Annotated in this window: 42 protein-coding genes, 5 tRNA genes and 3 riboswitches (2 of these 50 only partly in view); of the genes, 30 read left to right on the top strand and 17 right to left on the bottom strand. The window is 59.9% G+C overall.

The window, feature by feature from the left end; genetic code table 11:
* Together LRL22_RS10180 and LRL22_RS10175 are read left to right on the top strand one after the other, a co-directional pair.
* Window positions 1–2,843 carry the 3' portion of a hybrid sensor histidine kinase/response regulator gene (locus tag LRL22_RS10180; RefSeq protein WP_270905326.1) on the top strand. 613 nt of this gene lie to the left of the window's left edge, so 2,843 of the gene's 3,456 nt are visible here — the last part of the coding sequence; its start codon lies beyond the left edge, outside the window; its stop codon occupies window positions 2,841–2,843.
* 234 nt (window positions 2,844–3,077) lie between these two features.
* Window positions 3,078–3,165: riboswitch (cyclic di-GMP riboswitch) on the top strand.
* A gap of 102 nt (window positions 3,166–3,267) precedes the next feature.
* Entirely contained in the window at window positions 3,268–5,862 is a 2,595-nt protein-coding gene (locus LRL22_RS10175; protein ID WP_270905325.1) for a glycosyl hydrolase family 18 protein, read from the top strand.
* A 134-nt stretch (window positions 5,863–5,996) separates the two neighbouring features.
* Here the strand turns inward: LRL22_RS10175 and LRL22_RS10170 are convergent, their stop codons facing one another.
* Window positions 5,997–6,164: a hypothetical protein gene (locus tag LRL22_RS10170; protein WP_234916379.1), complete on the bottom strand. Its 168-nt coding sequence runs from the start codon at window positions 6,162–6,164 to the stop codon at window positions 5,997–5,999.
* 315 nt (window positions 6,165–6,479) lie between these two features.
* Window positions 6,480–6,567, top strand: a riboswitch (cyclic di-GMP riboswitch).
* 99 nt (window positions 6,568–6,666) lie between these two features.
* Between LRL22_RS10170 and LRL22_RS10165 the strand changes: the two genes are divergently transcribed.
* The 8 genes from LRL22_RS10165 (at window position 6,667) to LRL22_RS10130 (ending at window position 15,671) form a co-directional block, all read left to right on the top strand.
* A complete protein-coding gene (locus LRL22_RS10165) occupies window positions 6,667–9,279 on the top strand; it encodes a glycosyl hydrolase family 18 protein (RefSeq protein ID WP_270905324.1) in 2,613 nt (870 codons plus the stop codon).
* 73 nt (window positions 9,280–9,352) lie between these two features.
* Window positions 9,353–12,334: a M66 family metalloprotease gene (locus LRL22_RS10160; protein ID WP_270905323.1), complete on the top strand. Its 2,982-nt coding sequence runs from the start codon at window positions 9,353–9,355 to the stop codon at window positions 12,332–12,334.
* 79 nt (window positions 12,335–12,413) lie between these two features.
* Entirely contained in the window at window positions 12,414–14,330 is a 1,917-nt protein-coding gene (locus tag LRL22_RS10155) for a glycoside hydrolase family 19 protein (RefSeq protein WP_270905322.1), read from the top strand.
* 788 nt (window positions 14,331–15,118) lie between these two features.
* Window positions 15,119–15,194, top strand: a tRNA-Ala gene (locus LRL22_RS10150).
* Window positions 15,195–15,222: 28 nt separating this feature from the next.
* Window positions 15,223–15,298 (top strand) — tRNA-Ala (locus LRL22_RS10145).
* 63 nt (window positions 15,299–15,361) lie between these two features.
* Window positions 15,362–15,437: transfer RNA gene (locus LRL22_RS10140), tRNA-Ala, on the top strand.
* A gap of 48 nt (window positions 15,438–15,485) precedes the next feature.
* Window positions 15,486–15,561: transfer RNA gene (locus LRL22_RS10135), tRNA-Ala, on the top strand.
* A 34-nt stretch (window positions 15,562–15,595) separates the two neighbouring features.
* Window positions 15,596–15,671 (top strand) — tRNA-Ala (locus LRL22_RS10130).
* A gap of 171 nt (window positions 15,672–15,842) precedes the next feature.
* Here LRL22_RS10130 and LRL22_RS10125 read toward each other — a convergent pair.
* Complete coding sequence (locus LRL22_RS10125; RefSeq protein WP_270905321.1) at window positions 15,843–18,032, bottom strand: ExeM/NucH family extracellular endonuclease; 2,190 nt, start codon at window positions 18,030–18,032, stop codon at window positions 15,843–15,845.
* 293 nt (window positions 18,033–18,325) lie between these two features.
* A riboswitch (cyclic di-GMP riboswitch) is annotated at window positions 18,326–18,408 on the top strand.
* A gap of 115 nt (window positions 18,409–18,523) precedes the next feature.
* Between LRL22_RS10125 and LRL22_RS10120 the strand changes: the two genes are divergently transcribed.
* Window positions 18,524–21,553, top strand: coding sequence for a glycosyl hydrolase family 18 protein (locus LRL22_RS10120; protein ID WP_425292794.1), 3,030 nt, complete (start codon window positions 18,524–18,526; stop codon window positions 21,551–21,553).
* A gap of 139 nt (window positions 21,554–21,692) precedes the next feature.
* A complete protein-coding gene (locus LRL22_RS10115; RefSeq protein WP_005362471.1) occupies window positions 21,693–22,637 on the top strand; it encodes a chemotaxis protein CheV in 945 nt (314 codons plus the stop codon).
* A 182-nt stretch (window positions 22,638–22,819) separates the two neighbouring features.
* Here the strand turns inward: LRL22_RS10115 and LRL22_RS10110 are convergent, their stop codons facing one another.
* Window positions 22,820–23,431 (bottom strand): arylesterase, encoded by a 612-nt coding sequence (locus LRL22_RS10110; RefSeq protein WP_005335237.1) that lies wholly within the window; start codon window positions 23,429–23,431, stop codon window positions 22,820–22,822.
* A gap of 56 nt (window positions 23,432–23,487) precedes the next feature.
* Here LRL22_RS10110 and LRL22_RS10105 point away from each other — a divergent pair, with 56 nt between their 5' ends.
* Window positions 23,488–24,183, top strand: a complete 696-nt coding sequence (locus tag LRL22_RS10105; RefSeq protein ID WP_144714300.1) for an ABC transporter ATP-binding protein — start codon at window positions 23,488–23,490, stop codon at window positions 24,181–24,183.
* 36 nt (window positions 24,184–24,219) lie between these two features.
* Window positions 24,220–26,667 (top strand): ABC transporter permease, encoded by a 2,448-nt coding sequence (locus tag LRL22_RS10100; protein WP_270905343.1) that lies wholly within the window; start codon window positions 24,220–24,222, stop codon window positions 26,665–26,667.
* 127 nt (window positions 26,668–26,794) lie between these two features.
* Here the strand turns inward: LRL22_RS10100 and LRL22_RS10095 are convergent, their stop codons facing one another.
* Window positions 26,795–27,700, bottom strand: a complete 906-nt coding sequence (locus LRL22_RS10095; RefSeq protein ID WP_043822152.1) for a TIGR01777 family oxidoreductase — start codon at window positions 27,698–27,700, stop codon at window positions 26,795–26,797.
* A gap of 253 nt (window positions 27,701–27,953) precedes the next feature.
* Here LRL22_RS10095 and LRL22_RS10090 point away from each other — a divergent pair, with 253 nt between their 5' ends.
* On the top strand, window positions 27,954–29,483 hold the full coding sequence (locus LRL22_RS10090) for an EAL domain-containing protein (protein ID WP_336296646.1): 1,530 nt from the start codon (window positions 27,954–27,956) through the stop codon (window positions 29,481–29,483).
* 73 nt (window positions 29,484–29,556) lie between these two features.
* On the opposite strand, the gene LRL22_RS10085 is transcribed toward LRL22_RS10090, so the two are convergent.
* Window positions 29,557–30,738, bottom strand: coding sequence for an aminotransferase-like domain-containing protein (locus LRL22_RS10085; protein WP_227095157.1), 1,182 nt, complete (start codon window positions 30,736–30,738; stop codon window positions 29,557–29,559).
* Between the two features lie 349 nt (window positions 30,739–31,087).
* On the opposite strand from LRL22_RS10085, the gene trmB reads away from it, so the two are divergent.
* The 6 genes from trmB to LRL22_RS10055 all read left to right on the top strand — a co-directional run bounded on the left by trmB (window position 31,088) and on the right by LRL22_RS10055 (window position 35,532).
* Window positions 31,088–31,801, top strand: coding sequence for a tRNA (guanosine(46)-N7)-methyltransferase TrmB (gene trmB, locus LRL22_RS10080; protein WP_005335228.1), 714 nt, complete (start codon window positions 31,088–31,090; stop codon window positions 31,799–31,801).
* A 48-nt stretch (window positions 31,802–31,849) separates the two neighbouring features.
* Window positions 31,850–32,182 carry a YggL family protein gene (locus LRL22_RS10075; protein ID WP_005348158.1) on the top strand — a complete coding sequence of 111 codons (333 nt, stop codon included), beginning with the start codon at window positions 31,850–31,852 and terminating at the stop codon, window positions 32,180–32,182.
* A 122-nt stretch (window positions 32,183–32,304) separates the two neighbouring features.
* Window positions 32,305–33,225 carry a glutaminase B gene (gene glsB / locus LRL22_RS10070; RefSeq protein ID WP_005348151.1) on the top strand — a complete coding sequence of 307 codons (921 nt, stop codon included), beginning with the start codon at window positions 32,305–32,307 and terminating at the stop codon, window positions 33,223–33,225.
* 29 nt (window positions 33,226–33,254) lie between these two features.
* A complete protein-coding gene (locus tag LRL22_RS10065) occupies window positions 33,255–34,550 on the top strand; it encodes a sulfurtransferase (RefSeq protein WP_270905319.1) in 1,296 nt (431 codons plus the stop codon).
* Between the two features lie 203 nt (window positions 34,551–34,753).
* On the top strand, window positions 34,754–34,963 hold the full coding sequence (locus LRL22_RS10060; RefSeq protein WP_005335219.1) for a YgdI/YgdR family lipoprotein: 210 nt from the start codon (window positions 34,754–34,756) through the stop codon (window positions 34,961–34,963).
* A 167-nt stretch (window positions 34,964–35,130) separates the two neighbouring features.
* Entirely contained in the window at window positions 35,131–35,532 is a 402-nt protein-coding gene (locus LRL22_RS10055; protein ID WP_040066783.1) for a DUF2541 family protein, read from the top strand.
* Window positions 35,533–35,615: 83 nt separating this feature from the next.
* On the opposite strand, the gene mog is transcribed toward LRL22_RS10055, so the two are convergent.
* On the bottom strand, window positions 35,616–36,146 hold the full coding sequence (gene mog, locus LRL22_RS10050; RefSeq protein WP_005362448.1) for a molybdopterin adenylyltransferase: 531 nt from the start codon (window positions 36,144–36,146) through the stop codon (window positions 35,616–35,618).
* Window positions 36,147–36,539: 393 nt separating this feature from the next.
* Here mog and LRL22_RS10045 point away from each other — a divergent pair, with 393 nt between their 5' ends.
* From LRL22_RS10045 to folA, 4 genes are all read left to right on the top strand, one after another.
* Window positions 36,540–36,875 (top strand): DUF3135 domain-containing protein, encoded by a 336-nt coding sequence (locus tag LRL22_RS10045; RefSeq protein ID WP_270905318.1) that lies wholly within the window; start codon window positions 36,540–36,542, stop codon window positions 36,873–36,875.
* A 235-nt stretch (window positions 36,876–37,110) separates the two neighbouring features.
* Window positions 37,111–37,908, top strand: coding sequence for a threonine/serine exporter family protein (locus LRL22_RS10040; RefSeq protein WP_270905317.1), 798 nt, complete (start codon window positions 37,111–37,113; stop codon window positions 37,906–37,908).
* Entirely contained in the window at window positions 37,905–38,372 is a 468-nt protein-coding gene (locus LRL22_RS10035) for a threonine/serine exporter family protein (RefSeq protein ID WP_139410234.1), read from the top strand. The genes LRL22_RS10040 and LRL22_RS10035 overlap by 4 nt, the downstream gene beginning before the upstream one ends.
* An 18-nt stretch (window positions 38,373–38,390) precedes the next feature.
* Window positions 38,391–38,882 (top strand): type 3 dihydrofolate reductase, encoded by a 492-nt coding sequence (folA, locus tag LRL22_RS10030; RefSeq protein WP_270905316.1) that lies wholly within the window; start codon window positions 38,391–38,393, stop codon window positions 38,880–38,882.
* A gap of 79 nt (window positions 38,883–38,961) precedes the next feature.
* Here folA and LRL22_RS10025 read toward each other — a convergent pair whose 3' ends face one another.
* Genes LRL22_RS10025 through LRL22_RS10015 form a run of 3 tightly spaced genes read right to left on the bottom strand, consistent with a single transcriptional unit; the run spans window position 38,962 to window position 43,260 of the window.
* Window positions 38,962–39,756 carry a phosphoadenylyl-sulfate reductase gene (locus LRL22_RS10025; protein ID WP_270905315.1) on the bottom strand — a complete coding sequence of 265 codons (795 nt, stop codon included), beginning with the start codon at window positions 39,754–39,756 and terminating at the stop codon, window positions 38,962–38,964.
* On the bottom strand, window positions 39,746–41,470 hold the full coding sequence (cysI, locus tag LRL22_RS10020) for an assimilatory sulfite reductase (NADPH) hemoprotein subunit (protein WP_270905314.1): 1,725 nt from the start codon (window positions 41,468–41,470) through the stop codon (window positions 39,746–39,748). Before cysI ends, LRL22_RS10025 begins: the two co-directional genes overlap by 11 nt.
* Entirely contained in the window at window positions 41,470–43,260 is a 1,791-nt protein-coding gene (locus LRL22_RS10015; RefSeq protein ID WP_270905313.1) for an assimilatory sulfite reductase (NADPH) flavoprotein subunit, read from the bottom strand. Before LRL22_RS10015 ends, cysI begins: the two co-directional genes overlap by 1 nt.
* 189 nt (window positions 43,261–43,449) lie before the next feature.
* Here LRL22_RS10015 and LRL22_RS10010 point away from each other — a divergent pair, with 189 nt between their 5' ends.
* Window positions 43,450–44,256, top strand: coding sequence for a PhzF family phenazine biosynthesis protein (locus LRL22_RS10010; protein WP_270905312.1), 807 nt, complete (start codon window positions 43,450–43,452; stop codon window positions 44,254–44,256).
* Window positions 44,257–44,376: 120 nt separating this feature from the next.
* On the opposite strand, the gene lysS is transcribed toward LRL22_RS10010, so the two are convergent.
* Window positions 44,377–45,912, bottom strand: a complete 1,536-nt coding sequence (gene lysS, locus LRL22_RS10005; RefSeq protein WP_005335201.1) for a lysine--tRNA ligase — start codon at window positions 45,910–45,912, stop codon at window positions 44,377–44,379.
* 16 nt (window positions 45,913–45,928) lie between these two features.
* Window positions 45,929–47,027 (bottom strand): peptide chain release factor 2 gene (gene prfB, locus LRL22_RS10000; protein ID WP_100645262.1). Its coding sequence is split into 2 segments (ribosomal slippage): window positions 45,929–46,951 and window positions 46,953–47,027, totalling 1,098 coding nucleotides; the frame shifts between segments, so codons are not numbered across the junction.
* A gap of 256 nt (window positions 47,028–47,283) precedes the next feature.
* Between prfB and LRL22_RS09995 the strand changes: the two genes are divergently transcribed.
* Entirely contained in the window at window positions 47,284–49,155 is a 1,872-nt protein-coding gene (locus LRL22_RS09995; RefSeq protein WP_270905342.1) for a methyl-accepting chemotaxis protein, read from the top strand.
* 231 nt (window positions 49,156–49,386) lie between these two features.
* On the opposite strand, the gene gltS is transcribed toward LRL22_RS09995, so the two are convergent.
* Window positions 49,387–50,586 (bottom strand): sodium/glutamate symporter, encoded by a 1,200-nt coding sequence (gene gltS, locus LRL22_RS09990; RefSeq protein ID WP_270905311.1) that lies wholly within the window; start codon window positions 50,584–50,586, stop codon window positions 49,387–49,389.
* 446 nt (window positions 50,587–51,032) lie between these two features.
* Between gltS and ansA the strand changes: the two genes are divergently transcribed.
* Complete coding sequence (gene ansA, locus LRL22_RS09985; RefSeq protein ID WP_204477630.1) at window positions 51,033–52,040, top strand: asparaginase; 1,008 nt, start codon at window positions 51,033–51,035, stop codon at window positions 52,038–52,040.
* A gap of 235 nt (window positions 52,041–52,275) precedes the next feature.
* Here the strand turns inward: ansA and LRL22_RS09980 are convergent, their stop codons facing one another.
* Both LRL22_RS09980 and LRL22_RS09975 read right to left on the bottom strand, forming a co-directional pair.
* Entirely contained in the window at window positions 52,276–52,569 is a 294-nt protein-coding gene (locus LRL22_RS09980; protein WP_011707127.1) for a YeaC family protein, read from the bottom strand.
* Between the two features lie 72 nt (window positions 52,570–52,641).
* On the bottom strand, window positions 52,642–54,075 hold the full coding sequence (locus tag LRL22_RS09975; RefSeq protein WP_270905310.1) for a glyceraldehyde-3-phosphate dehydrogenase: 1,434 nt from the start codon (window positions 54,073–54,075) through the stop codon (window positions 52,642–52,644).
* A gap of 211 nt (window positions 54,076–54,286) precedes the next feature.
* On the opposite strand from LRL22_RS09975, the gene LRL22_RS09970 reads away from it, so the two are divergent.
* Both LRL22_RS09970 and LRL22_RS09965 read left to right on the top strand, forming a co-directional pair.
* Complete coding sequence (locus LRL22_RS09970; RefSeq protein WP_270905309.1) at window positions 54,287–55,087, top strand: DUF2989 domain-containing protein; 801 nt, start codon at window positions 54,287–54,289, stop codon at window positions 55,085–55,087.
* Between the two features lie 7 nt (window positions 55,088–55,094).
* Entirely contained in the window at window positions 55,095–55,655 is a 561-nt protein-coding gene (locus LRL22_RS09965) for an NUDIX domain-containing protein (RefSeq protein ID WP_270905308.1), read from the top strand.
* Window positions 55,656–55,762: 107 nt separating this feature from the next.
* Here the strand turns inward: LRL22_RS09965 and lipA are convergent, their stop codons facing one another.
* From lipA to ybeD, 3 genes are all read right to left on the bottom strand, one after another.
* A complete protein-coding gene (lipA, locus tag LRL22_RS09960) occupies window positions 55,763–56,728 on the bottom strand; it encodes a lipoyl synthase (protein WP_005335190.1) in 966 nt (321 codons plus the stop codon).
* Complete coding sequence (gene lipB, locus LRL22_RS09955) at window positions 56,725–57,402, bottom strand: lipoyl(octanoyl) transferase LipB (RefSeq protein WP_040066806.1); 678 nt, start codon at window positions 57,400–57,402, stop codon at window positions 56,725–56,727. Before lipB ends, lipA begins: the two co-directional genes overlap by 4 nt.
* 62 nt (window positions 57,403–57,464) lie before the next feature.
* Window positions 57,465–57,671, bottom strand: partial view of a DUF493 family protein YbeD gene (gene ybeD, locus LRL22_RS09950; RefSeq protein WP_005335178.1) — the 3' portion only. Its footprint extends 57 nt past the window's final position; the window shows 207 of its 264 coding nt (coding positions 58–264); its start codon lies off the right edge, out of view — the gene reads right to left on this strand; it ends in the stop codon at window positions 57,465–57,467.

Below are 57,671 nucleotides of genomic sequence, written 5' to 3'. Positions count from 1 at the left end.
TCGCGGTGGGGGGCTTCGCCCTCTGGCTGATCCTGAGCAAACCGGGCGAGGCTCACGAACAGGTGACCCGCGACTTCTTTGCACAGGTGGTGGCGGTGAGCCCCGGCAACCTGCTGGAGCTTGCCATCTATACGGTGCTGGCGATGTGCGCCGTCATCTGCCTGCCGCGCCAGTTTCATGTGACTGTGGTGGAGAACAATCAGGGGCAGGATCTGCACTGGGCGCGCTGGATCTTCCCGCTCTACCTGTTCGTGATGGGGCTCTTTATCTGGCCGCTGGCACTGGCGGGCAAGCAGTGGGTGGGGGCTGACATGGCCTCCGACACCTATGTGATCAGTCTGCCGATGGCCCTCGGTTTCGATGGCATGGCGATGCTGGCGTTTCTCGGCGGCACCTCGGCGGCCACCGGCATGGTGATCGTCTGCACCATCGCACTGGCGATCATGGTGAGCAACGATCTGGTGCTGCCGGTGCTGCTGCGCCGCTTCTGGCGGCAGGGGCGCGACGAGCGGCTGGTTCGGCTGCTGTTGCAGGTGCGCCGTGGCGCCATCCTGCTGATCTTGCTGGCGGCCTGGGGGCTCTACCTCTGGCTCGGGGATCTCACCAGCTTGTCGCGCATCGGCTATCTCTCCTTTGGCGCGGTGGCCCAGTTTGCGCCGGCCCTGCTGCTCGGTCTCTACTGGCGTCACGGCAATCGTAAGGGGGTTTATCTTGGGTTGAGCCTCGGGGTGAGCCTCTGGTTCGTGACCCTGCTGGTGGAGAGCGGGCTGCTTGCCGGTTCACCGCTGGCCGAGCTGCTGGCGCCGCCGGACTGGCCCGCGTTTCGCGAGCTGAGTCTCGGAGCCTGGTGCATCTTCCTGAGCCTGCTCTTCAACCTGCTCGGCTATGTGGCAGGCTCGCTGCTGTCGCGCCCTGCGGTGAGCGAGCGGCTGCAGGCCGCCAACTTTGTCGGCAAGCCGAGCCGCGATACCGCCGCCCTCTATCAGGCGCGGGTCTCGGTCAAGGAGCTGGAGATGCTGGCGGCCCGCTTCGTCGGCTCAAGCCGGGTCAAGCGCGCTTTTGGTCGCTTCGCCGGTGAGCGGGGCGGCACCCTGGCGCCCCAGATGCAGGCCTCGGCCGAGCTGATTGCCCACACCGAACGGCTGCTGGCGGGGGTGTTTGGTACCTCGTCGGCGCGGTTGGTGCTCGCCTCGGCCCTGCAGGGGCGCAACATGCAGCTCGAGGAGATCGCCACCATAGTCGATGAGGCCTCCGACGTGTTTCGCTTCAACCGCGGCCTGTTGCAGGGGGCGATCGAGCATATCGGGCAGGGGATCTCGGTAGTGGATCGGGAGCTCCGGCTGGTGGCCTGGAACCGCCGTTACATCGAGCTGTTCCACTATCCGCCGGGGCTTATTCAGGCAGGGCGCCCCATTGAAGAGATCATCCGCTACAACGCCCAACAGGGGCTCTGTGGCCCCGGAGATATCGAGGATCACGTGGCGCGGCGGGTCGCCTTTATGAAGCGGGGCAGCGCCCATATCTCGGCGCGGGAGCGCCCGGACGGGCGGGTGATCGAGATGCAGGGCAACCCTATGCCCGCCGGCGGTTTTGTCATGACCTTTACCGACATCACGCCGTTTCGCGATGCGGAGCGGGTGCTGCGCGAAGCGAACGAACATCTGGAGGCGCGGGTGGCCGAGCGTACCCGTGAGCTCTCCGAACTCAACCGCCAACTATTGCTGGTGAACCAGCAGGTGGAGCGGGCCAATCAATCCAAGAGCCGTTTTCTGGCGGCGGTCAGCCATGATCTGACCCAGCCCCTCAATGCGGCCAAGCTGTTTACCTCCTCTCTGCTGGAAATGTTGCCCGATGCTGGCGAGCAGGCCCGCATCGCCCGCCATATCGATGATGCGCTGGGGGCGACCGAGGATCTCATCACCGATTTGCTCGATATCTCGCGGCTCGAAGCGGGCAAGTTCAAGGCCAAGAAGCTCGACTTTGCCCTGCGCGATCTGCTCGACAACCTCAAGGCGGAGTTTGGCGTGCTGGCCCAGGCGGGGGGGATCCACTTCTCGGTGGTGGAGAGCAAGCACGCGGTGCACAGCGATGTGCGGCTGCTGCGCCGGGTGCTGCAGAACTTCCTCACCAATGCGTTTCGCTACAACCCGGGCGGCCGGGTGCTGCTTGGTTGCCGCCGGATGGGGGATAAGATCCGCATCGAGGTATGGGACAACGGCCCCGGCATCCCGCAAGACAAACAGGAGGCGATCTTCGACGAATTCTCCCGCCTCGATCACTCCCGCACCGCCAAGGAGCAGGGGCTGGGTCTGGGGCTTGCCATCGCCCGCGGCATCTCGCAGGTGCTCGGTCATCAGCTCACATTGCAGAGCTGGCCGGGCAAGGGATCGGTCTTTGCGGTGACCCTCAATCTGGCGACCCGGCCGGTCACGGCCCATCAGCTGGCGGCGCCGGTGGTGCGTGACAGCCAGCTGGAAGGTGTAGCCGTGCTCTGTATCGACAACGAGCGGGACATTCTGACCGCCATGAGCACCCTGCTTGGCCGCTGGGGCTGCGAGGTGCGTTGTGCCGTCGATCTGGCTGAGGCCGAGGCGCTGGTGGCAGACGGGTTTGTGCCGAGACTTGTGCTCTCCGACTACCACCTCGACGATGGCAAGACCGGGTTGGAGGCGCTCGCTGCCCTGCAACGAGTGTGTGGCGACGAGCTGGGGGGCATCATCATCAGTGCCGATCGCAAGAGCGAGTTGCAGGCGCAGATCCGCGAGCGGGGGTATGGCTACATCAGCAAACCGGTCAAACCGCTCAAATTGCGGGCCCTGATGAACAGCCTGCTGCTGCGCTAGCCGCATCCGGAGCGGCAAGCCGTGAACCGGCTCACAAAACCGCGCAATGATCCTCTGGCCCGTGGTCATGGATGAATGCCGAAAACAGAGATTTATTGGCGAAGATCTCTTCATCTTCCAGCGCAATCGCCGCCAGTTACAGTATTGGCTTGCCACTGTCGTTCAACGCCGACAGTGGCAGACCGGATTGGCTCACTCTATAGTCGGGATGCGATTTTTTGCATCGCAAATGAAGTAACCGAAGGGCAAACCGATCGCAAGGTCGGGACGCAAAGCTTCCGGTCCAGGGATGAGCCGTACTTGAGATAGCGGGGCCACCACAGGTTGTTGTGCACCTTTGCCAAGAGGCCGCACTGCCGTCTGCGTTACCTGTCAGGGCGTAGCCCTTTTCGTTGCCAACATAACGAAATAGGGAAATAAAAAAATGCTAAGTCCAAAGCCTACCATGCTGGCCCTCGCGGTCGGTCTGTGCTGCGCCTCGTCCGCTTATGCTGCGGCGCCCGGCAAGCCGACCATCGGATGGGGCCCCACCAAGTTTTCCATCGTTGAAGTCGATCAGGCGGCCACTGCTTACAACAATCTGGTCAAGGTAAAGGATGCCGCCGATGTGGAGGTGAACTGGAACCTCTGGAGCGGCGATCTGGGCCAGAGTGCCAAGGTGCTGCTCAATGGTCAGGAGGTGTGGTCCGGCCCCTCGGCCGCAGCGGGCAGCGCCAAATTCAAGGTGAAGAAAGGGGGGCGCTACCAGATGCAGGTGGCGCTGTGCAACGCCGATGGCTGTACCCTCTCTGATGCCAAGGAGATCGTGGTCGCCGATACCGACGGCAGCCATCTGGCGCCACTCAAGGCGCCGCTGCAGGAGAACAACAAGCCCTACGCCAACAAGTCCGGCAAGGTGGTGGGGACTTACTATGTGGAGTGGGGGGTCTATGGCCGCAAGTTTACGGTGGACAAGATCCCGGCCCAGAACCTGACCCATATCCTCTATGGCTTCACCCCCATCTGCGGCGGGGATGGCCTCAACGACAGCCTCAAGGAGATCGAAGGGAGCTTCCAGGCGCTGCAACGGGCGTGCGCCGGCCGGGCGGACTTCAAGGTGGCGATGCACGATCCCTGGGCCGCCATCCAGATGCCGCAAGGCAACCTCACCGCCCATGACGAGCCCTACAAGGGCAACTTTGGCGCCCTGATGGCGCTCAAGCAGGCCTATCCGAACCTCAAGATCCTCCCCTCGGTCGGCGGTTGGACCCTCTCCGACCCCTTCTATTTCCTCGGTGACAAAACCAAGCGTGACGTGTTTGTCGGCTCGGTGAAAGAGTTCCTGCAGACCTGGAAGTTCTTCGACGGTGTGGATATCGACTGGGAGTACCCGGGCGGACAGGGGGCCAACCCGAAACTGGGCAGCCCGAGCGATGGTGCCACCTATGTGGCCCTGATGAAGGAGCTGCGTGCCATGCTCGACGAGCTGGAGGCCGAGACCGGTCGCCAGTATGAGCTCACTTCCGCCATCGGTGCGGGGGGCGACAAGATCCAGGATGTGGACTATAAGGCGGCCCAGCCCTACATGGACCACATCTTCATGATGACCTACGACTACAACGGTGCCTGGAGCAACACCGAGCTGGGCCACCAGACCAACCTTTATGCGGCGAGCTGGGATCCCGATACCAAGTACACCACCGACAAGGCGGTGAATCAGCTTCTGGCGCAGGGGGTTGAACCGGGCAAGCTGGTGGTCGGTGCCGCCATGTATGGCCGTGGCTGGACCGGGGTGAGCGGTTATCAGGGCAACAACCCCTTCACCGGCAAGGCGACCGGCAAGGTGAAAGGCACCTGGGAAGATGGCGTGGTCGATTACCGCGACATCGTCAACAACCGGATGGGAGCTGGCTGGGAGAAGGGCTACGACGAGGTGGCCGAGGCGCCCTATCTGTTCAAGGCGGCGACCGGCGATCTCATCACCTATGACAACGAGCGCTCGGTCAAGGCCAAGGGGCAGTATGTGCTGGCCAACAAGCTCGGTGGCCTCTTCTCCTGGGAGATCGATGCCGACAACGGCGACATCCTCAACGCCATGCACGAGGGGTTGGGTCACGGCGAGGGGACGACTCCACCGGCCAACAAGCCGCCGCTGGCCAACGCGGGCAGTGACCTCAAGGTGACCGGTCCGACCGAGGTGACGCTGGATGGTTCGGCCTCCCACGATCCGGAAAATAGCGCGCTCAGTTATAGCTGGAAGCAGATCTCCGGGCCACAGGTTGCCCTGCTTGATGCCACTCAGGCCAAGGCCCGTGTTGTACTCGATGCGGTGGCTGCCGACATCAATCTGGTGTTCGAGCTGACGGTGACCGATGATCAGCAGTTGAGTGCCAAGGATCAGGTGGTGGTGACCAACAAGGCGCCGCAGGCCAATCTGGCGCCTGTGGTGAGTCTACCTGCCACGGCCTCTGTGGAGGCGGGCAAGCAGGTGACCATCAAGGCGACCGCCTCCGATCCGAACGGTGATCCACTCACTTATCAGTGGAGTGTGCCGGCAGGCATCACCGCAACGGGTCAGAGCAGCGCCACCCTGGTGGTGACTGGCCCGAGCGTCACCAGCGACACCGGCTATGACCTGAGCGTCACCGTCTCCGACGGCGGACTGGATGCCAGTGCGGCAACCCGTCTGACGGTTAAACCGGTCAGCAACGGTAGTGGTTGCACGGCGACCGATCCGGATGCGGCCAACTGGCCAGTCTGGAAAGCGGCCAGCACCTATAACAGCGGCGACAAGGTGAGCCACAACCAGCTGGTGTGGCAGGCCAAATACTGGACCCAAGGCAACGAGCCGAGCCGCACCGCGGATCAGTGGCTGTTGGTGAGCAAGGTGCAACTGGGTTGGGATGCCAATGTGGCCTACAACGGTGGCGAGCTCACCACCCATAACGGCCGTCAGTGGAAGGCGCAGTACTGGACCAAGGGCAATGAGCCCGGCAAACACGACGTCTGGCAGGATGTGGGAGCCGCCAGCTGTAAATAAGCATTGAATGGTGGCGGGGCATGCCGGTCATGCCCCATTTTTTCTCCCCGCTTCGCCACATTCTGGCGGGTCTGCCAACCGGTTTCCCCCAGCTTCTCTCGTGTCCCTGCAAAGTGCTCACTCTTGCCTAGTGATTAATGCTCTCCCCGATAGCTGGCATCTGTGCCGCACGCTGCCCTTTGCCAGCCATTGAGGCTGTTGATAAGCCAGATCATCCCGGCCAGTGGCAAGGCATAAATCGTCAAACGAACAAATTTGTCGTATCTGGATAACCGGGTGCGTGAGGGCAGTTCGCTGGGCATGAAGACACCTGCTGGCCATGCAAAACGGCGATTATAAATTCATTAGTTGCGATACAGATGGGTCTTTTGTCGCATATTGTTCTTACTCATTGATTTTTCTCAATTTGGTGTGATGCAGATCAAAAAAATGGTGTGAGGTATCTGGTTGGAGGTGATGAGATTAGGTCTGCATATCCGGCTGTTTTTTAAACATTAATTTCTTGAAAGTGGGTAATTGTCGGGGTTGGTAACTGGTGGGCTGGCAATGGTCCGATTTGCTTACTTATCAGAATTACCCTACAGTCAATCGGCGATTATTTATCGCCAGAAATAACGTTGTGACAAGGGCAAACCGATTGAAAAGTCGGGACGCAAAGCTTCCGGTCTAAGGGTCAAGACGACCTAGGATAGCGGGGCCACCACAGTAGAATGCAGGCTGCCCTTGCCAAGGGGTGGCCGTTTTTGTGTCACCTGTCGTGTTGCGTTGCCCTTTCGTTTTTCCCATAACGAAAAGGAAAGCAATATGCTAAGTCCAAAACCTGCACTGCTGGCCATGATGGTCGGCACCCTGCTCGCCTCCTCCGCCGCTTATGCGGCAGCTCCCGGCAAACCCGCCATCGGTTGGGGCCCCACCAAGTTTGCCATCGTCGAAGTCAACCAGTCCGCGACCGCTTATAACGAGCTGGTCAAGGTGAAGGATGGCGCCGATGTGACCGTCACCTGGAATATCTGGAACGGCGATATTGGCCAGAGTGCCAAGGTGCTGCTGGATGGCAAGGAAGTCTGGTCCGGTCCCTCTTCCGCCGCGGGTACCGCCACCTTCAAGGTGCACAAGGGGGGCCGCTATCAGATGCAGGTCGCGCTGTGCAACGGCGATGGCTGTACCCTGTCTGATGCCAAGGAGATCGTGGTCGCCGATACCGACGGCAGCCACCTTGCACCGCTCAAGCCTGCCCTGCAGGAGCACAACAAGCCTTACGTCAACAAGTCTGGCAAGGTGGTCGGCACCTACTATGTGGAGTGGGGGGTCTATGATCGCAACTTCACCGTGGACAAGCTGCCGGCCCAGAACCTGACCCATATCCTCTATGGCTTCACCCCGATCTGTGGCGGTGATGGCCTCAACGACAGCCTCAAAGAGATTGCCGGCAGCTTCCAGGCGTTGCAACGAGCCTGCGCCGGGCGCAAGGATTTCCAGGTCGCCATTCACGACCCTTGGGCCGCGCTGCAAAAAGGGCAGGGGTCACTGGTTGCCTGGGATGAGCCCTACAAGGGCAACTTCGGTAATCTGATGGCCCTCAAACAGGCCTATCCGGACCTGAAGATCCTCCCCTCCGTCGGTGGCTGGACCCTCTCCGACCCCTTCTTCTTCATGCATGACAAGGCCAAGCGTGACGTGTTCGTCGCCTCGGTCAAAGAGTTCCTGCAGACCTGGAAGTTCTTCGACGGTGTCGATATCGACTATGAGTTCCCGGGCGGGGACGGCGCCAACCCCAATCTGGGGGACAAGACCAAAGATGGTGAAACCTATGTGCTGATAATGAAGGATCTGCGCGCCATGCTCGACGAGCTGGAGGCCGAGACCGGTCGCACCTATCAGCTCACCTCCGCCATCGGTGCCGGTTACGACAAGATTGAGGATGTGGATTACAAGGCTGCCCAGCAGTACATGGATCACCTCTTCGTGATGAGTTACGACTACAACGGTGCCTGGAGCAATACCTCCCTGGGTCATCAGGCCAACCTCTATCAGGCCACCAACGGCTCGGCCAACAAGCGCTACAACACTGATGCAGCGGTGCAGCAGTTGCTGGCGCAGGGGGTCGACTCCGGGAAGCTGGTGATCGGTGCCGCCGCCTACGGTCGCGGCTGGAAAGGGGTGAGCGGATATCAGGGCAACGATCCCTTCACCGGCACCGCCACCGGCAAGATCAAGGGCACCTGGGAAGATGGCGTGCTGGATTATCGCCACATCGTCAACAGCCATATGGGCGCAGGCTGGGAGTACAACTACGACGAGACTGCCGAAGCGGCCACCCTGTTCAAGCCCTCCACCGGCGAGCTGATCACCTATGACGACGAGCGCTCGGTCAAGGCGAAAGGCCAATACGTGCTGGCCAACAAGCTGGGCGGGCTCTTCTCCTGGGAGATCGATGCCGACAATGGCGACATCCTCAACGCCATGCATGAAGGTCTCGGTCACGGTGAAGGGGTTACCCCACCAGCCAACAAGCCGCCAGTGGCTAACGCAGGCAGCGATGTGGCGGTGACCGGCCCGGCTACCCTGACGCTGGATGGCTCAGCCTCCTATGATCCGGAAAAAGGCTCTCTGACCTACAGCTGGAAGCAGGTCTCCGGCCCGCAGGCCGCTCTGCTTGATGCCACTCAGGCCAAGGCCCGGGTTGTACTAGATGCCGTGTCTGCCGACATCAATCTGGTGTTCGAGCTGACGGTGACCGATGACCATCAACTGACCGCCAGGGATCAGGTGGTGGTGACCAACAAGGCGCCGCAGCCCAACCTGCCTCCGGTGGTGACTTTGCCTGCCAGCGTCAAGGTGGAAGAGGGCAAGCAGGTGACCATCACCGCCAAGGCATCCGACCCCAATGGCGACGAGCTGATCTACCAGTGGCAAGTGCCTGCCGGTATCACGGCGACCGGCCAGAACAGCGCCACCCTGGTGGTCACCGGCCCGGCGGTGGATGTCGAAACCGGTTATGACCTCTCTGTGACCGTCTCCGATGGCGCACTCGACGCCAACGCGGCAACCCGCCTCACCGTTACCCCGATCAACGAAGGCGGTGAGGGGGGCTCTTGCAACACCACCGACCCGGAAGCGGCCAACGTTCCCGCATGGCAGGCCAGCAAGGTCTACAACGGCGGTGACAAGGTGAGCCACAACCAGCTGGTATGGCAGGCCAAGTACTGGACTCAGGGTAATGAGCCGAGCCGCGCCGCCGATCAGTGGGCGCTGGTGAGTCAGGTTGATCTGGGCTGGAACGCAGCCGTTGCCTACAACGGCGGGGATCTCACCAACCACAACGGCCGTCAGTGGAAGGCCAAGTGGTGGACTCAAGGCAATGAGCCGGGCAAGCACGATGTCTGGCTGGATATCGGGGCAGCAAGCTGTAACTGAGGCCTCCTCACCGATGACGGGGCATGGCGACATGCCCCTCATTCCCGGTAGCAATATGAACGAGAACCCGACAATGACCACAAATGTGACCCGAATCGCAGCCCTCATCATGGCAACCCTGGCGGCTGGCCCCCTGTCTGCCGCCACCTCGCCCCTGATATTCAATGAGACGACACCGCAAAGCGATCTGGCGGGTAGCCTGGCTGCCAGCGTGCAGTTTGCCCAGAGCCAGATCCTGCCTTCCCATCCCAAAGAGGGGGATCGCCAACCCATCCTGACCAGCCTGCGCAAGAGTCTGCTGCTGGTGCAACCGCTCCAGGCTGACGGGGTGACCCCGATGACGGTGGAGGCCCGTGACGGCAGCGGCAAGCTGCTTGGCACCCTGACCTTGTCACCGCCATCGGCGCTGCCCGAGACGGTCTACCATCTCGCGGGGGCTCCAGAAGGCGGAGTGAGCTTCGTCCCGGAGAGCGGCAGCACTGCCATCATCAGCAGCAGTGCTGATTTGGCCAAACTGAGCGACAAGAGCGGCGCCTTCCTCAAGGATCGGCTGACCGGGCGTGCGCTGGTGGAGATCCAGACCGCCGACGGCCGCTGGGTTCGGGATATCTACCTGCCCGTGAGCCCGGAGCTGGAGGGCAAGATGGTGCGGATCCGCTCCAGCGCCGGTTATAACTCGACGGCCTTCTATGGCGAGCGACAGGTGACCGTCTCCCGTGGCCAGACCCTGCAGTTCAAGTTTGCCAATGGGCAGTGGTTCCGCGAGGGGGAGCTGGAGAACAACCGCATCACCTATGCCCCGGATACCTGGAGTGGCGAGCTGCCCGCAGAGTGGATCCAGCCCAGGCTGAGCCTCTCCGTTCGTCAGGGCAATCTCAGTGGTGAACTGCGTGACATCAAAGTCGGCGCCCCCGGCGAGCTGCTGCTGCACACCATCGACATCGGCATGCTCACCACGCCACGGGATCGCTTTGCCTTTGCCAATGACAAGGAGGCCCATCGCGAATACTTCCAGACCATCCCGGCCAGCCGGTTGATCGTCAGTCAGTATGCGCCGCTCTCCCTGCCTGAGGTGATGTTGCCCAATGGCACCCTGCTGACCGACTTTGACCCGAGCGAGGGGGGTTGGCATGGCGGCACCATGCGCCAGCGCATCGGCAAGGAGCTTATCTCCCATGGCATCGACAATGCCAACTACGGCATCAACAGCAGTGCCGGTGAAGGGGAGGGGAGCCATCCCTTTGTGGTTGCCCAGCTGACGGCGCACAACAGCCGCGGCAAATATGCCAATGGGGTTCAGGTGCACGGTGGTTCCGGCGGTGGTGGCATCGTCACCCTCGATAGCTCCCTTGGCAACGAGTTCAGCCACGAAGTGGGCCATAACTTCGGCCTTGGCCACTATGTGGATGGCTTCCGTGGCTCGGTTCACCGCAGTGCCGATCAGCTCAACTCCAGCTGGGGCTGGGACAGTGACAAACACCGTTTCATCCCCAACTTCTCGCCAACCCGCACCAATGAGGATGCCTGTCTGGATGGCCAGTGCCAGCCACCGTTCGATGGCCGCAAGTTTGGCTACGATGCGATGGCGGGCGGCAGCCCTCTCTCTGGCGCCAACCGTTTCACCCTCTATACCCCCAATTCCGCCGCCATCATCCAGCGTTTTCTGGAGAGCAAGGCGGTGTTCGATGCCAACTCGGCCACCGGCTTTAGCAAGTGGAACAGTGCGACGGCCAGAATGGAGCCCTATCAGCACACAATCGAGGGGATCGAGAAGGTCGATGCACCCATGGATGCCCTGAGCGAGGCCGGACTGAGTGCCCTGCTGGCGGATTACGGCTTGGTCAGGGTCGCCATGTGGGACGGTCGCTGGACTCGGGATATCCGGGTGCCGATTGCCTCTGCGGACAACCGGGGACGCAGCCTGACCATCGATCACGGGGCCGGTTACAACAGTCGCCTCTTTATCAACGGTAAGGAAATTCTGGTGAACCGGGGCTTCAAGAAGAGCTTCACCTCGGATGGCCAGAGCTGGGTGGAGGTCTCCCCCATCGATACCAAGGTTGCGCGCAAGCCCGAACAGTTCGGCGTGCCGGTGACCACCCTGGTGGGCTATTACGACCCGCAGGGGAGTCTGCCCAGTTACATCTATCCGGCGCTGCACGGCGCCTACGGCTTCACCTACCCGGATGACAGCAACACCCTGTCCGGCAGTGACTGCCAGTTGCAGGTGGAGACCCGCGATGGTCTGCAGCGCTTCAGGCTGGCCAATCACCGGGCGGCCAGCAGCGTCATGAACAAGTTCCACATCAACCTGCCCACCGCCAGCGAGCCCGGCCGCGCCACCATCCAGTGCCGTGGCCAGACACTGGTACAGCAGAGCTTGCTGCCACCGCAGCAGTCACTCTCCTTTACCGTCAACGGGCGGCCGCTGGAGCAGGGCGTGGTTGAGAACCAGCCTCCGGTGGTGACCGTACCGGCGCAGCTCGGCGGCATCGGCGGTGAGTGGCTGACCATCACTGCCGAGGCGAGCGATCCCGAGGGCGATGCGCTGAGCTACCGCTGGCACTTCCCGGCGGGCTGGCAGGCGGAAGGCGAGACCAGTGCCAACCTGCGTCTGCTACCGCCGGCTGTCACCACCAGCGAGCAGCATGAGCTGAGTGTGAGCGTCTCGGACGGGGTACACCAGAGCGAAGGGCGCGTCGTGCTGACGCTGGAGCCCGTGGTCGACGGCTCTTGCAACACCACAGATCCGGAAGCGGCCAACGTTCCCGCATGGCAGGCCGGCAAGGTCTACAACGGCGGTGACAAGGTGAGCCACAACCAGCTGGTATGGCGTGCCAAGTACTGGACTCAGGGCAATGCGCCGAGCCGCAGTGCCGATCAGTGGGCGCTGGCGAGTCAGGTTGATCTGGGGTGGAGCGCGACCGTTGCCTACAGCGGCGGGGATCTGACCAACCACAACGGCCGTCGGTGGCAGGCCAGGTGGTGGACTCAAGGTAACGAGCCGGGCAAGCACGGCGTCTGGCTGGATGTCGGGGCGGCAAGCTGCCGTTAAGCCGGGATCCCTATGATGGTGGCGGGGTCTTATGAGGCCCCACCTTTTCTGCTGAAAACCTAGACAGAGAGCAACAATAATGAAAAAAAATCGCATATCCCTGCTGCTTGCCGGCTTGATGCTGAGCGGCCACCTGTGGGCGGCCGAGGCATACGACATCAACAAATCCTACCCGGGCGGCAGCCAGGTCAATTACAACGGCCAGGTTTTCGAGGCCAAGTGGTGGGTCAACCCGGGTCAGACTCCGGGCATGGCGGCCGCCAATGAGTGGGATACCCCGTGGAAGCTGATTGGCGAGGGGGAAGTGACCCCGCCGGATACCGGCGGCGATGACAAGCCCAATCCGCCGACACCTACCCCGCCGGATGGCAGCACTACCCCTGTCTATATGAGCCAGGCCGAGCTGGATGCCAAAGAGAAGGCGCTGACCGACTTCCCGGCGATGGAAGCGGTCAAGGCCTCCATCGCTACCCGGGACAATCTGGTGGTCGAGGCGGTGCAGCCGGGCCGTGCCGACAACCCGGGCAACGTCAAGCGGGTTGAAAGCCTGCTGAGCGAGGGTCAGTTCAATTACCTCTTCCCGCTGCGCGCCCCCGAGTACACCTATCGCGGTCTGTTGCAGGCGGCGGCCAAGTTCCCGGCCCTGTGCAGCGACTACAGCGACGGCCGCGATGCCGATGCCATCTGCCGCAAGACCCTGGCAACCATGTTCGCCCACTTCGCCCAGGAGACCGGTGGCCATGAAAACTGGCGCCCGGAAGCCGAGTGGCGTCAGGCGCTGGTCTACGTGCGCGAGATGGGATGGAATGAGACCATGCGCGGCGGTTACAACGCCGAGTGCCGTCCCGATGTGTGGCAGGGTCAGCAGTGGCCGTGCGGTACTTTCGACAATGGCGAGTTCAAGAGCTACTTTGGCCGCGGTGCCAAGCAGCTCTCATACAACTACAACTACGGCCCCTTCTCCGAGGCGATGTTCGGTACGGTGCGCATCCTGCTCGACCGTCCCGATCTGGTGGCCGACACCTGGCTGAACCTGGCCAGCGCGGTGTTCTTCTATACCTATCCGCAGCCGCCCAAGCCCTCCATGCTCCATGTCATCGATGGCACCTGGCAGCCGAATGACCATGACAAGCAGAACGGTCTGGTGCCGGGCTTCGGGGTCACCACCCAGATCATCAATGGTGGGGTGGAGTGCGGTGGCCCGGTCGAGCACGCCCAGTCCCAGAACCGCATCAACTACTACCGCGAGTTTGCCAACTACCTCGGGGTGGCGGTGCCATCCGACGAGGTACTGGGTTGCAAGAACATGAAGGTGTTTGACGACAAGGGCGCCGGTGCCCTGCCCATCTACTGGGAGCAGGACTGGAGCTATGTGGCCGAGAACCCCAACGGCGGCAAGAGTTACGCGTGCAAGCTGGTGGGTTACCAGACCCGTTTCAGTGCCTTCAAGGAGGGGGATTACAGCCGCTGCGTTCAGCATTTCTATCCCGAAGTGGTGATCGAGGATAACGGCGGTGGCACCAACCTGCCGCCGGTGGCCAATATCACCGGCCCGGCGCAGGCGGAAGGTGGCAGCAAGGTGACCCTCTCCGGCCAGCACTCCAGCGATCCGGAAGGCAAGCCACTCTCTTATGCCTGGACAATCCCGTCTGGTGCCTCTGCGCCTGCGCTGGATCAGGTCACTCTGGAGTTGACTCTGCCCAAGCCGGCGACCGATGCCAAGCTGGAGATCAAACTGACGGTCACAGATGAAGGTAATCTGAGTCGCAGCACCACCCATAGCCTGCTGGTGAAAGGAGAGGAGGGGGGCGTAATGCCGCCTGACTATCCGGCCTATAAAGAGGGGACTCCCTACAAGGCGGGCGAGCGGGTCAGCAACGGCGGTGCCAGCTACGAGTGCAAACCGCACCCCTACACCGGCTGGTGTGCAGGTGCTGCCTGGGCTTATGAGCCGGGCAAGGGTACGGCCTGGGCCGATGCCTGGATCAAGCTCTGAGCCGTTTCAGGGTTACAAGGCTTGCCGACAAGCCAGCGCACTATTCAGTGCAATGACAATCCGGAGCAATAAAAGATGGGGCCTGCGGGCCCCATTCTTGTTTGGTGGAGTTCAGGTTTGGCCGTGGAAAATCTGGCCCGGACAGGACAGCGCCTCGAAAGGGCTGTGTGATGATGTGTGTTGTTTTTTTATTACATTTTCCGTGAAAGGCTTTCAGCAATTACTTGCCGTAGCGGAAGTAGTATTCACGGGTGGAGGGGGCATAGGCATCTTTCTCTACAACGCCGTTCTTGGTAGTTGCACCGCGCAGGTGGAACAGGACTGCCAGATTCTCAAACATGGTTTACCTCATCGCTCTGTCATTTATGGTTATGGTATGTGACCTGGGTCACGGTTTGATCCTATGGTCATTTGTGAGCCAGATCAACTTTCTGTGTTGTAAATTTACACAAATCATGGAAAGGGTTTTCAAATGCAATGCCCTTTATGGAAAGGCTTTCCCGAGGTGACGGGGGAGAAGCTGATGATCAGCCTGCAAAAGATGCCTGAGAGCGGGGGCGTTGCACGGGGAAAGAGGCTTGCTGCACGGCCTCTCCTGTATAGCTGCTTGAGCCGATTTGTGACATAAAACAGAGAGATAGCACGCGTCTTGCTGGTAAAAACAGCGAACTGCTGCAATTTTGACTAAACGAATCAGTCGTGGTTATTTTAGGGTTGACAGCAAAGCGGGTGATGCCTATCATGCGCCTCCGTTGCCGGAGATAACTTCGTCAGCGCCGAGGTGAGTTGGGGTTATAGCTCAGCTGGGAGAGCGCTTGCATGGCATGCAAGAGGTCCGCGGTTCGATCCCGCGTAGCTCCACCAAATTCTCCTCGAACAATCTGGAATCAAAGGGGTTATAGCTCAGCTGGGAGAGCGCTTGCATGGCATGCAAGAGGTCCGCGGTTCGATCCCGCGTAGCTCCACCAGATTCTTGATTGTGATTGAATACCCAGGGCCGTGTGGTGTGTATCACCCAAGCCGACCTTTGTGGGGTTATAGCTCAGCTGGGAGAGCGCTTGCATGGCATGCAAGAGGTCCGCGGTTCGATCCCGCGTAGCTCCACCATTATTTAGGATGAATGGCCGCCAGAACCATTCATTCAGTACCGAATTTGGGGTTATAGCTCAGCTGGGAGAGCGCTTGCATGGCATGCAAGAGGTCCGCGGTTCGATCCCGCGTAGCTCCACCAAATTCAGAGTGACTGCCTGTCATTCACAAAAATCGGGGTTATAGCTCAGCTGGGAGAGCGCTTGCATGGCATGCAAGAGGTCCGCGGTTCGATCCCGCGTAGCTCCACCAAATTCTTGTTATAAGAAGCAAAAAGGCCACCGCATAGCGGTGGCCTTTTTGTTTTCTCCATCATTTATTTTCTCCATACATCCGCGCCTTTCATTTGTAAATCCAATGACCTGAATGAAAAAGCCCGCGAGAGTCGCGGGCTTTGCTTGCACTATTCAAATTCGCCTGTGGTTAACGGCGACGTCGCCAGGCCAGTGGCAACAGGGCCAGCAGGCCGAGTCCCAGTGCACCACCGCCTGAGGAGGTGTCCGGTTTGGTGGCATCGCTCTCCAGTCTCAGATCGACGATGATGGGGTCATGGTCGGAGGCACTGAAGGGGTTGTCAGACTTGAGCAGGGAGCCGGTGTACTGGCTGCCGTATTCGAACAGGGAGCTTTCGAAGGAGTTGATGTGCCAGTCGGCGACACCTGCCACCTTGCTGGCCAGCGCCGGGTTGGCGAGGGCGTAGTCCAGGGTGCCCAGCTCCCCGTCGTAGCTGTAGGAGATGGCTTTCTCCTTGTTGAATTTGACGTTGAGATCGATCAGGCCGTAGCTGCGAGTCACTTCGCGACCGAGCTGTTCATAGGACTGATCACCGATAAAGGTGTGGGAGGCCGATACGATCTTCCGCTCGCTGGTGGCCGGGTTGTAGTCGGTCAGCACCCGGATCGGATCTTCCTTGGCGTAGGAGTTGAAGTCGCCCACCAGCAGCACCTGGCCCGGCAGTTTGCTGACCGCCTCACCCAGCACCTTGGCGGCAGAGACCCGGAACTCGGTGCACTTGCCCTGCAGGTCGGCCGGTTCTGTCTTGCCATCGCCATTTTCGTAGCAGCCTGACCCCTTGGATTTGAGGTGGTTGACCACCAGCGTCAGCGGCTCCTTGCTCTTGGCGAGGGTGAAGGTCTGAACCAGCGAGTCGCGCTGACCGGCTGTCTTGGCCACACCACCAGTGGTGTAGCGCTGCTCAGGCAGCTTGATGACGCTGGCATCTCCGCTGGGGGTGAGCAGGGCAGGACGGTAGATCATCGCCACCATGATGGCGTCGCCGCCGAAGAACTTGCCATCGGTAAGGGCAGTGACCGGCAGACGCACATAGGCGTAGTGTTTGCTCGCATCCTTCTGCTGTTCGTTGAGGCGGGTCACCAGATTGTGGAGGGCCGAGTTATCTTCGAAGCCGTTGTTCTCCATCTCCATCAGGCCGAGCAGATCGGCATCCATTGCGGTGATGGCATTGACGATCTTGGTGCGCTGCTTCTCGAACTCGGGCTGGCTCTTGGCACCCCGGTTGCAACCTTTGGCGTTGTCGGCATCCGCCTGATCCTTGCACAGGATATTGAGTGCGCCGCCGATGCTGGAGTGGCTGGTGAAGTAGTTGAGCACGTTGAAGCTGCCGATCCGCAGATCGCTGCCAGCGAGGCGAGCCGGTGCGTCTTGACGATCCTCTTCAGGGCTGCGCAGCAGGGCGCCGGCAGTCAGGGTGACATCGCTGGGTACCACCAGACGGAACGCATCCTTGTTGTATACGATGACCCCCTCCAGCCCGGTCAGTTGATCACCGATGCGCAGATATCCCTGATCGGCATCCCAGCTCGGGAACCAGGGCAGTACGCCATCCGGTGCTTTGTAATCAGACTCAACCACCAGACGGTTGCTGCTATTGTGGGTGGCCAGTGCGACAGCGTCCGCACTGTTGGCAACATGAAGTTGGGTCGGTTTGATCAGCGGGGTTTTGTGGGCCAACTCTACGTTGTTGCGATAGACCTTGTAGTCGAAGCCGTAGTTGCGGGTCAGGTGCAGGTCACTGCTGCTGTCGAGCCGTACCCGCATCCCTTCGTGGCGATTGAGGGCTTGCGCCAGCGTCTCCCCTTCATTGACCTGCAGTACGCTGGTCGGCACATTCAGCCCTTGTGCGGTGACTTGCAAGTGGACTTTTTTGGTGGCCTTGTCGACTAACGGGGTCAGCTGGGTGCCGCCGTAAAACTCTTGCACCTGTGCTTCCAGACAGACTTCGCTTCCCGGTTTGACGTCTTTATATTTGGTCGCGAAGTCCTTGTCGTTCAGATAGACAAAGATGCCATCAGAGGTGGCCGGATTGCCATCGCCCACCGGGTCAGTCAGATAGAAACCCTTGGTCAGACTTTGGCCAAGCGTCGTCACGATACCGCGAACATTGAAGGTGCCCGGGCTGATTTTGCCGGTCACCTTGCCGTTATTGTCGGTCACGGTCTGGGTAGCCAGCGCGCTGGCGGAGCCTGTACCCTGAATGGTCGGGATGGGGGTGAGTTGAGCCGGATCGGACGGGCAGACAAATGCCGCATGGGCGCCTGAGGATGCAAGTGCCAGCCCCACGGCCAGCGACAGCAGGGTACGAGTACCTTTCATAGGTGTTCCTTTTTTATTTTTGCCAGTGATTCCATAGCCTTGGCTCGTTGACCAAGGGCGCGCATTGTCACATTTCTGGCATGTCATACCAGTGAGCCAACGCACATTAAATGAATCTGGGAAGGTGCGGGAAAGCGTTTTTATGATCCCAGTAACGATATGATTTTTTTGATAATTCAATCAATTTTAACCCTGAGATCATGACGCTTTCGTGGCAGGGGATAATTCTCTTTGAGAATAAAGATTGAGGGGATCTTGTCGCCTTCCTATACTGGGTTCGTTCCTCACGGAACCCAGGTAAAGGGCAAACCGGCAGTGATGTCGGGGCGCAATGCTTCCGGTCTCGATCGTGGATCCAGATAGCGGGGTTTCCCTGGGTGAGGGGTGGTTTTTGTGGCAGGTCCATTGCCAGTTGTCTGCGCCCATCATGCAGGTTGCGATTGTTCTTTGCCTTGGTGACCAAGCCAAGACAAAACAAGGAAGATAACAATATGCAACAGCTCTTCAGACCCAGCAGGCTTGCCATGCTGGTCGCCCTTGCGGCTGCGCCCGCCTGGGCTCAGGCCGCTTATCCCGCCTATAAATCCGGTACTGCCTACAAGGCTGGCGATATCGTCAGCAACGTCGGTGCCCTCTACGAGTGCAAAGAATTTCCCTATTCAGGCTGGTGCGGGGCATCCCCCTATCACTATGAGCCGGGTGTCGGTGTGGTCTGGGCAGATGCCTGGAAGCCCTATGGTGGCGAGGTGCCTCCTCCTGCGCTCGGCGTAGCCATCAGCTCACCGGCTGCCGGTGCCAGCTTCAACGAAGGAGCCAGCGTGGCGCTGGCGGTGAGCCTGAGCGGCCCGGTAACGGCCTTGGCCCGGGTGGAATATCTTGTCGACGGCACGCTGGTCGCCACGGCCAGCGCCTCGCCCTGGAGTGCCAGCTGGAGCGCCGCCGGAGTGGGGGGCCATACCCTCAAAGCTCGCGCGCTGGATAAAGATGGCAAGGTGCTGAGCGAGGCGGATTCGAGCTTCAATGTCGCCGCCGTGGTCGCGCCAGAGGCGCCCAAGTTGAGCATCAGCAGCCCGGCCAGCGGCGCCAAGGTGACCCTGGGTCGCAGTGTGGCGGTGAGCGGTAACGTCACCGATGCCAACAACGATGTGGCCAAAGTCGAGCTCTATGTCGACGGCAAGAAGGTGGGCGAAGATACCACTGCCCCCTGGCAGGTTAACTGGACACCGGATGCCAAAGGCAGTGCCGCCCTCAAGCTGGTGGCCACTGACAAGACCAATCTGAGCGGCGAGTCGGCGGCGGTGACCGTCAATGTCGAGGAGGCCGCGCTGCCGCCCACCGGTGGCAACCTCTCTTGTGACATTCGCCAGATCTATCGCCCGGATGGCTACGAGTGCATGGGGGATGACCATGCCCGCCGGGTCATCGGCTACTTCACCTCCTGGCGCACCGGCAAGAACGGCCTGCCCGCCTATCTGGTGAGCGATATTCCATGGAACAAGATCACCCACATCAACTACGCCTTCGCGGCGGTGGATGAGCAGAGCCACACCATCAAGGTGGACGATGCAGCCACCAAGATGACCTGGGATGGCGTGCCGGGTGCCGAGATGGATCCTGAATTCGCCTACAAGGGCCACTTCAACCTGCTGTCGAAGTACAAGAAGCAGTATCCGGACGTGAAGACCCTGATCTCGGTCGGCGGCTGGGCCGATACCCGCGGCTTCTACACTGCCACTACCAAGGGTGACTGCTCGGTCAATACTGCCGGTATCAACACCCTGGCTGACTCGGCAGTGAGCTTTATCCGCCAGTACGGCTTTGACGGGGTCGATATCGACTACGAATACCCCACCTCGATGAAGGATGCGGGCAACCCCAACGACTTCCCGCTCTCCAACCAGTGTCGGGCCAAGCTGTTTGCCAATTACGAGGTGCTGATGAAGACCTTGCGGGCGCGGCTCGACAACGCCGGTAACGAAGATGGCCGCAAGTATATGCTGACCATCGCCTCACCGGCCTCGGCCTATCTGCTGCGCGGGATGGAGAACTTCCAGGTCACCCAGTACCTCGACTACGTCAACCTGATGACCTATGACTTCCACGGTGCCTGGAACCACTTTGTCGGTCACAACGCGGCCCTGTTCGACAACAATGCCGACCCCGAGCTCTCCCATTGGGGCGTCTATACCCAGACCCAGTTTGGCGGTATCGGTTACCTCAACGCCGCCTGGTCTGCCCACTATTTCCGCGGTGCGCTGGCGGCTGGCAAGATCAACGTTGGCGTGCCCTATTACACCCGCGGTTGGCAGGAGGTGAGCGGTGGCAGTCATGGGTTGGGTGGCAAGGCAGCCCTGCCGAGCCAGAACGAGTGCCAGCCGGGCACAGGTGGCAGCACTATTCCGTGCGGCAACGGGGCGGTCGGCATCGACAACATCTGGCATGATCTCGACAAGAACGGCAAAGAGATCGGCGGTGGCGCCGTGCCCATGTGGCATGCCAAAAACCTGGAGCATGCAGCCAGCCTCGGCATAACCACGCTGCCGAGTTATGGCACTGCCTGGGGTCTGGATCCCAACAATCCGGCTCACGTGATGCAGGGCAAGTATGTGCGTTACTACGATGAGAAGGCCCACGCGCCCTGGCTGTGGAACGAAGAGAAGAAGGTGTTCCTCTCAACCGAAGATGAAGAGTCCATGGGCCACAAGCTCGACTACATCATCAAGCGCGGTCTGGGTGGCGTGATGTTCTGGGAGATGGCGGGTGACTACGCCTTCGATCCGGCCAAGAACGAGTACGGCATGGGCAGCACCCTGACCACCCTGGCTTACGAGAAGTTTGCCAAGGCAACTCCGTACAACACCAAGCAAAACGATCTGGCCGCGCCGAGTGCCCAGCTCGATATCCAGGTCAGCCTCTCCGGCTTCAAGGAAGGGGACTCCAACTACCCGATCAACCCGAAACTCAAGCTGGTCAACAAGTCGACCCAGACCATTCCGGGCGGCGCGCGCATCGAGTTTCTGGTGCCCACCTCCACCTCTGACACCATCACGGATCAGAGTGGCATGGGGTTGAAAGTGGTGGAGAGCGGTGGCAACGACAACTCGGAAGGTATTGCCAATGAGAAGGATTTCCACAAGGTCGCCATGAACCTGCCGGGTTGGCAGACTCTGGCGCCGGGGGCCGAGATTGAAGTCGCTATGACCTACTACCTGCCCGCAGCTGGCGTGCCGAGCGGTATGCGCATCATCAGCGGCAGCCAGACCATTGGTCTCAAGGCCGAGTTCCCGACCTTGCCGGAGGCCGTGCTGGGCTCGGGTGGCGGCGAGAATCCGGGTACCAGCTGCAGCAGCCAGAACGTCAATCCGACGGCCTACAAGGCCTATCCGAGCTGGCCGCAGGGGGATCATGCCAATGGCGGCGATCGCATTACCCATAACAAGGTAGTGTGGCAAGCAAACTGGTGGACCAGCAGCGAGCCCAAGGCAACCGATGGCAGCTGGAAGTCTGTCTGTAGCTATTGATTTTAAAATCAATGAGATAAGTGAGGCTTCGGCCTCACTTTTTTTGTCTGGTTGGTCGCTCTGGTTGAAAATGCGCCTGCCTTTCCTGGCGGGCAGCCTCTATAATAGAGTCGATTAATAATCAGATGGATATCAGCGTATGGCGAGTATATTGGATTCCGTTGATCAACGAACTCAACTGGTGGGGGAAAACCGCCTCGAGTTGTTGATGTTTCGTCTCGGCACCCGTCAGATGTTCGCCATCAACGTCTTCAAGGTACGGGAAGTGGTCAAGTTGCCCCATCTGAGCAAGATGCCGGGCTCCCATCACAATATCAGCGGGGTGGCCAATATCCGTGGTACCTCGATCCCGGTGATCAACCTGCGCAGCGCCATCGGCATGCGTCCCATGCCCATCGACAGTGAATCCAACCTCATTATCACCGAGTACAACCGCACCATTCAGGGCTTTCTGGTGGGGCAGGTGGCCAATATCGTCAACATGACATGGAAGGATATACTGCCGCCGCCGCGCTCCGCCGGACGCGCCAACTACCTCACTGCCATCACCCGCATTCCCGAAGATGGAGTGGAGCAGATCGTCGAGATTATCGATGTGGAGAAGGTGCTGGCGGAGATCATCACCTATGACATCCGCATCTCCGAAGAGGTGCTGGATCGGGAGATCCTGCCCGAGATGCATGGCCGCAAAGTGCTGATCGTCGATGACTCCAGCACTGCCCGCAATCTGGTACGCGAGACCCTGGGCCAGCTTGGGCTTGAGGTGATCGAGTGTCAGGATGGTTTGCAGGCGCTGACCCTGCTCAAGGGGTGGTGCGATGCTGGCAAGAAGGTGACCGACGAGATCCTGCTGATGATCACCGATGCCGAAATGCCGGAGATGGACGGCTACCGCCTGACCCACGAGGTGCGCAGCGATCCGCGCATGTCTGACCTCTTTATCACCCTCAACACCTCCCTGAGCGGCAACTTCAACGAAGCCATGGTCAAGAAGGTGGGGTGTGACCGCTTTATCTCCAAATTTCAGCCCGACTTGCTGGTCGGCGTGGCCCAGGAGCGGCTGCGCCAGGTGCTGGAAAGCTGAGACGCTGCCTGCCGGTTATGCTAAATCAGTAACAACACATCCCGCTTCGGCGGGATGTGTTGTTATTGGGTATTGGCGATGGATAGGTTGAATCAAGGTGCCACGCAGAGATCGTCGACCGCTCAAAACATCCGATTTTGGCGGGATATTTTGTTATGGGATATTGGTGATAGACGGCGGGCTTATTGGCTGAGCAGCGGCTCCATAAAGCGTGCGACTTTATCGCGGATTTGTGGCTGGGCCGCCGGGGTGGGATGAATGCCATCGTTCATCATAAGTTCAGGGCGCAGCGCAATATCATCCATAAAGAAGGGCAGCAGCGGCAGATCGTTAGCCTGGGCCAACTCGGGAAAGATCTGTTCGAACTGGCGCAGATAGCGGGCACCGTAGTTGCGGGGCAGCTGGATTTGGGTCAACACCACACGGGTCTGCTGCTCCTTGGCGAGCGCGATCATGCTGGCCAGATTCTGGCGGGTAATGGTCGGTGCGAAGCCGCGCAGGCCATCGTTGCCCCCCAGTTCGATCAGCAGCCAGTCCGGCTTGTGCTCCTTCAGCAGAGCGGGCAGACGGGCCAGCGCCCCTTGTGTCGTTTCACCGCTGATGCTGGCATTGAGCAGGGTGTGTTTTCCCCCCTCCTCCTGCCATTTCTGGTTGAGCAGGGCAGGCCAGCTCTGCTCAACCTGCATCTGATAGCCGGCGCTCAGGCTGTCTCCCAGCACCAGCAGGGTCTGGGCCTGAGCCGACGAGAGCAGGCTGCCGAGGCCAACAAACAAGGCAAACAGAATACGCACCATCAATTCAACTCCCGCTATGGATTGTCATCAAGGGATTGGAACAAAGGATACAGAGCATGAGTTCAACCCCCATTATTGTCGTCAAGGGCCTCGGCAAATCGGTTCGCCTCGGCCAGGAAAGCCTCACCATCCTTGAAGGGATCGATCTGCAAGTCAATAGCGGCGAGACGGTGGCCCTGGTCGGCGCCTCAGGCTCCGGCAAGTCCACCCTGCTGGGATTGCTGGCAGGACTCGATCTGCCGAGTCAGGGGGATATAGAAATCCTCGGCAAATCCCTTGGCGAGCTGGATGAAGAGGGGCGGGCCCGATTGCGCGCCGAACAGATCGGTTTTGTGTTCCAGTCGTTTCTGCTGCTCCCGACCATGACTGCGCTGGAGAATGTGATGCTGCCTGCCGAGCTGCGTGGCGAGCGCCACTGCGAGCCGAGGGCCCGCGAGCTGTTGGCCGCGGTCGGGCTTGGCGAGCGGTTGCACCATCTGCCGCCACGGCTCTCTGGCGGCGAGCAGCAGCGAGTGGCCATTGCTCGCGCCTTTATGACCCGTCCCAGCCTGCTGCTGGCAGACGAGCCGACCGGCAACCTCGACAGCAAGACCGGCGAGAAGGTGATCGAGCTGCTGTTTGAACTCAATCGCAAGCACGGCACCACGCTAGTGGTAGTGACCCATGATCATCAGCTGGCCGAGCGTTGCCAGCGGCAACTGGTCATGACGGCGGGTCGGCTGGATCGCGAGGTGGCCCATGATGTGGTGTAACGGGGTGAATTGCGGATCAGGCGGGAGATGCAAGGGATGATGCAGTGGCGATTGGGATGGCGACTGCTTCGCCGGGAAGGTTTCAGCGGCGAGCTGCGCTGGTTTGTGCTGGCGCTGGCCCTGAGCGTGGCGTGCGTCTTGAGTGTGGCGCTGGTGGCGGATCGGCTCGATGCCGGACTCAAGGCGTCGGGCCGCGACTTTATCGGGGCGGATCGGGTGTTGCGCACTGCCGCTGCTCTGCCGGATGGCTGGCTGGCCCGAGCGAAACAGGATGGCTTGGCGGTGCAGACCACCGTCAGCTTCAACAGCATGCTGTTTCACGGTGATGCGTTGCAGCTTGCCTCCATTCGGGCGGTGCCCGATGGTTTCCCCTTCTACGGCAAGCTCACTCTGGAACCTGCCCGTGCCCCTGCTCCCGGCGAGATTTGGCTCTCCGCCCGGGTGATGCAGCTGCTTAAGGCCAAAACGGGGGATGAGCTGGAGGTGGGCAATACGGTGCTCAAGGTGGCAGGCCTGCTTGGTGAGGAGCCGGATCAGGGCTTCAGCCCCTTCCTGCTGGCGCCGCGGGCGCTGATCCACAGTGCCGATATCGAGGCGACCGGTGCCCTGCTACCCGGCAGCCGCCAGCAGTGGCGCTATCTGTTCAAGGGGCCGCGGGAATCGCTGGTCCGTTACGAGCAATGGTTGTTGCCGCAATTGCAGGCCGGACAGAAGTGGATCAAACCGGATGACAGCGAATCCCAAGTGGGCCGCTCGCTGGCCAATGCCGAGCGTTTCTTCCGGCTTGCCTCGCTAAGCGGGGTGTTGCTGGGGGCGTTGGCGATGGGGATTGCGGTGCGCCACTTTGCCGAGCGCCAGACCAATATGGTGGCGCTGCTCAAGACGCTGGGGGCATCCCGTCACTCGCTCTGGCAACTGATGGGAACCTTGCTGCTGTCGCTGACGCTGATCGGTGCGCTGCTGGGTCTGGTAGCGGGCACAGCCATGCAGTGGATCACCTTGCAACTGCTGGGGGACCTGCTGCCGCCGGATCTGCCGCCCCCCTCCTGGCGCCCCTTTGCGCTGGGGGTGGCGGTGGCGCTCTTTATCACCCTGCTGCTCGCTTTTGTGCCCTTCTTGCGTCTGCTGAAGGTGCCGCCGCTGCGGGTATTGCGCCGGGAGCTGGAGGCGGGTATTCCCCCCTGGCTGGCCCTGCCGGTCGGCCTGTTCGGGCTGTTTGCGCTGGTCTGGGGCTTTACCGCCGATGTGCGGCTGGCGCTGGGTCTGGTGGGGGGCATGGGTTTGCTGATGGGGCTGTTGGCCCTGCTGGCAGCCCTGATGTTGCGGCTGGGAGCGAGAGTGAGCGGGCCTCATGCCTTGCGGTTGGCGCTGGCCCACCTGTCGCGCGAGCGCAGTAGCGGCCTATTTCAGCTGGCGGGCTTTGCGCTGGCGCTGATGCTGTTTGGCTTGCTCTGGGCGGCCCGGGTCGATCTGCTGGATGAGTTTTCGGCACGTCTCCCCGTCGATGCGCCCAACCGTTTTCTGGTCAATGTGGCCGAGAACGAGCGGGAGGGGATCCTGAGCGAGCTGGCGGCAGCCGGGGCTACCACCTCCGACTTCTATCCCATGGTGCGTGGCAGGCTGACCCATATCGCCGGTGAGGCGGTGGGCGAGGGGGCCAGCAGTGGCCGCGAAGGGGTCGATCGGGAGCTTAACTTCACCACAACAACAACCCTGCCAATAGACAACAAGTTGGTGGCCGGTAAATGGCTCGCTGGCCCCGGCGAGGTGTCGGTGGATAGTGAGCTGGCCAAGCGGCTCGATATCAAGCTGGGGGACATGCTCGCCTTTACCATCGAGGGGCACAGCTTCGGCGCCAGAGTCACCAGTCTGCGCAGCATCAAGTGGGACAATATGCGGCCCAACTTCTACATGATCTTCTCCGAGGATCTGCTGGCACCCTTCTCCCGTACCTGGCTTGGTAGTTATCGATTGCCCGATGCGGGGCGCACTGCCGAGGTGGAGTTGATCCGCCGTCACCCCACGGTGAGTCTTATCGATGTGGATGACCTGATTGCGCGGCTCACTCAGGTCTCGGAGCAGGTGAGCCGGGCGCTGGCGCTGATGCTGGGGCTGGTGACAGTGGCCGCGCTGCTGGTGCTGATGACCCAGACCCAGGCCAGCATGGCTCAGCGTCGGCGCGAGCTGCTGCTGATGCGCACTCTGGGTGCCAGCAGCGATCTGCTCAGGAAGATGCTGCGCTGGGAGCTGGTGGCCAGTGGTGCGCTGGCGGGGTTCTGTGCCGCCATGGTGGTGGAGCTCTGCTCTTTTGGCCTGCAGTGGTGGTGGTTCGAGGGGCAGTGGCAGTTCCACTGGGCTATCTGGCTCGGCCTGCCGACGCAGGGGGCCTTGTTGGTGACTTTGGCGGGACAGGGGATGCAGCGCCAGCTGCTGGCTGGCACCCTGAGCGATCGGCTGCGGGGTCTGGGTCAGGGGTTGTTGTAATCCCGCCTGCGCGAGCCGATGCACACAAGGTGCAATAGCGCAGCCACAATAAACAAGCAGCCCGGCCATTGGCCGGGCTGCTTGCTATGTGAGGTGCTGACGAGCGGACGCCGCGAGCGGGTGTGAGTTAGCGGGGCTCGCGCAGCAGATTGGTGAGGGCGCTTGGCAGCTCGGGATAGCTGAAGTGAAAACCGGCCTGTTGCAGCCGTGCTGGTATCACCTTTTGTCCGGTCAGCAGCAGATCTGCCGCCTCCCCCATCACCAGTTGCAACAGCGGCGCCGGGACGAAGAAGAGGTGTGGACGGTGCAGCGTCGCAGCTAGGGTCTGGCTGAACTCCCGGTTGCTGACCGGATGAGGGGCGGTTCCGTTGAAGATGCCGCTGCACTCCTCGTGTTCCAGCAGGAACAGCATGGCGCGTACCAGATCCTGCACATGGATCCAGCTCATCATTTGGCTGCCCGATCCCATAGGGCCGCCGAGTCCGAGTCGGTAGGGGGGGAGCATTTTGGGCAGGGCGCCGCCATCCATACCAAGCACCAGTCCGATCCGCACGATACAGACCCGGGTTTGGCGGCTCTGGGCTTCCTGCGCCAAGGTTTCCCACTGCTGGCAGAGCTGGTGGGTAAACTCGTCGTTGGGAGAGCGGCACTGCTCGTCAAGGGTTTCGGTGCCCTGTCTGCCATACCAGCCGATGGCGGAGGCGTTGATCAGCACCTTGGGCGGCGTGCTGGATAGCTTGATGAGATCCACCAGCTGCTCGGTCAGTAGCCAGCGGCTATCGCAGAGCAGCTGTTTGCGCGACTCGCTCCAGCGTCCTGCGGCGATGGGTTCACCGGCCAGATTGATCACCGCGTCCACGTCATTGAGGTCATCAAGCCGGTCGAGGTTATCCAATACCTTGATATCGTGGCCGAGCAGGGAGTAAGCGCGGCTCCCCTGCCTGCTCAATACCACGACCTCGTGATTGACCTTGAGATGGGCAACCAGCTTGCGGCCGATAAAGCCGGTCCCTCCGGTAATAAGAATCTTCATCGCTGCACGCTCCTGCTGCCGTTTGCTCTACTCTAATGACGTCGTCCTCCTGCAACAAGTGGACGAGCTTGGCATGTGTTGTTCACTAGACTGGTTTTAACTCTATCTTTTTCTTACCAGATATTGTTCAACAATAGTTTGAATTGATTGATTTTTGTTGGGTGGAGATTTGTTGAACAATCGCTATTATGGCGACCCTTTTCGCCTGTCCAACGAGGCTGTCACCCATCATCCGAGCATCAAAGAGGCCGCCATGCCATTTCGTCGTTTGAAACTTCGCCAGCTTTACTCGAGGATTCTGGTAGCGCTGCTGATGGGGGGCGGGATCCTGCTGCTGGGGGTTGTTGCCGTTATCTGGCAGACGGTGACGGAGATAGAGCGTGATGCCGATTCACGGTTGCAGCATGCCCGTATGATGTTTGATCGCACCATCGGCCATGCCCGGCAGGCGGCCATCAATGTGGAGGGGATGCTTGGTCACTCCTGCAAGGAGGCGGCACAACTGCTGCGCGAACAGGTGGCCACTGTGCCCGATGTCCGTTCCGCCAATCTGGCTGTCGGCAGCCACATCTACTGCACCTCGCTCTATGGTGACTACGATGGCCCCTTCAATCCTGACAGTTATGTGGATGGCAGGCTGCAACTGCTGCCTGGCAATGAGGTTACACCGGATCGCCCCTTGATCGTGCTGCGTCATGAAACGGACAAGGGGAGCGTGCTGATCGGTGTAGATGGCTACTACCTGCGCAATACCCTCGAGATCTCCAGCAAGAACTCCCCGATGGCTCTCGTGGTGGGACAGAGGGCTCTGTTTGGCTCAGGTCAGGTCGGGGCGGCACCCTCTCCGACAGAAGAGGGTTATATTGCCCTCGCTTCGGCCGATTTCCCCTACCAGGTCGTCACCAGGGTCACGGTGCATGACTACTGGAGCCACGCATGGCGCTACTCCAGATATACCTTGTTCCTCTCTCCGCTGCTGGCGCTGCTGATTGGATTCGGCACCTTCAGGCTAATGGGGCGTAGCAGCTCACCAGCGGAAGAGCTCAAGCGGGCGTTGATCGAGGAGGAGTTTATCCCCTATCTGCAGCCGGTGGTCTCCGGTGAGGATGAGCAGTGGCGTGGCTGTGAGGTGCTGATGCGCTGGCAGCATCCCAAGCAGGGGATGATCTCGCCGGATCGCTTTATTCCGCTGGCGGAAGATAGCGGGTTGATCGTGCCCATGACCAGCCTGTTGATGGCCCAGGTGCGCGACCACTTCTCCCCTTATGCCCGCAAGTTGCCGGCCAAATTCCATTTTTGCTTCAATATCAGCGCCAAACACTTTCAAGATCTCGACCTGTTGACTGACTGCAAGGCGTTTCTCGACGCGTTTAAGGACAATCCCGTTGATTTGGGGCTGGAGCTGACCGAGCGGGAGTTGCTGGTGGCCGATGAGACAACCGCACGGATGTTTGCCGAATTGCGCAAGCTGGGCGTGTTGATCTCTATCGATGACTTTGGCACCGGTCACTCCAGTCTCACCTATCTGCAACAGTTTCAGGTCGATGCACTCAAGATTGATCGGAGCTTTGTGGAGATGATCGGCACGGATGCACTCTCCAGCCATATCGTTGAAAACGTGATTGATCTGGCGAAGCGACTTGAATTGATCCTGATCGCTGAGGGGGTCGAGAAGCAGTCGCAGGCGGACTACCTGCGGGCGCGCCACGTTGACTATCTGCAAGGGTATCGTTACAGCCGTCCCATTCCGATGAAGCAGTTTTGCAAGACCCTATTTGGCTGAACGGTTTAATGGGGAGCATAAAAAACCAGCGATCGCTCGCTGGTTTTTTGTTGATACGGTTTGGCTTGGGCGATCAGAGCATGCGCTGGAGGGCGCGGGCCAAGCGTTTGACCCCCTCTTCAATGGTCGCTTCATCGACGCAGGAGAAGCTCAGGCGCAGGGTGTTCTTGATCTCGGGGCGCACGTAGAAGGGGGCGCCGGGTACGAAGGCCACTTTCTCCTTGATCGCCTCGTCAAACAGCGCCATGGCACTGATGTGGGCTGGCAGAGTCAGCCAGAGGAACATGCCCCCTTCCGGTCGGGTGTAGCTGACGCTGGGCGGGCAGTGACGGGCCAAAGCGGCCTCCATGGCAGCGCGCTGGCGGCCATAGACCTCCTTGATCTTCTCCAAGTGAGCGTCGAGGGAGTTGTCGGTCAGGAAGCGGTGCAGCACCTGCTGGCTGAAGGCGTTGCTGTGCAGATCGGTCGCCTGCTTGGCGATGGTCACCTTCTTGCGCAGCCACTCCGGCATCACCATCCAGCCCAGACGGAAGGCGGGCACCACGGTCTTGGAGAAGGAGCCGAGCAGCACGGTATTGTTTGGCGCCAGCTTGGCAATCGGGGGCAGATGCTCGCCCTCGAAGCGCAGTTCGCCGTAAGGATCATCTTCCACCATCAACAGCTCGTGGCGCACCAGTCGCTCGGCCAGTGCCTCGCGGTTGGCACGGCTGTACGAGACACCGCTCGGGTTCTGGAAGTTGGGCACGCCGTAGAGCAGCTTGGCATTGGATCCGCTTGCCAGCAGCGCATCCAGCGCCGCCAGATCCAGACCCTCTTCTTCAAGGGTGATCGGCTTGAAGGTGGGCTGGTAGACAGAGAAAGCCTGAATGGCGCCAAGGTAACCCGGCTCTTCGATGATGAGATCCTGACCCTCGTCGATCAGCACCTTGCCCAGCAGATCCAGCGCCTGCTGGGAGCCGCTGGTGATGAGGATGTTGTCCGGATTGATCTGCATGCCGTGGCGGGCCAGATAGCGGTCGGCAATATATTGGCGCAGCGGGGCGAAGCCCTCGGTCGCCGCATATTGCAGGGCAGCAGCCCCCTGTTCGCGCAGTACATCCTGACAGGCCTGATCGATCGCCTTGACCGGAAACAGGTGGGGATTGGGCAGGCCACCGGCGAAGGAGATGATCTCCGGATTGGCGGCAACTTTGAGGATTTCACGGATAAAGGAAGGCTCGACCTTCTCGAAGCGCTGGGCAAAAAACGGCTGCATAGACAATTCTCTCGGCATGTGGGCGGTCGCTCCATTCGACCGCCAGGTTATCCGTTTGTATCAGATTTCAGAAATGAGGCAATGATTGTCACAAAAATAGCCAAAAAAGGGCTGGAACGACTCTACTGCGGATTATATTGGACGGTTAGTCGGTGTGATGATGCCACTGAGGGAGCTGGGAAGTGGATGGCCGGAATATTTGTTGCGCGAAACACTTGCGCCTTGGGCCTATCTTGGGATAATTCGCTCCCCTGTTTTCGCGGGTCGATGAAATGCCGAGCCGCGAGCGGTCCCGCTCGGGATCGGACACAAGATGTATTACCCGGATTGATGAAATAACGAGACCATTATGCCTGTGACCCAAGATGTATTTAACGAAGACGGCAAGTTCATGCGCAAGATCCGCAGCTTTGTCCGTCGCGAAGGCCGCCTGACCAAAGGGCAGGAGAAGGCCCTGGAAGAGCTCTGGCCGGTCATGGGCATCGATTTCGAGCCAAAGCAGCTCGATCTGGTCGCACTGTTTGGCCGCGAGGCACCTGTGGTGCTGGAGATCGGCTTTGGCATGGGCGCCTCTCTGGTTGAGATGGCCAAGAATGCCCCCGAGAAGAACTTCATCGGCATCGAAGTGCACTCCCCGGGCGTGGGCGCCTGTCTGGGTACCGCTCAGGAAGCGGGCGTCACCAATCTGAAAGTGATCTGCCACGATGCGGTCGAGGTGCTGGAGCACATGATCCCGAATGGTTCACTCTCCTGCCTGCAGCTCTTCTTCCCGGATCCCTGGCACAAGAGCCGTCACCACAAGCGCCGCATCGTACAGCCTGCGTTTGCTCAGGATATTCGCCAGAAGCTGGCCATCGGTGGCGTGTTCCACATGGCCACCGACTGGGAAAACTATGCCGAGCACATGCTGGAAGTGATGAGCGCCGCCGAGGGTTACGAGAACACCTCTGCCACCGGCAACTGGGTGCCTCGTCCGGACTGGCGTCCGCTGACCAAATTTGAACAACGCGGCCACCGTCTGGGCCACGGGGTTTGGGATCTGATTTTCAAGCGTGTCAGCTAAGCTGGCACGTCAACACACCTAGCGTATCAACTAACTTGAGGAGCTATCATGGCCAATCGTAGCCGCCGCCTGCGCAAGAAACTGCGCGTCGATGAATTCCAGGAAATGGGTTTCGACATCAGTTTCAACTTCCCGGTCGGCACTGCCGAAGAGACCATCGATGCGGTAGTCGATGCGATGATCGATGAGGTTGTTGAACCCCGCAAACTGGCGTTTGCCGGCTCCGGTCACCTGGCCTGGGAAGGGATGATCTGCACCCAGCAACTGGGCAAGTGTACCGAAGAAGACCGCGCTGCCGTCAAATCCTGGCTGGAAGGCAAGGGGATGGAAGCCGTGGTCGTTACCGAGCTGTTCGACCTCTGGTACGGTGAACCGGCCTGATACAAGGCTGCCGCATCTGGCGCCTTGTTGTGGGTAACTGAAAAATCCCGCCGCTGGCGGGATTTTTGTCAGTGGGGATGGGATCTCCACCGCTGTTTTAGTCATGGAATCGCTTATTGCTTATGGTGTTGTCATCCGAATTACTGGCCAGCATCCTTGAAGAGGTGCGCCCGTTGCTGGGACAAGGCAAGGTGGCCGACTACATTCCGGCACTGGCTCAGGTGCCTGCCGATCGGCTGGGTATCGCAGTCTGTACCGTCGAGGGGGAGCTGTTCACCGCCGGTGACGCTTTTGAACCCTTCTCCATCCAGAGTATCTCCAAGGCCCTGAGCCTGACCCTGGCACTCACTCTCTATCAGGAGGAGGAGATCTGGGCCCGTGTTGGCAAGGAGCCCTCCGGCCAGCCCTTCAACTCGCTGGTGCAGCTCGAGTTCGAGCAGGGGATCCCCCGCAACCCCTTTATCAATGCCGGGGCGCTGGTGGTGAGCGATCTGCTGGAGACCCGCCTCACTGCGCCGCGTCAACGTACCCTTGAGCTGGTGCGCCGTCTTTCCGGCAATCCGGCCATTATGGCGGATCAGGTGGTCGCCCGCTCCGAATATCAGCACTCTGCCCGCAACGCCGCTATCGCCTATCTGATGAAGGCCTATGGCAACTTCGAAAACGAAGTGGACAAGGTGCTGCAAAGCTACTTCAATGCCTGTGCCATTCGCATGAGCTGCGTCGATCTGGCGCGGGCATTCATCTATCTGGCCAACCGTGGTGTGCCACTGGGCGAGAGCGTGCCGCTGCTGCCCGCCCGCACCACCAAGCAGGTCAACGCCCTGCTCGCCACCTGCGGCCTCTATGATGAGGCGGGCGATTTTGCCTATCGGGTCGGCATGCCGGGCAAATCGGGGGTCGGCGGCGGTATCATCGCCCTGATCCCGGGCGAGCTCTGCGTCTGTGTCTGGTCGCCCGAGCTCAACAAAGCTGGCAACTCGCTGGCGGGCACGGCGGCGCTGGAGCTGCTGGCCGAGCGGCTGGGTCGCTCCATTTTTTAACCTTGTTCACTATGAATCGAGAAATCACCATGAAACGACATCTTCGCTTCTTGCAGGCCGCGCTGGCGACCTTACTGCTCTGGTGTGCCCTGCCCGCCGTGGCAGGGGAGTTGCCATCGCTCTCGCTGGCCGATGCCAAGGCCAAACAGGCTGTCATCCTGGATACCCGCGCCAGCTACTTCTATCAGGGGTGGCCGATGGAAGGGGAGAAGCAGGGCGGCCATGTGGCGGGCGCCGAGAACCTCTCAGCCGAGTGGAAATACAGCGATGAAGAGTGGCCAAAGGCGCTCGAGATCAAGGGGCTGAAAGCCGATCGTCCGGTTGCCCTCTATGGTGCATCCCGCGAAGTGGCCGAGGTGGCCCGTCTGCTGCGCAAGCAGGGGATCAAGCAGCTGTTCGAGCTGCAAGGGTGGCAAGCCGCACCGCGCGAGTCGCTGGCACGCTGGCAGCAGCTGGTCTACCCGCGCTGGTTGGCGGATCTGCAAGAGGGCAAGCCGGTTGCCGCGGCGCCCAAGGGGGACTGGAAGCTGTTTGAAGTGGATTGGGGTTCACCCAAGGCATATCTCATCAGCCACATCCCGGGGGCCGGTTATATCGATACCAACAGCCTCGAAGAGGAGCCGCTGTGGAACAAGGTCTCTGACGAAGCGCTCAAGAAGCTGCTGCTGGATAACGGCATCCGTCACGACACCACCGTCATCCTCTATGGTCGCAACACCATGGCTGCTGCCCGTGCCGCGCACCTGATGATGTATGCGGGGGTGGAAGATGTGCGCCTGCTGGACGGTGGTCTGGATGCCTGGTTTATCCAGCACCTGCGCACCGAAACCGGTCTGCCCAACAAATATGAGCCGGTGAAGGAGTTTGGCGTGACCATTCCCGCTCACCCCGAGTACTACACCACGCTAAGTCAGGCGAAAGAGCTGCTCAAGCAGCCCGATAGCGCACTGGTCAGCGTGCGCACCTGGGACGAGTTTGTCGGCAACACCTCAGGTTACAGCTACATCAAGCCGAAGGGCGATATCCCGGGGGCTAAGTGGGGTCATGGTGGGGTGGATGCCAACAGCATGAGCGACTTCCACAACCCGGACGGCACCATGAAGCCGGCCCGCGAAATCCTCGCCATGTGGGACCAGTGGAATATCGAGCCAACTCAGCAGGCGGCGTTCTACTGCGGTACCGGCTGGCGCGCCTCCGAGGCCTTCTTCTACGCCTGGCTGATGGACTGGAAACAGATCAGCGTCTACGACGGCGGTTGGTACGAGTGGAGTTCCGATCCCAAGAACCCGACCGTGACCGGTGAGCGTCAGCCTGCCAAGTCATGATTGCGTTCTTGCGCTGAACAGAAGAGGCCGGACAGAGATGTCCGGCCTTTTTCATTGCGCTCGCCACCCGGCCAGATAACTAGGCTAAGTCGCTGATTATTGACGGCGATCTCGCTTTGCTCATCCCGCCATCCCGTGCCGTGCTATTGAACTAGGCTTCAAGAAACATCCTCGTGGTGAGGATGATCGCAGAAGAGGCCGCAATGAAAAAACTGATGATGATCCTGGTGTGTGCCCTGGGGCTGGTGGCATGCAGCTCCCAATACATCATGAGCACCAAGGATGGCAAGATGATCACCACAGAGAGCAAACCCAAGCTGGACGAGAGCACCGGCATGTATCGCTATTACGATCATGAAGGGCGCGAGGTAATGATCAAGAAAGATGACGTGACCCAAATCATGGAGCGCTAAGCGCTCTCTTGCCGCAAGGGCCGCTATCTGCGGCTCTTCTCTTTTTGCCGAAAAGTCGCGCTGTTTTCTCTGTTGATCCCCGCACATTTGCAGCAAATTCAGCTTTGATACAGCTTCCGTTATGGTTTAACCCTTATCATCACACTCCATTTTTTATTGGAGGTGTTATGTCCTTGATGTCTATCTGGAATTCCCGTTTTTCTGCACGCAGCTTGCTGGGTGGTGTCTTGCTGGTGGTGGCGTCAGCCAGCCATGCCGGTGACGATCAGTTCACGCTGGGGCGGACTATTTTGCTGGGAGCCGGTGATCATGGTGCGACAATTCCTTTGGTGGTTTGCCGTCAGACCAAATATATCAAGGTGAAGGCAGAGCGTGATTTGACCCTGGATCGGGTGGTGGTGACCTATGGTGGTGATCGTACCAAGACCATTCGTTTCGATCGGGAAATGAGCAGTGATAAAGAGACCGAGTGGAAATCACTGGGCTCGCGCCGTTGTGTGAAAAAAATCGAAGTGTACGGTAATTCAGAGCGCAGCAAAGCGGGCGTAAAAGTATTCGGCCGCAAATAATTGATGTGGTTTTTCTGCGCAGACAGATGAGTTAAAAATAATGGCGAGCCGTGGCTCGCCATTATTTTTTATGGTCGGGTTCGCTATTTTTTCGGCCGAAACGGCTTGATGACAGTTTCATCGCACTCGAGATACGGCCCTTCCATCAAATCGATACAGTAGGGGATGGCGGGGAAGACTGCATCCAGACATTCGCGGATTGATTTGGGCTTGCCCGGCAGATTGACGATCAGGGTATCGTCGCGCAGCCCGGCAGTCTGGCGCGACAGAATGGCGGTCGGCACAAATTTGAGGGATTCGGCCCGCATCAGCTCGCCAAAGCCCGGCATCATGCGATCACATACCGCCTCGGTCGCTTCCGGCGTGACATCCCGCTTGGCCGGACCGGTGCCGCCTGTGGTGACGATGAGACAGCACTGCTCCTCATCCGCCAGCCGGATCAGGGTCGCTTCAATCAGCTCCTGCTCATCGGGGATCACCTGATAGACAGGTTCCCACTCCGAGGTCAGATAGGCGTTCAGGGTGTCGATGATGGCCTTGCCGGAGAGGTCTTCATAGATGCCCGCGCTGGCGCGATCGCTGACGGTGACGATACCGATTTTTGCCTTGCTCATGGTCTGCTCTTAAATGTCCGATAAAAGTGGCAATTAAAATAACATAATCAGTGAGATATGTTAAACCGTCAGGAGATGACGCGGGTCGGTGAGGGAAGAATAAAGTGTCGAATGAAGCAAAATAAGGCCACCCGGATTTTTATTTGCAATAAAAAACAGAAAATCACAACCTAAAATGTATAAGTGTTTTATCTCGCCTGAATTAAAAACAATCGCTTGTTTCCAAACACAATTAAAATAAATAGACACCCTCGTAGTGACCATTGTCCGGTTTAGTCGCCAGTGGATGGATTGAACCCTTTTTAGCCGCGTCGTATATACAGATTTATATGGCTGGGACGTGATGGTGTGGTACCGCAGTGTGTTGCCAGCAATAGTCGCCAAGGAGGGCATATGGAGTTGCCTGATTTTGACACCCTGAAGGAGTTGGCTGCGAGTGAGCCCTCCCGGCTGGATGCGATTCTGGAGCAGCAGATCGACCAGTTGATGGCCCGTGCGAGCCCCGATCAGCAGCGCCGTCTGCGCGGGTTGCAGTTCAAGATTGATGGTCAGCGCAGTCTGGCGAAAAACAATCTTGATAGCTGTATCCGGATTACCAACATGATGCGGGAATCTTTTTATTTGATGCGCAGCGAAATGAGCCAGTTCAGAGAAGAGGGGGACCCTCCGCCTGAAAGCGATGGCAGTGGTAAAATAATCCATCTGACGGACTATCGACGTCGCAAATAATCTGCAATAACTCCCTTGTTTGATATTTCAGCCAAATCGGTGAAGCCATAATAAAGGGAATTGCTGGCGACCTGATTGTTATGGTTTTTAATGTTAGTCGTAATGTATTTGTGATGTAATTTCTTTTCTCCTTCTTGTAATAACTTATTAGTCAGGTTGTGATAGGGGTGGATGAATAACAGTAAAAGTTAGGCTAATATGGCCGAAATTTTTATTGCTACGACTCGAAGGGATTATGAGAAGTATCACACCAAGACGGGTGTTGTCGCGGGAGCAACAGACAGAGATCACCCGCATTATCGTCAAGGTGGGTCAGATGTTGGCCCAGTTCGGGGCGGAGAGCCGGATCATCGAGCAGACCACGGTGCGGCTGGGGCTGGCGCTGGGGCTGGAGAGTGTCGAGATGGCCATCTCTTCCAGTGCCATCGTGCTCACCAGTCTCTATCAGGGGGGGTGCGTCACCACTACCCGGCGGGTGCGCGAACATGGCATCAATATGCAGGTGGTGTGCGAGATCCAGCGGATCTGCATCATGGCGGAAAAAGAGCTGATCGGTGCCCGTGAAGTGCGCCAGCGGCTCGAGGCCATCGTCCCCTTTCACTATCACCCCTGGCTAGTGGTCCCCATGGTGGGGCTCTCCTGTGGCGCCTTTAGCCTGCTGTTTGGCGGTGACTGGCCCATCTTCCTGGTGACCTGCTTCTCGTCTGCCGTGGCGATGCGGGTGCGCCAGCTGATGGCCCGCCATCACCACAGCCCGCTCATCAACTTTGCCGCCACCGGCTTTATCGCCACCCTGCTCTCTTCCAGCGCCACCTTCTTCAACTGGGGTGACCAGCCCTATCTCGCCATGGCGGCCAGCGTGCTGCTGCTGGTGCCGGGCTTTCCGCTGATCAATGCGGTCTCAGATATGGTGAAGGGCTACTTCAACATGGGGCTGGCCCGCTGGGGGACTGCGACCCTGCTGACCATCAGCGCCGCCATAGGTATCATTTTGGCCATGTCGGTCACCGGTATCTGGGGGTGGAAAGTATGATGGATTTGCTCTGGCTACTGGCCAAGGATGCCTTCTGGTCCTCCATTCCGGCGGTGGGGTTTGCCATGCTGTTCAACGTGCCGCCACGGATGCTGAAATATTGCGCCATGGGCGGCGCGCTGGCCCACAGCCTGCGTACCCTGCTGATCCACTACGGCATGCCCATCGAGTGGGCGACGCTGGCGGCGGCGACTACGGTCGGCTTTGTCTGCGTCTACTGGTCGCGCCGTCTGCTGGCACCGCGTCCGGTGTTCAGCGTTGCCTCGATTATTCCGATGATCCCGGGTAGTTATGCGTTCAAGACCATGATTGCGGTGGTAGAGCTCAACATCAATGGCGTGACCATGGAGTTGCTCCAGAGTGCGGTGGAGAACGGCCTCAAGGCGCTCTTTATCGTCGGTGCCCTCAGTTTCGGTTTGGCGATCCCCTCTCTGGTCGTGTACCGTAACCGCCCCATAATCTGACAGACGGTGAGAGGCCCCATGAAGATTTCCATGATTGCCGCCATGGCCCACGACAGGGTGATCGGCAAGGACAACCAGATGCCCTGGCATCTGCCTGCCGATCTGGCTCACTTCAAGCGTGTCACCCTCGGTAAACCGGTATTGATGGGGCGCAAGACCTTCGAATCCATCGGTCGACCGCTGCCCGGACGGCGCAATCTGGTGATTAGCCGCAATCCCGACTATCAGGTCGAGGGCATTGAGGTGGTGGGTTCCGTCGAGGCGGCGCTGGCGCTGTTGGCAGGCAGCTCGGTGGAGGAGTTGATGGTGATCGGTGGTGGTCATCTCTATGCCGAGATGTTGCCGAGTGCGGATTGCCTCTATCTGACGCAAATCGATCTGGCGGTGGAGGGGGATACCCGTTTCCCCGCTTTTGACGATGGCCACTGGCAACGCGTTGATTGCGAGAGCCACCCTGCCGATGAGAAGAACCCGCACCCCTATAGCTTCGAGACCTGGCTGCGACGCTGACGGGCGAATGCTAATTTGCAAATAACAACAAGGGCATCTTCAGATGCCCTTGTTGTTCTGTTGGGTTTTCAAGACGGGATTAGATGCCTGAGCCGTCGTTCTCGCCATTTTCCTCGTGCAAACCGCACTCGCGCTTGAGGCCGAAGAAGCGGGTCTGCTCCTCGCTCATGCCCGGCTCCCACTTGGCGGTGGTGTGGACATCTCCCACCGAGAGATAACCCTGCTCCCACAGCGGGTGGTAGGGGAGCTCGAACTCCTTGAAGTAGTAGAAGACATCCTTGTTGCTCCAGTCGATCACCGGCAGGAACTTGAAGCGGCCGCGCTGGATGCCCAGCACCGGCAGCTTGCCACGGCTGCCGGACTGCTCCCGGCGCAGGCCGGAGAACCAGGTCTGGGCGCCGAGCTCACGCAGGGCGCGGTCCATCGGCTCCACCTTGTTGAGCTGGTTGTAGCGGGTGATCCCCTCCACCCCCTGCTCCCACAAAAGGCCAAATCGCGCCTCCTGCCAGGCTGGGCTGAGCTCGGCCCGGTAGATCTTCAGGTTGAGGGCGAGACGCTCGGTCAGCTCGTCGATAAAGCGGTAGGTCTCGGGGAAGAGATAACCGGTATCGGTCAGCACTACGGGCACGTCGGCCCGTTCGCGACTCACCAGATGGAGCATCAGCGCCGCCTGAATGCCGAAGCTGGATGAGAGCACATGCTCCCCCGGCAGATTGGCCAGGGCCCAGCGCACCCGCTCGGGGGCACTCATGGTATCCAGCTCCCGGTTGAGGGGCGCCAGCGCCTCGGCCTGCTCTTCACGGCCGAGGGCCAGCAGTGCCTGCAGGTCAAGGCGGCCATCTTCAGTGACATTAAGCGGCAGATTAAGCGGCATAGAAGTCCCTCGCAGAATCGATAACGGGGGCAATTACCCCAGCCCGGATCACGAAGTCGCCGAAGCACTCACCCTGATTGCGCTCTGTGGCCCAGCGGCCGATCAGCGCGTCCAGTTCGGCCAGGATCTGCGGCTCGGTGATGTTCTCCAGGTGCAGGCGCGGAATGCGGGTGCCCTCAAGGTTGCCCCCCAGATGGAGGTTGTAGCGGCCGGGCGCCTTGCCCACCAGACCCACTTCCGCCAGCATGGCGCGGCCGCAGCCGTTGGGGCAGCCGGTGACCCGGAAGATGATGGCGTCATCGGCCAGGCCGTGCTTGGCCAGTAAGCCTTCGATGTCGGTGACAAACGCTGGCAGCATGCGCTCCGCCTCGGCCATTGCCAGCGGGCAGGTAGGCAGTGCCACACAAGCCATGGACTGCTTGCGCTGCTCGCTCACGCCGTCATCCAGCAGGCCGTATTGGCGCGCCAGCCCTTCGATGCGGGCCTTCTCGCTGGCAGGCACCCCGGCGATGATCAGGTTCTGGTTGGCGGTCAGGCGAAAATCCCCCTGATGCACCTTGGCGATCTCCAGCATGCCGGTTTTGAGCGGCTTGCCCGGGAAGTCCAGCAGGCGGCCATTCTCGATAAACAGGGTGAGGTGATGCTTGCCGTCGATCCCCTCGACCCAACCGAAGCGATCGCCACGGCTGGTGAACTCATAGGGGCGAACCGGCCCGAACTGGATGCCAGCGCGGCTCTCCACCTCGGCCTTGAAGGCTTCGACGCCGACGCGCTCAAGGGTGTACTTGGTCTTGGCGTTCTTGCGGTTGACCCGGTTGCCCCAGTCGCGCTGGGTGCTGACCACGGCGGCTGCCACCTCCAGTACGTGGGAGAGCGGAATAAAGCCAAAGTCGCTCGCCTTGCGCGGGTAGGTGCTGGTGTCGCCGTGGGTCATGGCGAGCCCGCCGCCCACCAGCACGTTGAAGCCTACCAGCTTGCCGTGTTCGGCAATCGCCACGAAGTTGAGATCGTTGGCGTGGATATCCACGTCGTTATGAGGCGGGATCACCACAGAGGTCTTGAATTTGCGCGGCAGGTAGTTGGACCCCAGGATCGGCTCCTCATCCTGCCCCAGTTTTTCACCGTCCAGCCAGATTTCCACGTAGGCGCGGGTCTTGGGCAGCAGGTGCTCGGAGATCTTCTTGGCCCACTCGTAGGCCTCCTGATGCAGCTCGGACTCCACCGGGTTGCTGGTGCAGAGCACGTTGCGGTTCACGTCGCCCGCAGTGGCGATGGAATCGATGCCGGTGCTGTTGAGGGTCTGGTGCATCAGCTTGATGTCGCGCTTCAATACCCCGTGGAACTGGAAAGTTTGACGGGTAGTCAGGCGGATGCTGCCGTAGAGGCTGTGCTCTTCGGCGAACTTGTCGATGATTTGCCACTGGGCTGGGGTGATGATCCCACCCGGCAGGCGGGCACGCAGCATGACGTTGTGCAGCGGTTCCAGCTTCTGGGCGGCGCGCTCCGGGCGGATGTCGCGGTCATCCTGCTGGTACATGCCGTGAAAGCGGATCAGCTGGAAGTTGTCGCCGTTGAAGCCGCCAGTGAGCGGATCCTGCAGATCTTGCTCAATGGTGCCACGCAGGAAGTTGCTCTCGCGCTTGAGGCGCTCGTTGTCGGCCAGCGGCCCTTCGACCGGTCCCGCTTTTGGGTGAGAAAGAGGTTGTTTGCTCATCAATAGACATCCCTTTGATAACGTTTGGCACGACGCAATTCGCTCAAATACTCTTCTGCTTCCTCACGGCTCTTGTGGCCGTGTTCGGCAATTACATCCAGCAGGGCCTCCTGCACATCCTTGGCCATCTTGTTGGCGTCACCACACACATAGAAGTGAGCGCCTGCTTCCAGCCACTGGTAGAGCTCCTGGCCCGCTTCACGCAGACGGTCCTGCACATAGATCTTGTTGGCCTGATCCCGGCTGAAGGCCAGGGAGATCTTCGACAGCAGCCCCGATTTCACATAACGCTGCCACTCCACCTGATAGAGGAAATCCTGGGTAAAGTGGGGGTTGCCGAAGAAGAGCCAGTTCTTGCCCTCGGCCCCCTGCGCTTCCCGCTCCTGCATAAAGGCGCGGAACGGGGCGATGCCGGTGCCCGGGCCCACCATGATGACGGGGGTGTCGGGGTTTTGCGGCAGGCGGAAGTTGTCGTTGTGCTCGATGAATACCCGCACCTCGCCATCCTCAATCAGCCGATCCGCAAGATAGGAGGAGGCTGCGCCAGAGCGCACAGTGCCATCCTCCTGCGGGTAACGCACCACACCGACGGTCAGGTGCACCTCCTCTTCCACTTCGCTCTGGGCGGAGGCGATGGAATAGAGGCGTGGGGTGAGGGGTCGCAGCAGGCCAACCAGCTGCTCGGCCGTGAGCGCGGTCGGGAAGCGTTTCAGCACATCCACCACCTGAGCAGAGGCGACCAGTGCATTGACCTGGGCCTTGTCGCCAGCCAGATCTTTCAGCGCTGCGTTGTCCGATATATCAGCGAGCCCTGTGATAAAGCCGCCGTGCAGCCGGGTCAGTTCGAAGTGACCGGTCAGTGCGGTGCGCAAGGTGCCGTGGGCTGTGGCTTCATCGCCAGAGAGGCCGGTCAGGGCCAGCACTTCGCCCACCAGTTCGGCGTCATTGTCGAACCAGACACCGAGGGCATCCCCCGGCTGATAGGTGAGGCCGGAGTCGGCCAGATTGATTTCGATATGGCGGATATCCTTGGTGGAATCCCGGCCGGTGATCTTCTGATTGATCGACAGGCGGGCAGGGAAGGGGTTCTCCTTGCTGTACTGGCTGTGGCCAACCGCCTGCTGCACCGCGCTGGCTACGCTGTTGCTGGCAGCACCGGTAGAGAGGGTCGTGGCAATGGCGTTGAGCGCTTGTTCGCCCCACGACTTGGCTGCATCCTGATAATCCACATCGAGGCTGGCGAGCTCATAAATGCGCTCGGCTCCAGCGGTGGCGAGGAAGTTGTCAAAATCTTTGCCGGTCTGGCAGAAAAATTCGTAGGAGCTGTCACCCAGCCCCAGCACCGCGAACTTGAGGCCGTCCAGCTTGCCGATCTTGCCTTTTTTAAGCTGCTCGAACAGATCGACTGCGCTCTCCGGCGGTTCACCCTCCCCGTAAGTGCTCACTACCACCAGCAGATGGCTTTCTTTCTTGAGCTGCTTGGGTTTGTAGTCGGCCATCGACGCTAGGGTGGCCGGTAGACCACGGGCTTCGGCCTGCGCCTTGATGGCAGTAGCGACGCCTTTGGCGTTGCCGGTCTGGGAGCCGTAGAGAATGGTCAGGCTGCCGCTGGGCGCGGCCACGGCAGCGCTGGCTGCAACGCTTTGGTGACCGCTCTGGGAGAGGCCGTAGAGATATCCGCTCACCCAAGCCAGTTGCTGGGTATTGAGGGTCGAGATTACCTGACCCAGCTGACGTTGCTGCTCGTCAGAGAGGGGGGAGAGGTTGAATGGGGAATCCTTCAATTGCATCACACGCGTCTTCCATGGTCTGATTTTTGGCCAGATTAAAGGGCGTGTTGGATAACAACAAAGAATAAAAATGTCTTCTTTATTCTATTAATGCATTAAAAGGGCAGGGGTACGCCTGCTCCCGCAGAAAAAGAGGGGCGTGGTATAAAGAGCGTTAAATGAGAGCCACTTGATAACACAGGAAGCGCCATGTCGAATATCCGATTGTTTCATGTCAATGCGTTCAGTCAGCAGCCCCTTGGTGGCAATCCCGCGGTGGTCGTATTGGGAGCAGCCCTGCCTGATGCTAGCCAGCTGGCGATGGCGGCCGAGTTCAACCTCTCCGAGACAGCTTTTTTGGTACAACTTGGCAGAGCCCATTATCAGTTGCGCTGGTTCACGCCGAAAGTCGAGGTTGAGCTCTGCGGTCATGGCACCTTGGCGGCTGCTCATGTGTTGTGGCAGACAGGGGCGGTAGCTGCACACGAGACTATCCGCTTCGAGACCCGTAGTGGTGAGCTGCTGGCCCGGCGCCAAGATGAGTGGATTTGGCTCGATTTTCCACGTATCGCATTGGCTCCACTGACTCTGGACCTAGCCTATGCTGCCGCGCTCGGCTGCCAACCAAGACAAACCCTAGCGGCCGGAGCCAAGTTCTTGCTGGAACTGGCAAGTGAAGAGGAGATCCGTACGCTTTCGCCTGATTTTCATGCTCTGCGTGCTTTGCCGGGACGGGGGGTGATAGTGACGGCGCCCTCAAACGACTCGAACCATGACTTTGTCTCCCGCTATTTCGCCCCTTGGGTGGGCGTCGATGAGGATCCGGTTACTGGTTCCAACCACTGCGCTCTGGTGCCCTTCTGGGCCGAACGGCTTGGTAAACGGCAACTGCGGGCCCGTCAGATTTCGGCCCGTGGTGGTGAGTTACGGCTTGAACTGCAGGAGGCGCGGGTACTGATGGCCGGTCAGGCCGTCACCTTGTGGCAGGGAGAGTGGCTGCTACCGCCAGCCTCATAAGCGGTAAGCATTCGTCAATTGTTGTGAGCATTATAAAAAAACGCCCCGCAGTTGCGGGGCGTTTTTATTGGCTATCACGCTTGGGGTTGACCCAAGGGATTTAGCTGACTTCTGTGGGCCTTACTTCTGCGGACGCAGGGCCGGGAACAGAATGACGTCACGGATGGTGTGGCTGTTGGTGAACAGCATCACCAGACGGTCGATACCGATACCCTGACCGGCAGTCGGCGGCAGGCCGTGTTCCAGCGCGGTGACGAAGTCGGCGTCGTAGAACATGGCTTCGTCGTCGCCAGCTTCTTTCTGATCAACCTGATCCTGGAAGCGCTTGGCCTGGTCTTCTGCATCGTTCAGCTCGGAGAAGCCGTTGGCCAGCTCGCGGCCACCGATGAAGAATTCGAAGCGGTCGGTTACATCCGGGTTCACGTCGTTGCGACGAGCCAGCGGAGAAACGGCTGCCGGGTACTCGGTGATAAAGGTTGGTTGCAGCAGCATGTGCTCCACGGTCTCTTCGAAGATCGCGGTGATCACGTGGCCCAGCTCCCAACCCTTCATCAGCTCGATGTGCAGACGCTTGGCAACGGCCTTGGCGCTCTCGAGGGTAGCCAGATCATCCAGGGTCACATCCGGGTTGAACTTCAGGATGGACTCGACCATGGTGAGGCGCTGGAACGGCTGACCGAAATCGATGGTCAGGCCCTCTTCGCCCTCTTTGGCGTAACGGATCTTGGTGTCGCCCAGGATGTCCTGCGCCAGGGTGCGCAGCAGCTCTTCGGTCAGGTCCATCAGATCGATGTAGTCGGCGTAGGCCATGTAGAACTCGATCATGGTGAACTCGGGGTTGTGACGAACCGAGATACCTTCGTTACGGAAGTTGCGGTTGATCTCGTAGACACGCTCGAAGCCACCGACTACCAGACGCTTCAGATAGAGCTCCGGAGCGATACGCAGGTACATGTCGATGTCCAGCGCATTGTGGTGAGTGACGAACGGACGCGCGGAGGCACCACCCGGAATGACTTGCATCATCGGGGTTTCCACTTCCATGAAGCGCTTTTCGTTGAAGAACTTGCGGATACCGGCAACCACCTGGGTGCGGATCATGAAGGTCTTGCGGGACTCTTCGTTGGCGATCAGATCCAGGTAGCGCTGGCGGCAGCGAGCTTCCTGGTCGGTCAGGCCTTTGTGCTTCTCGGGCAGCGGACGCAGTGCCTTGGTCAGCAGGCGGATATCGGAAACGTGAACGGAGAGCTCACCGGTCTGGGTCTTGAACAGGGTACCTTCGACACCCACGATGTCGCCCAGATCCCACTTCTTGAACTGCTCGTTGTAGAAACCTTCCGGCAGGTCGTCACGGGTGACGTAGACCTGGATCTTGCCGGCCATGTCCTGCAGGGTGGCGAAAGAAGCCTTGCCCATGATCCGGCGGGTCATGATGCGACCGGCAATCTTCACCCGTTTACCCAGGCTCGTCAGCTCCTCGGCGCTTTTGTCGTCGAACTCTGCGTGCAGATCGCCAGAGAGGCTGTCGCGACGGAAGTCGTTGGGGAAAGGATTACCCTGGGCGCGCAGGGCGGCCAGCTTGGAACGACGCTCGGTCATCTCGTTGTTGAGTTCGAGAGTTTGGTCGACTTCCGGAGTGATGGTTTGTTCAGACATGGTGATTCCTGCTTGTTTACAGACCTGATTTCAGGCTGGCTTCGATAAACTTGTCCAAGTCACCGTCGAGCACCGATTGGGTATTACGGGTTTCGACGCCGGTGCGCAGATCCTTGATACGGGAGTCATCCAGCACATAGGAACGGATCTGGCTGCCCCAACCGATATCAGACTTGGTCTCTTCCAGGGCTTGTTTCTCAGCGTTCTGCTTCTGAATTTCCAGCTCGTAGAGCTTGGCTTTCAGCTGCTTCATACACTGGTCTTTGTTTTTGTGCTGGGAACGGTCGTTCTGGCACTGTACCACGACACCGGTCGGTACGTGGGTAATACGCACCGCGGATTCGGTTCGGTTAACGTGCTGACCGCCGGCACCGGAGGCACGGTAGACGTCGATCCGCAGATCCGCCGGGTTGATCTCGATATCGATATCGTCGTCGATCTCGGGGTAGACGAACACAGAACAGAAGGAGGTGTGACGGCGGCCACCGGAATCGAACGGAGACTTGCGAACCAGACGGTGTACGCCGGTTTCGGTACGCAGCCAGCCGAACGCATATTCGCCGGTGAACTTGATGGTGGCGGATTTGATGCCGGCCACGTCGCCTTCGGAGCATTCAATCAGCTCGGGCTTGTAGCCGTGGGCATCGCCCCAGCGCAGGTACATGCGCAGTACCATGTTGGCCCAATCCTGTGCTTCGGTACCACCGGAGCCGGACTGGATGTCGATATAGCAGTCGGAGCCGTCGTGCTGACCGGAGAACATGCGGCGAAACTCGAGATCCACCAGCTTGGCTTCCAGTTGTTCGGATTCGGCGATGGCTTCGTTGAAGGTCTCTTCGTCTTCCCCTTCCACGGCCAGGCTCACCAGCATCTCGACGTCATCCACGCCCTGGGTCAGGGTGTCGATGGTGCCGACCACGTTTTCCAGCGCTACGCGCTCTTTGCCCAGCGCCTGTGCGCGCTCGGGTTCATTCCATACGTCCGGCTGTTCCAGCTCGGCGTTGACCTCTTCTAGACGCTCTTTCTTGGCGTCATAGTCAAAGGTACCCCCTAAGAAGCTCGGTCCGCTCAGACAGCTCCTTAAGTTTATTTAATACGGGATTAACTTCGAACATCGTGAAAACTCTCAGGGTCGATGTGATTTAAAAACGGGATATTCTAGCCAATTGTGGAAGGAATAAACAGGGTTGCCTTGGCTTGTGCGGCTCATGCCGTCAATTTCTGGTGCACTTTTCTCCACCTCGGTAGAAAATATCGCCCGCAGACCCATTTTCAGGTTCAGTTTTGGCCATTCGGGTCGCTAATGACTACGTGTAGTGTTGTGCAATTTAGGGAAAAACCCGCTCCTCACCTCAATAAGAAGAACACATGATGAAAAACCTGTCACTCAAGCAGAAGATACTGTTGTCAGTGGTGATCGCCCTTTCGTTGGTGATTTTGTTGCTCTCCTGGCAGAGCTATAGCAGCCAGAAGTCCCTGTTGCTGCAAGGCAGCCAGGAGCAGTTGCAACGGCTGGGTACCCAGCAGGCCGAGCGTGTCAGCGACTGGCTCGCAGCGCGCCGCGATGTGATCCAGGCGCTCGGCAACAAGGCCGGTGCTGACCCCCTCAATGCCTTGCAACAGGCACAAGTCTCCGGCCGTTTCCAGCTCACCTATTTCGGTGAGAGCAGCGGCAAGATGAATGACTCCGATCCCTCCATCAACCGCGATGGCTACGACCCGCGCTCCCGTGGCTGGTATCAGGAAGCAATGGGCAAGGGCGGCCTGATTGTCACCAAGCCCTATCTCGACGTGGCTTACAACATCATGGTGGTGACCCTGGCCCAGCCGGTTTCTGGCGGGGTAGTCGGTGGTGACCTCTCCATCGCCTCGCTGGTGGAGGACGTCACCAAGATGAAGCTGCCGGCCGATGGTTTTGCCATCATGATGCACAAAGACGGCACCATCATCGCCTACAAGGATGCCGCCAAGGCGATGAAACCGGCCACCGAGATCGACAACGATCTGACCAATGCGCTGATCGAGCAGAGCAAGGCCAGCAACGGTCTGGTGGCGGCCTACTTCGACAACGAAGGACGTGACAAGCTGCTGTGGGCGGTCGATATCCCCGACACCGACTGGGAACTCGTGTTGGTGCTGGACAAGGCCGCGCTGGAAGCGCCGCTCTCCTCCCTGCTGATGACCCAGCTGGGCATGGCGCTGCTGGTGCTAGTGGGCAGTATCCTCGCTATCTCCTGGCTGGTCAGCATGCTGCTGGGCCCGCTCAGCAAGGTCTCCCAGGCACTGGCACGCATTGCCGATGGTAACGGCGATCTGACCCAGCGCATCAAGATCGATGCCAACGATGAAGTGGGTCAGCTGGCGAACAGCTTCAACCGCTTCGTCGGCAGCCAGCACCAGCTGATCGGTAATATCCGCCAGCTGGCCAACGAGCTGAACGCCGATGCCGAGCGCAGTCTGGTGACCAACCAGGCCGCGGTGGACGAGCTGCAGCGTCAGCAGCAGGAGGTGAACATGGTCGCCACTGCGGTCACCGAGATGGCGAGCGCCACCATGGAGATCGCCGGCAACGCCGAGAACACCGCCGCCGCTGCCCAGCAATCTGCCCAGAGCAGTGAGCAGGGCAAGATGCTGGTCAACAAGACCCGCCAGTCCATCAATGGTCTGGCTGAAGAGGTGGGGCAGGCGACCGAGGTGATCGGCGAGCTGAGCCGTCACGCGCAGGCGATCACCAGCATTCTCTCCACCATTCAGGGGATTGCCGAGCAGACCAACCTGCTGGCGTTGAACGCGGCCATCGAAGCGGCCCGTGCTGGTGAGCAGGGTCGTGGTTTTGCGGTGGTGGCTGACGAGGTGCGGGTGCTGTCTCGCCGTACTCAGGACTCCACCCAGCAGATCCAGTCCACCATCGAGACCCTGCAACAGACCACCGCCCGCGCGGTGAGCCTGATGCAGACCAGTCAGGGGCTGGCGGACAACAGCGTGCAGGATGCGGATCAGGCGGTGCGCGCACTGGAAGAGATCACCAGTGCCATCTCCCTCATCTCCGACATGGCGGGCCAGATCGCCACTGCCGCTGAGGAGCAGACCCAGGTGACCGGCGAGATCACCCAGAACACCACCGCCATCAAGGATGTGAGTGACGAGATCACCGCCGCCGCCATGCGCGATCTGGATCAGGCCCAGAGTCTCAAGGGACGGGCAGCTGACCTTAACCAGCAGGTGTCGACCTTTATCCTGTAAGGTGCAACTCTCGGCCTGTTCCGGCTGAGATAAAAAAGCCCCGCCCTCTGTCGAGTGCGGGGCTTTTTGTTGTTCGGGGAAGTGCGGGATATAGGGATTCCGGGTTGCTCGCGGGTCACCCTGGTGGCGGATACGAGCCCCGGCTCTGCCTGCGTCACCTGGCGAGTCGATAACAAACAAAGAGCCCACCGAAAGGTGGGCTCTGATCATATACGTCTGACGGAAAGGGAATTACAGGAATGGCATCGCCATAAACAGCTTGATCACCATGGCGTTGATGATGTCGATAAAGAAGGCGCCTACCATGGGCACCACCAGAAACGCCAGGTGGGAGGGACCGAAGCGCTGGGTGATGGCCTGCATGTTGGCGATGGCGGTCGGGGTGGCCCCGAGGCCAAAGCCGCAGTGACCTGCCGCCAGTACGGCAGCATCGTAATTTTTGCCCATCACCCGGAAGGTGACGAAGGTGGCGTAGAGCGCCATCGCCACGGTCTGGGCGGCCAGCAGGATGAAGATGGGCAGCGCCAGGCTGGCCAGATCCCACAATTTCAGGCTCATCAGTGCCATGGCGAGGAACAGCGACAGGCTGACGTTGCCCAGCAGGGAGACCTCGCGATCGCTCACCTCATGCCAGTTCAGCAGGGTCAGGACGTTGCGCAGCAGCACGCCGACAAACAGCACGCAGACAAAGATCGGCAGCTCGAAGGCGCCCCCTTTGAGGGAAGCAGAGAGCAGCTCGCCGCCTTTGAGGCTGATGGCGATCAGCGCCAGCGTTTCGATGACGCTGAAAGTGGTGAGGGGGCGCTCCATGTCGGGCATTTCGAAGCCCTGAGGGGCCTCATCCTGATTGTGCTCCTCACCGGGCACCTGCACTTTCTTCACCAGATAGCGAGCCACCGGGCCGCCGATCAGGCCGCCCAGCACCAGACCGAAGGTGGCACAGGCGATGGCGAGTTCGGCAGCGGATTGCACGCCGTATTTCTCGGAGAAGGTGGCACTCCAGGCCGCACCGGTGCCGTGGCCGCCGGAGAGAGTGATGGAGCCGGCCAGCAGCCCCATGTGGGGATCCAGACCGAGCAGGGTCGCCAGACCGACACCCAGACTGTTCTGCACCAGCAGCAGGCCGGTGACCACCATCAGGAAGGTAACCACCGCCTTGCCGCCGCGTTTCAGGCTGGCGAGATCGGCGGAGAGACCGATGGAGGCGAAGAAGGCCAGCATCAGCGGGGTTTGCAGGCTGGTATCAAATTGCAGCTCCATCTGCAGGGTGGAGCGCAGCAGTAGCAGTACCAGCGCGACCACCAGGCCGCCGGCTACCGGTTTGGGGATGTTGAAGGTACGCAGCAGCCCGACTCGGGTAACCAACACCCGGCCAAGCAGCAATACCAGAGTGGCAGCGACCAGCGTTGCGTAGGAATCAAGTTGTAACATTCAGTACTCCCATGTTGATTGGCTGTGTCTTTCATAGCAAAAGACTTACAGATTCAGCCGGGATGAAAACAGTGTGGCTTATGTGCCAGCAAAGAAGGGGAAACATCTCCCCGCCCCAGGAAAGATGGGGCTTGTGCGGGCCTGAAATGCTCAGGCATCCAGATGAGATTTTAGTAAAATCCGGCGGATTGTAGCAAAAAGCATCGTTTAATTCCATCTTTGTCGTATTAATGCTCGTTTTAGTGGTTTATTGTGATATTTAACACTATGTAGGTAGAGGGCAGAAAAGCCGAAAAGGGTGCATGGAACGGCTGTCATTTGGGGCGCCAGTCTCTATAATTCGCCGGTTTCCGCTGCACGCAGAGGCGCTGGCGGGCGTTGACATTGTGGTTCACCCCGACATGGTTCATGTTTTGGCGGTGTTCACTTCATCAAGAGGAGAGGGTGTGAAGAAGTCTATCTACATTGCCTACACAGGCGGCACCATTGGGATGCAGCGTTCCGATCACGGCTACGTGCCGATGGCGGGCTTTATGGAAGACTGTCTGGCGCGGATGCCCGAGTTCCACCGCCCCGAGATGCCGGATTACTATATCCACGAATATGCGCCCCTCATCGACTCCTCCGACATGACCCCGGCGGATTGGCAGCGCATCGCCGAGGATATTCGCGACAACTACGAGAAATACGATGGTTTCGTGATCCTGCATGGCACCGACACCATGTCGTTCACCGCCTCGGCGCTCTCCTTCATGCTGGAAGATCTGCACAAGCCGGTCATCATCACCGGCTCCCAGATCCCGCTGGCCGAGCTGCGCTCCGACGGTCAGCAGAACCTGCTCAACGCCCTCTATATCGCGGCCAACTACCCGATCCACGAAGTGACGCTGTTCTTCAACAACCAGCTCTATCGCGGCAACCGCAGCAAGAAGGTGCACGCCGACGGCTTCCACGCCTTCGACTCCCCCAACTATCCGCCGCTGCTCAATGCCGGGATCGCCATCTCGCTGGAAGCGGGCGAGTTGGGCGTGCCGTCCGAGCGGCCGCTGGTGCTGCACGACATCACTCCCCAGCCCATCGGCGTGGTGACCCTCTATCCGGGTATCTCCAGTGAGGTGATCGCCAACATCCTGCAACAGCCGGTGAAGGCGCTGATCCTGCTGTCGTTCGGGGTCGGCAATGCGCCGCAGAACCCGGCCATGCTGGCGCTGCTCTCCGAGGCTTCGGCCCGCGGCGTCATCATCGTCAACCTGAGCCAGTGCCTGCACGGCAAGGTCAATATGGGGGGGTATGCTACCGGCAACGCCCTGTCGCGGGCCGGGGTTATCTCGGGCTTTGATATGACCGCCGAAGCGGCGCTCACCAAGCTCCACTTCCTGTTGAGCCAGGATTTGCCATCCCACAGAATTCGCGAGCTGATGCAGCAGTCCCTGCGCGGGGAGCTGACGCCCTGAGAAACTGTCCGCGACCTTACTGCGAAGCCGTGATCAAGGCTCATGTGCTGCTCGGAATCCTCATGTATGTATATACACTCCGGTTCCTGCGCTGCTCTTCACCTTGCTGACGTCTTCTCGCTACAGGTCGTGAACAGCTTCTGACCTCCCTACCATGGGGAGAGTGGAAAAAGAGGGGAGCCATAATGGCTCCCCTCTCTGTTGTGGCCGCCGTGAGCGGCCTGCCGGGTCAGGCTCAGTGGTTGAGGTCGACCCGGACTATCTCTTCCTCGTCGCGATACTGACGTTTGAGCTCGCTCTTGCTCTTCATCACGATCTCGCCGTCGCGGCCGATGTTCATATGCTCCGGGTTGTCGAGATGCATCGCCTGCCAGGCCATCACGGCTTGCAGGGAGGTGGCCTTCTGCTCGTCGGTGAGGGGCTTGCCATCGGGCCACTTGCCCAGCTCGACTGCGGTTTTGAGCCGCTCGTACACCTCTGCGGGCATCTGCCTGATTGCTTGCAAAAACTCACCCTGTTGAAACGACATCCGGCCTTCTCCTTGAACTATTGAGCCATAAACAGCGGGATCTGATGGGCTATGCAGGTAGACCCTATCGGTCTATGCCGGCAGATCCTGGCGGACTACGCCAGCCATCTGCTCCATCACCCGCACTACCTGACAACTGTACCCGAATTCGTTGTCATACCATACGTAGAGCACACAGTGATCCCCCTCGGCGATGGTCGCCTGGGAGTCGACGATACCCGCATAACGGGAACCCACCATGTCGGAGGAGACCAGCTCGGTACTGGCGCTGAAGTCGATCTGGCGATGCAGGGCCGAGCTTAACGCCATCTGCTGCAGATAGGCGTTGAGGCTCTCCCGCTCGGTGGCCTGCTCCAGCGACAGATTGATAATCGCCAGCGACACATTGGGGGTCGGCACCCGGATGGCGTTGCCGGTCAGCTTGCCCTTGAGCTCGGGCAGCGCCTTGGCCACCGCCTTGGCGGCGCCGGTGCTGGTCATCACCATATTGAGGGCGGCGCTGCGACCGCGGCGCTCGCCTTTGTGGTAGTTGTCGATGAGGTTCTGATCGTTGGTGTAGGAGTGGACCGTCTCCACGTGGCCGTGGCGGATGCCAAACCGCTCCTGCATTACCTTGAGCACCGGGGTGATGGCGTTGGTGGTACAGGAGGCGGCGGAGATGATCCTGTCATCCGGGCCTATCACCTCATGGTTGACCCCGAACACTACGTTCTTCATCTCCCCTTTGCCGGGGGCAGTCAGCAGCACCTTGGCGGCGCCACGTGCTTTCAGATGCTCGGAGAGGCCTGCCTCGTCACGCCAGACGCCGGTGTTGTCGACGATCAGCGCATCGTGAATGCCGTAGGTGGTGTAGTCGATGTCGGCCGGGCTATTGGCGTAGATCACCTGAATGAAGGTGCCGTTGGCGATGATGGCGCTGCGCTCCACATCCACCTCGATGGAGCCGTTGAAGGGACCGTGCACCGAGTCGCGGCGCAGCAGGCTGGCACGTTTCTCCAGATCTCCGTCGCGACCGCCACGTACCACGATGGCGCGCAGGCGCAGCGGGTTGGCGGCGCCGGTGCGCTCGATCAGCAGGCGGGCCAGCAGGCGGCCGATACGGCCAAAGCCGTAGAGCACCACGTCGGTCGGCTGCGGCATCTGGCTGTGGCCAAGGGCCGGTGCCAGTCGCGCTTGCAGATAGTCCTCGATCCCCGCTTCATCCTGATGCTCCTGCCAGTAGCCGACTGCCAGCTTGCCAAGGTCAACCTCGGCGGCGGTGGGTTTGAGGGCAACGATGGCCTGAAGCAGGGGGAAGCTTTGCTGGATGGGGAGGGGGGCGCCCTGGTGGCGGCGGACGACCCGGTGGGCCTTGAGGATATCGATGGTGGAGGCGTTTTGCAGCGGGCGGCCGTAGAGGGTGATCTCGACCCCTTGTTGTCGGTAGAGGCGACCAATCAAGGGCTGCATGGCTTCGGCGAGCTCCTGGCTCTCCTGCCACGCTTGCAAGTAGTGCTCGTGGGTCATTGACCAGATCCTTTATTTCACGTTGTTGGTGTAAATAGAAAATTCGTCGAATGCAGATCAGTGTAGGGGTGTATATTTCGTTATATTATTCTGCAATCGCGGCCTTATATGGCGCGCGCATTGTAATGGATATGTAACCGGTTTGCTAGCCGGAGGTGGCCCGTAAAGGCGCCAGTTGTTACCAACCCGCGTTACCAACAAGATGTGAACCATGGCCAATTTCCCCCTGCGACAGACCTTCATCATGCTTTCAGTCGGCCTTGCCGTGGCTGGCTGCAATGACGACCGGATCCACAACATCTGTGGCAATCATCCCGAGCTCTGCCAGGATCTGGTGGACGATGGCTGGTGTCGCTACGAGCGTACCGATGTGATCCGCAGTCGCTTCTATCTCAAGGAGGAGGGGACGGATCGGCGCAAGTACGAGCTGATGCGCAACCTTGAGCGCTATCTCAAATGTGCCGAGCGCTCCACCAGCATTGAATACAAGAATGCCCGCGAGCAGAAGAGTCCACGGGTAGAGGGAATGCTGGCGGCCGGGGATCAGTTGGCTCAGCTCGATGCCGCGACCCGCAATTCGCAAGATCCCTACCTGCTGCTCTGGCACTGGACCAACAACACTAACGAGCTGGCTCGTCAGCAGTTTATGGCGCTGGAAGGCACCAAGGCGCTGGATGAACCCGAGCTGCAACTGGCGCTCGGCGGTATCTACGCCAAGAGTGACCCGGAAAAGGCCATTGCAACCTTGCAGCACGGGCTCTCCCTCTATCAGGAGGGGGACAAGGTCAACAGCCGCATGTTCACCTCCCTCAGCACCCTCTATATGGGCCAGAAACAGTATGGGCTGGCCTATCTGTGGGGCAAGGTGAGCGAGTCGTTTCAGGATAGCCCCGAGGTCTCAGCCAAGCGTTTTGGCATCTACCACACCCTGAGCAAGACAGAGCAGGATGGCTACGATGTGCGGGCTGCCGAGATTGTCGAGCAGCTCAAGCATGGCAGCTACCGGCCCTGAGGCAGTGATGACGACGTTCTCTCCGGCCAGCTACTGGCCCAATCCGTTCGATCTCTCTTTCGTTCATGGCGAGGTACGTACCGATGGCCGCACGCTTGAGCGCCTCACGGTGCGCGCCGTGGTGCCCCGTGGCGACGAGCTGCTGCTGGTTCACTCCCGGGTCAACGGCGATCTGATGTTCCCCGGGGGCGGCATTGAAGCGGGGGAGAGCCACCATGTGGCGCTCGCTCGCGAGCTGCTGGAGGAGTGCGGTGCCGAACTGCGGGAAGTGGGGGGCCTGCTTGGCGAGACCCGTGAATATCGCGCCGCCCGCGAGCCGGGGTTCGATGCCTACTGCATCCGCTCGCTCTACTACTTGTGCCGGATTGGCGATCAGCTGGTGGCCCCGCAGCCACAGCCCTACGAGATCCGCCTTGGCTTCGTGCCCGGCTGGTTTGCCCTCGACGAAGCGCTGCAGACCAACAAGACCCAGCTGGCGGGGCCCTGTCCCCAGTGGACGGCGCGAGAGACCCGGGTGCTTGTCCAGCTGCAACGCTGGCATCAGCAGGGGATCTTCGACCACGGCTGATGGGTACATCAAGCTGCAACTGTCAGTGATACCAATAAAAAGAGCGCCAATAGGCGCTCTTTTCCATTGCGAGGGTGGCGGTTACTTGGCCACTCTGTCGTGCGAGATCATTTGACCTCTTCGCCCTTGGCTTGCAGATCAGCATGGTAGGAAGAGCGAACGAAAGGACCGCAGGCGGCGTGGGTAAAGCCCAGCTCCATGGCGACATCTTTCAGCTCGTCAAACTCTGCTGGCGGCACGTAGCGCTTGACCGGCAGGTGGTGGCGGCTCGGCTGCAGATACTGACCCAAGGTCAGCATGTTGACGCCGTGGGCGCGCAGATCCTTGAGCACCTCGACGATCTCTTCGTTGGTCTCGCCAAGGCCCATCATCAGACCGGATTTGGTCGGTACGTGGGGGTGCATCTCCTTGATGCGGCGCAGCAGCTCCAGCGACCACTTGTAGTCGGCACCCGGGCGGGCAACGCGATACATGCGCGGCGCGGTTTCCAGGTTGTGGTTGAAGACGTCCGGCGGGGTCTCGCGGAACACCTCCAGCGCCTGCTCCATCCGGCCACGGAAATCCGGAGTCAGGATCTCGATGCGGGTCTGCGGGCTGTGCTCGCGGATCTCGCGGATGCAGTCGGCGAAGTGCTGGGCACCGCCGTCGCGCAGATCGTCGCGGTCCACCGAGGTGATCACCACATACTTGAGGTTCATCTCCTTGATGGTCAGCGCCAGCTTCTTCGGCTCTTCCGGATCGAGTGCCAGCGGGCGGCCGTGGGCCACGTCGCAGAAGGGGCAGCGGCGGGTGCAGATGGCGCCCATGATCATGAAGGTGGCGGTGCCGTGGTTGAAGCACTCCGCCAGATTGGGGCAGGAGGCCTCTTCACACACCGAGTGCAGCTTGTTCTTGCGCAAGGTGCTCTTGATGTGTTCGATCTTCTGGCTGGAGGGGGGCAGCTTGATCCGCATCCAGTCCGGCTTGCGAAGGAGTTCTTCGTTGGGATCCGGCATGAATTTCACCGGGATCAGGGCCATCTTGTCGCCATCGCGCAGCTTGACGCCCGGCTCCATACGAACGGGTTTGCTCATGATTCACTCTCGGTGTTTGTTATTGTTTGATAGCCAATCAGGCGGGCCAGTTCGGCCACCAGAATGGATTGCGCCTCGGCCACGCTTTGCGGGCCGCCCAGGGCGCTGGTCTGGGTCATGGCCATGCCCGCATAGCCGCACGGATTGATGTGCAGGAAAGGGGTCATGTCCATGTTGATATTGAGGGCCAGTCCGTGGAACGAGCACCCCTTGCGGATGCGCAGCCCCAGCGAGGCCAGTTTTGCCTCCATGCCAAGGTCATTTTTCACATAGACCCCGGGGGCATCGGCCTTGGCATAAGCCTGGATATCGCTTTTCGCGAGGGTGTTGATGATGGCTGTCTCCAGCGCGGTCACCAGCTCGCGAACCGAGAATTTGCAGCGGCGGACATCCACCAGGACGTAGAGCACCAGCTGGCCCGGTCCGTGATAGGTCACCTGACCGCCGCGATCGCTCTGCACCACCGGGATATTGCCCGGATTGAGCAGATGTTCGGCCTTGCCGGCCTGACCCTGGGTGTAGACGGGATCGTGCTCGACCACCCAGAACTCGTCCGGGGTATCGCTGGTGCGGTTGTCGGTGAAGGCTTTCATGGCGTCCCATACCGGCTGGTAGGGGCGGCGACCCAGCTGCCTGACAATCAGGCTGGACTGGGCGGGGATCTGGGATGACATGGCGTCCTCGCGGCGTGCTGCGGCCAAAAACATTCGCCCCGCAGAACGGGGCGAGAGAGAAATTACAGTACGTATTTCACCAGCTCGATCTTGCCAAGGGCGTGGTACATCGCTTCGATGTGCTCTTTGCTCTGGGCAGTCACGGTCACGCGGACCGAGTGGTAGTTGCCCTTGGAGCTGGGCTGGACTGTCGGACTGTAGGTGCCGGGGGCGTGCTGCTGCAGCACTTCAACCACCATTTCCGGCAGTGCCGGGTCGGCAACGCCGAG

The organism is Aeromonas sp. PI_26 (assembly GCF_027854445.1).
In the GTDB taxonomy this organism is placed as follows: Bacteria; Pseudomonadota; Gammaproteobacteria; order Enterobacterales; family Aeromonadaceae; genus Aeromonas; species Aeromonas veronii.
The sequence above is the reverse complement of the archived record's forward strand: the minus strand, read 5'-3'. Positions and strand labels throughout refer to the sequence as shown.

Bases quoted from the DNA above. Each gene is read 5' to 3' on its own strand.
- lipB (WP_040066806.1), bottom strand. From the start codon at position 57,402: ATGTCATCCCAGATCCCCGCCCAGTCCAGCCTGATTGTCAGGCAGCTG.
- LRL22_RS10175 (WP_270905325.1), top strand. From the start codon at position 3,268: ATGCTAAGTCCAAAGCCTACCATGCTGGCCCTCGCGGTCGGTCTGTGC.
- LRL22_RS10085 (WP_227095157.1), bottom strand. From the start codon at position 30,738: ATGCAGCCGTTTTTTGCCCAGCGCTTCGAGAAGGTCGAGCCTTCCTTT.
- LRL22_RS10105 (WP_144714300.1), top strand. From the start codon at position 23,488: ATGAGTTCAACCCCCATTATTGTCGTCAAGGGCCTCGGCAAATCGGTT.
- LRL22_RS10040 (WP_270905317.1), top strand. From the start codon at position 37,111: ATGAGAAGTATCACACCAAGACGGGTGTTGTCGCGGGAGCAACAGACA.
- LRL22_RS10155 (WP_270905322.1), top strand. From the start codon at position 12,414: ATGAAAAAAAATCGCATATCCCTGCTGCTTGCCGGCTTGATGCTGAGC.
- trmB (WP_005335228.1), top strand. From the start codon at position 31,088: ATGCCTGTGACCCAAGATGTATTTAACGAAGACGGCAAGTTCATGCGC.
- LRL22_RS10170 (WP_234916379.1), bottom strand. From the start codon at position 6,164: ATGCCCAGCGAACTGCCCTCACGCACCCGGTTATCCAGATACGACAAA.
- LRL22_RS10100 (WP_270905343.1), top strand. From the start codon at position 24,220: ATGATGCAGTGGCGATTGGGATGGCGACTGCTTCGCCGGGAAGGTTTC.
- LRL22_RS09995 (WP_270905342.1), top strand. From the start codon at position 47,284: ATGAAAAACCTGTCACTCAAGCAGAAGATACTGTTGTCAGTGGTGATC.
- LRL22_RS10120 (WP_425292794.1), top strand. From the start codon at position 18,524: ATGCAACAGCTCTTCAGACCCAGCAGGCTTGCCATGCTGGTCGCCCTT.
- LRL22_RS10110 (WP_005335237.1), bottom strand. From the start codon at position 23,431: ATGGTGCGTATTCTGTTTGCCTTGTTTGTTGGCCTCGGCAGCCTGCTC.
- LRL22_RS10010 (WP_270905312.1), top strand. From the start codon at position 43,450: ATGTCGAATATCCGATTGTTTCATGTCAATGCGTTCAGTCAGCAGCCC.
- LRL22_RS10055 (WP_040066783.1), top strand. From the start codon at position 35,131: ATGTCCTTGATGTCTATCTGGAATTCCCGTTTTTCTGCACGCAGCTTG.
- LRL22_RS09980 (WP_011707127.1), bottom strand. From the start codon at position 52,569: ATGTCGTTTCAACAGGGTGAGTTTTTGCAAGCAATCAGGCAGATGCCC.
- LRL22_RS10095 (WP_043822152.1), bottom strand. From the start codon at position 27,700: ATGAAGATTCTTATTACCGGAGGGACCGGCTTTATCGGCCGCAAGCTG.
- LRL22_RS10165 (WP_270905324.1), top strand. From the start codon at position 6,667: ATGCTAAGTCCAAAACCTGCACTGCTGGCCATGATGGTCGGCACCCTG.
- LRL22_RS10035 (WP_139410234.1), top strand. From the start codon at position 37,905: ATGATGGATTTGCTCTGGCTACTGGCCAAGGATGCCTTCTGGTCCTCC.
- LRL22_RS10160 (WP_270905323.1), top strand. From the start codon at position 9,353: ATGACCACAAATGTGACCCGAATCGCAGCCCTCATCATGGCAACCCTG.
- glsB (WP_005348151.1), top strand. From the start codon at position 32,305: ATGGTGTTGTCATCCGAATTACTGGCCAGCATCCTTGAAGAGGTGCGC.
- LRL22_RS10015 (WP_270905313.1), bottom strand. From the start codon at position 43,260: ATGCAATTGAAGGATTCCCCATTCAACCTCTCCCCCCTCTCTGACGAG.
- lysS (WP_005335201.1), bottom strand. From the start codon at position 45,912: ATGTCTGAACAAACCATCACTCCGGAAGTCGACCAAACTCTCGAACTC.
- LRL22_RS09975 (WP_270905310.1), bottom strand. From the start codon at position 54,075: ATGACCCACGAGCACTACTTGCAAGCGTGGCAGGAGAGCCAGGAGCTC.
- LRL22_RS10025 (WP_270905315.1), bottom strand. From the start codon at position 39,756: ATGCCGCTTAATCTGCCGCTTAATGTCACTGAAGATGGCCGCCTTGAC.
- LRL22_RS09965 (WP_270905308.1), top strand. From the start codon at position 55,095: ATGACGACGTTCTCTCCGGCCAGCTACTGGCCCAATCCGTTCGATCTC.
- cysI (WP_270905314.1), bottom strand. From the start codon at position 41,470: ATGAGCAAACAACCTCTTTCTCACCCAAAAGCGGGACCGGTCGAAGGG.
- LRL22_RS10125 (WP_270905321.1), bottom strand. From the start codon at position 18,032: ATGAAAGGTACTCGTACCCTGCTGTCGCTGGCCGTGGGGCTGGCACTT.
- LRL22_RS10075 (WP_005348158.1), top strand. From the start codon at position 31,850: ATGGCCAATCGTAGCCGCCGCCTGCGCAAGAAACTGCGCGTCGATGAA.
- LRL22_RS10115 (WP_005362471.1), top strand. From the start codon at position 21,693: ATGGCGAGTATATTGGATTCCGTTGATCAACGAACTCAACTGGTGGGG.
- LRL22_RS10065 (WP_270905319.1), top strand. From the start codon at position 33,255: ATGAAACGACATCTTCGCTTCTTGCAGGCCGCGCTGGCGACCTTACTG.
- mog (WP_005362448.1), bottom strand. From the start codon at position 36,146: ATGAGCAAGGCAAAAATCGGTATCGTCACCGTCAGCGATCGCGCCAGC.
- LRL22_RS10090 (WP_336296646.1), top strand. From the start codon at position 27,954: ATGCCATTTCGTCGTTTGAAACTTCGCCAGCTTTACTCGAGGATTCTG.
- LRL22_RS10045 (WP_270905318.1), top strand. From the start codon at position 36,540: ATGGAGTTGCCTGATTTTGACACCCTGAAGGAGTTGGCTGCGAGTGAG.
- gltS (WP_270905311.1), bottom strand. From the start codon at position 50,586: ATGTTACAACTTGATTCCTACGCAACGCTGGTCGCTGCCACTCTGGTA.
- LRL22_RS10060 (WP_005335219.1), top strand. From the start codon at position 34,754: ATGAAAAAACTGATGATGATCCTGGTGTGTGCCCTGGGGCTGGTGGCA.
- LRL22_RS09970 (WP_270905309.1), top strand. From the start codon at position 54,287: ATGGCCAATTTCCCCCTGCGACAGACCTTCATCATGCTTTCAGTCGGC.
- folA (WP_270905316.1), top strand. From the start codon at position 38,391: ATGAAGATTTCCATGATTGCCGCCATGGCCCACGACAGGGTGATCGGC.
- lipA (WP_005335190.1), bottom strand. From the start codon at position 56,728: ATGAGCAAACCCGTTCGTATGGAGCCGGGCGTCAAGCTGCGCGATGGC.